General features: G+C 64.6%; 50 protein-coding genes and 6 pseudogenes (2 of these 56 only partly in view). 19 read left to right on the top strand and 37 right to left on the bottom strand.

What is annotated here, in order from left to right:
• The 11 genes from lipA to eno all read right to left on the bottom strand — a co-directional run.
• Positions 1 to 508: the 5' portion of a lipoyl synthase gene (lipA, locus tag AUC68_RS02480; RefSeq protein WP_069436199.1), read on the bottom strand. It extends 461 nt beyond the left edge of the window; the window shows 508 of its 969 coding nt (coding positions 1-508); its start codon is at positions 506 to 508; its stop codon lies beyond the left edge, outside the window.
• 36 nt (positions 509 to 544) lie between these two features.
• Positions 545 to 814, bottom strand: coding sequence for a GlsB/YeaQ/YmgE family stress response membrane protein (locus AUC68_RS02475; protein WP_069436198.1), 270 nt, complete (start codon positions 812 to 814; stop codon positions 545 to 547).
• Positions 815 to 850: 36 nt separating this feature from the next.
• Positions 851 to 1,084: a GlsB/YeaQ/YmgE family stress response membrane protein gene (locus AUC68_RS02470; protein WP_069436197.1), complete on the bottom strand. Its 234-nt coding sequence runs from the start codon at positions 1,082 to 1,084 to the stop codon at positions 851 to 853.
• A gap of 97 nt (positions 1,085 to 1,181) precedes the next feature.
• On the bottom strand, positions 1,182 to 2,591 hold the full coding sequence (gene lpdA / locus AUC68_RS02465) for a dihydrolipoyl dehydrogenase (RefSeq protein WP_069436196.1): 1,410 nt from the start codon (positions 2,589 to 2,591) through the stop codon (positions 1,182 to 1,184).
• Positions 2,588 to 3,178, bottom strand: coding sequence for a GNAT family N-acetyltransferase (locus AUC68_RS02460; protein WP_069436195.1), 591 nt, complete (start codon positions 3,176 to 3,178; stop codon positions 2,588 to 2,590). Before AUC68_RS02460 ends, lpdA begins: the two co-directional genes overlap by 4 nt.
• Positions 3,179 to 3,244: 66 nt before the next feature.
• The gene (locus AUC68_RS02455) at positions 3,245 to 4,348 is read right to left on the bottom strand and encodes a 2-oxo acid dehydrogenase subunit E2 (RefSeq protein WP_069436194.1); all 1,104 of its coding nucleotides are present in this window, start codon (positions 4,346 to 4,348) and stop codon (positions 3,245 to 3,247) included.
• Positions 4,349 to 4,350: 2 nt separating this feature from the next.
• Positions 4,351 to 4,839 (bottom strand): DUF6980 family protein, encoded by a 489-nt coding sequence (locus tag AUC68_RS02450; protein ID WP_069436193.1) that lies wholly within the window; start codon positions 4,837 to 4,839, stop codon positions 4,351 to 4,353.
• Complete coding sequence (locus AUC68_RS02445; protein WP_342027360.1) at positions 4,836 to 6,275, bottom strand: pyruvate dehydrogenase complex E1 component subunit beta; 1,440 nt, start codon at positions 6,273 to 6,275, stop codon at positions 4,836 to 4,838. Before AUC68_RS02445 ends, AUC68_RS02450 begins: the two co-directional genes overlap by 4 nt.
• A gap of 4 nt (positions 6,276 to 6,279) precedes the next feature.
• Positions 6,280 to 7,272, bottom strand: a complete 993-nt coding sequence (gene pdhA, locus AUC68_RS02440) for a pyruvate dehydrogenase (acetyl-transferring) E1 component subunit alpha (RefSeq protein WP_069436250.1) — start codon at positions 7,270 to 7,272, stop codon at positions 6,280 to 6,282.
• 183 nt (positions 7,273 to 7,455) lie between these two features.
• Positions 7,456 to 7,779, bottom strand: a complete 324-nt coding sequence (locus AUC68_RS02435) for an FtsB family cell division protein (RefSeq protein WP_069436192.1) — start codon at positions 7,777 to 7,779, stop codon at positions 7,456 to 7,458.
• Between the two features lie 72 nt (positions 7,780 to 7,851).
• On the bottom strand, positions 7,852 to 9,126 hold the full coding sequence (gene eno / locus AUC68_RS02430; protein WP_069436191.1) for a phosphopyruvate hydratase: 1,275 nt from the start codon (positions 9,124 to 9,126) through the stop codon (positions 7,852 to 7,854).
• A gap of 126 nt (positions 9,127 to 9,252) precedes the next feature.
• On the opposite strand from eno, the gene queC reads away from it, so the two are divergent.
• The gene (gene queC / locus AUC68_RS02425; protein WP_069436190.1) at positions 9,253 to 9,984 is read left to right on the top strand and encodes a 7-cyano-7-deazaguanine synthase QueC; all 732 of its coding nucleotides are present in this window, start codon (positions 9,253 to 9,255) and stop codon (positions 9,982 to 9,984) included.
• Between the two features lie 4 nt (positions 9,985 to 9,988).
• On the opposite strand, the gene AUC68_RS02420 is transcribed toward queC, so the two are convergent.
• Positions 9,989 to 10,723: an SDR family oxidoreductase gene (locus AUC68_RS02420; protein ID WP_069436189.1), complete on the bottom strand. Its 735-nt coding sequence runs from the start codon at positions 10,721 to 10,723 to the stop codon at positions 9,989 to 9,991.
• 219 nt (positions 10,724 to 10,942) lie between these two features.
• Here AUC68_RS02420 and AUC68_RS02415 point away from each other — a divergent pair, with 219 nt between their 5' ends.
• From AUC68_RS02415 to AUC68_RS02390, 6 genes are all read left to right on the top strand, one after another.
• Entirely contained in the window at positions 10,943 to 11,845 is a 903-nt protein-coding gene (locus tag AUC68_RS02415; protein ID WP_069436188.1) for an AraC family transcriptional regulator, read from the top strand.
• Between the two features lie 191 nt (positions 11,846 to 12,036).
• The gene (locus AUC68_RS02410; RefSeq protein WP_069436187.1) at positions 12,037 to 12,906 is read left to right on the top strand and encodes a hypothetical protein; all 870 of its coding nucleotides are present in this window, start codon (positions 12,037 to 12,039) and stop codon (positions 12,904 to 12,906) included.
• A gap of 154 nt (positions 12,907 to 13,060) precedes the next feature.
• Positions 13,061 to 13,696 (top strand): 7-carboxy-7-deazaguanine synthase, encoded by a 636-nt coding sequence (gene queE, locus AUC68_RS02405; RefSeq protein WP_069436186.1) that lies wholly within the window; start codon positions 13,061 to 13,063, stop codon positions 13,694 to 13,696.
• A gap of 72 nt (positions 13,697 to 13,768) precedes the next feature.
• Complete coding sequence (locus AUC68_RS02400; protein ID WP_069436185.1) at positions 13,769 to 14,149, top strand: 6-pyruvoyl trahydropterin synthase family protein; 381 nt, start codon at positions 13,769 to 13,771, stop codon at positions 14,147 to 14,149.
• 111 nt (positions 14,150 to 14,260) lie between these two features.
• Entirely contained in the window at positions 14,261 to 14,707 is a 447-nt protein-coding gene (queF, locus tag AUC68_RS02395) for a preQ(1) synthase (RefSeq protein ID WP_069436249.1), read from the top strand.
• A 21-nt stretch (positions 14,708 to 14,728) separates the two neighbouring features.
• Positions 14,729 to 15,709 carry a hypothetical protein gene (locus AUC68_RS02390; RefSeq protein ID WP_069436184.1) on the top strand — a complete coding sequence of 327 codons (981 nt, stop codon included), beginning with the start codon at positions 14,729 to 14,731 and terminating at the stop codon, positions 15,707 to 15,709.
• A gap of 7 nt (positions 15,710 to 15,716) precedes the next feature.
• On the opposite strand, the gene kdsA is transcribed toward AUC68_RS02390, so the two are convergent.
• The gene (kdsA, locus tag AUC68_RS02385; RefSeq protein WP_158008206.1) at positions 15,717 to 16,604 is read right to left on the bottom strand and encodes a 3-deoxy-8-phosphooctulonate synthase; all 888 of its coding nucleotides are present in this window, start codon (positions 16,602 to 16,604) and stop codon (positions 15,717 to 15,719) included.
• Positions 16,605 to 16,749: 145 nt separating this feature from the next.
• On the opposite strand from kdsA, the gene AUC68_RS02380 reads away from it, so the two are divergent.
• Positions 16,750 to 17,517, top strand: coding sequence for an aquaporin (locus AUC68_RS02380; protein WP_083240322.1), 768 nt, complete (start codon positions 16,750 to 16,752; stop codon positions 17,515 to 17,517).
• A 41-nt stretch (positions 17,518 to 17,558) separates the two neighbouring features.
• Here AUC68_RS02380 and AUC68_RS02375 read toward each other — a convergent pair whose 3' ends face one another.
• From AUC68_RS02375 to tpiA, 4 genes are all read right to left on the bottom strand, one after another.
• The gene (locus tag AUC68_RS02375; RefSeq protein WP_069436183.1) at positions 17,559 to 19,187 is read right to left on the bottom strand and encodes a CTP synthase; all 1,629 of its coding nucleotides are present in this window, start codon (positions 19,185 to 19,187) and stop codon (positions 17,559 to 17,561) included.
• Between the two features lie 99 nt (positions 19,188 to 19,286).
• Positions 19,287 to 19,658 (bottom strand): preprotein translocase subunit SecG, encoded by a 372-nt coding sequence (secG, locus tag AUC68_RS02370; protein ID WP_069436182.1) that lies wholly within the window; start codon positions 19,656 to 19,658, stop codon positions 19,287 to 19,289.
• Positions 19,659 to 19,712: 54 nt separating this feature from the next.
• Positions 19,713 to 20,297 (bottom strand): hypothetical protein, encoded by a 585-nt coding sequence (locus AUC68_RS02365; protein WP_069436181.1) that lies wholly within the window; start codon positions 20,295 to 20,297, stop codon positions 19,713 to 19,715.
• 102 nt (positions 20,298 to 20,399) lie between these two features.
• Positions 20,400 to 21,164, bottom strand: a complete 765-nt coding sequence (tpiA, locus tag AUC68_RS02360) for a triose-phosphate isomerase (protein ID WP_083240336.1) — start codon at positions 21,162 to 21,164, stop codon at positions 20,400 to 20,402.
• A 169-nt stretch (positions 21,165 to 21,333) separates the two neighbouring features.
• Between tpiA and AUC68_RS02355 the strand changes: the two genes are divergently transcribed.
• The 3 genes from AUC68_RS02355 to AUC68_RS02345 are packed head-to-tail and all read left to right on the top strand — an operon-like array spanning position 21,334 to position 25,348.
• Complete coding sequence (locus AUC68_RS02355; protein ID WP_069436179.1) at positions 21,334 to 23,235, top strand: SurA N-terminal domain-containing protein; 1,902 nt, start codon at positions 21,334 to 21,336, stop codon at positions 23,233 to 23,235.
• Positions 23,232 to 24,797, top strand: a complete 1,566-nt coding sequence (gene trpE, locus AUC68_RS02350; protein WP_083240321.1) for an anthranilate synthase component I — start codon at positions 23,232 to 23,234, stop codon at positions 24,795 to 24,797. The genes AUC68_RS02355 and trpE overlap by 4 nt, the downstream gene beginning before the upstream one ends.
• Positions 24,798 to 24,817: 20 nt before the next feature.
• The gene (locus AUC68_RS02345) at positions 24,818 to 25,348 is read left to right on the top strand and encodes a SixA phosphatase family protein (protein ID WP_069436177.1); all 531 of its coding nucleotides are present in this window, start codon (positions 24,818 to 24,820) and stop codon (positions 25,346 to 25,348) included.
• A 61-nt stretch (positions 25,349 to 25,409) separates the two neighbouring features.
• Here the strand turns inward: AUC68_RS02345 and AUC68_RS02340 are convergent, their stop codons facing one another.
• Entirely contained in the window at positions 25,410 to 25,658 is a 249-nt protein-coding gene (locus AUC68_RS02340) for a hypothetical protein (RefSeq protein ID WP_069436176.1), read from the bottom strand.
• A gap of 111 nt (positions 25,659 to 25,769) precedes the next feature.
• Between AUC68_RS02340 and AUC68_RS17060 the strand changes: the two are divergent.
• The 6 genes and pseudogenes from AUC68_RS17060 (at position 25,770) to lexA (ending at position 30,875) form a co-directional block, all read left to right on the top strand.
• Positions 25,770 to 26,388 (top strand): annotated as a pseudogene (locus tag AUC68_RS17060) (anthranilate synthase component II).
• Positions 26,333 to 27,439, top strand: a complete 1,107-nt coding sequence (trpD, locus tag AUC68_RS17055) for an anthranilate phosphoribosyltransferase (protein WP_280138498.1) — start codon at positions 26,333 to 26,335, stop codon at positions 27,437 to 27,439. The pseudogene AUC68_RS17060 and the gene trpD overlap by 56 nt, the downstream one beginning before the upstream one ends.
• 9 nt (positions 27,440 to 27,448) lie before the next feature.
• Positions 27,449 to 28,267 carry an indole-3-glycerol phosphate synthase TrpC gene (trpC, locus tag AUC68_RS02325; RefSeq protein WP_069436175.1) on the top strand — a complete coding sequence of 273 codons (819 nt, stop codon included), beginning with the start codon at positions 27,449 to 27,451 and terminating at the stop codon, positions 28,265 to 28,267.
• Complete coding sequence (gene moaC, locus AUC68_RS02320) at positions 28,264 to 28,743, top strand: cyclic pyranopterin monophosphate synthase MoaC (protein ID WP_069436174.1); 480 nt, start codon at positions 28,264 to 28,266, stop codon at positions 28,741 to 28,743. Before trpC ends, moaC begins: the two co-directional genes overlap by 4 nt.
• Before the next feature lie 3 nt (positions 28,744 to 28,746).
• On the top strand, positions 28,747 to 29,946 hold the full coding sequence (locus tag AUC68_RS02315) for a molybdopterin molybdotransferase MoeA (RefSeq protein WP_069436173.1): 1,200 nt from the start codon (positions 28,747 to 28,749) through the stop codon (positions 29,944 to 29,946).
• Positions 29,947 to 30,170: 224 nt separating this feature from the next.
• Positions 30,171 to 30,875, top strand: a complete 705-nt coding sequence (gene lexA / locus AUC68_RS02310; protein WP_069436172.1) for a transcriptional repressor LexA — start codon at positions 30,171 to 30,173, stop codon at positions 30,873 to 30,875.
• 600 nt (positions 30,876 to 31,475) lie between these two features.
• Here lexA and AUC68_RS18530 read toward each other — a convergent pair.
• The gene (locus AUC68_RS18530; protein WP_425283204.1) at positions 31,476 to 31,754 is read right to left on the bottom strand and encodes a ComEC/Rec2 family competence protein; all 279 of its coding nucleotides are present in this window, start codon (positions 31,752 to 31,754) and stop codon (positions 31,476 to 31,478) included.
• A 94-nt stretch (positions 31,755 to 31,848) separates the two neighbouring features.
• Positions 31,849 to 32,805, bottom strand: a pseudogene (locus tag AUC68_RS18525) (ComEC/Rec2 family competence protein); the annotation flags it as partial.
• A 413-nt stretch (positions 32,806 to 33,218) separates the two neighbouring features.
• Here AUC68_RS18525 and gltX point away from each other — a divergent pair.
• Together gltX and gltA are read left to right on the top strand one after the other, a co-directional pair.
• A pseudogene (gltX, locus tag AUC68_RS02300) lies at positions 33,219 to 34,654 on the top strand (glutamate--tRNA ligase).
• A gap of 154 nt (positions 34,655 to 34,808) precedes the next feature.
• Positions 34,809 to 36,131, top strand: a complete 1,323-nt coding sequence (gene gltA / locus AUC68_RS02295) for a citrate synthase (RefSeq protein WP_069436170.1) — start codon at positions 34,809 to 34,811, stop codon at positions 36,129 to 36,131.
• Between the two features lie 90 nt (positions 36,132 to 36,221).
• Here the strand turns inward: gltA and AUC68_RS02290 are convergent, their stop codons facing one another.
• The 17 genes and pseudogenes from AUC68_RS02290 to proS form a co-directional block, all read right to left on the bottom strand.
• Positions 36,222 to 37,133: an LpxI family protein gene (locus AUC68_RS02290; protein WP_069436169.1), complete on the bottom strand. Its 912-nt coding sequence runs from the start codon at positions 37,131 to 37,133 to the stop codon at positions 36,222 to 36,224.
• A complete protein-coding gene (lpxA, locus tag AUC68_RS02285) occupies positions 37,111 to 37,917 on the bottom strand; it encodes an acyl-ACP--UDP-N-acetylglucosamine O-acyltransferase (RefSeq protein ID WP_069436168.1) in 807 nt (268 codons plus the stop codon). Before lpxA ends, AUC68_RS02290 begins: the two co-directional genes overlap by 23 nt.
• Positions 37,918 to 37,924: 7 nt before the next feature.
• Positions 37,925 to 38,410: a 3-hydroxyacyl-ACP dehydratase FabZ gene (gene fabZ / locus AUC68_RS02280; protein WP_069436167.1), complete on the bottom strand. Its 486-nt coding sequence runs from the start codon at positions 38,408 to 38,410 to the stop codon at positions 37,925 to 37,927.
• Between the two features lie 28 nt (positions 38,411 to 38,438).
• Positions 38,439 to 39,510 (bottom strand): annotated as a pseudogene (gene lpxD, locus AUC68_RS18520) (UDP-3-O-(3-hydroxymyristoyl)glucosamine N-acyltransferase).
• Between the two features lie 82 nt (positions 39,511 to 39,592).
• Positions 39,593 to 42,004, bottom strand: coding sequence for an outer membrane protein assembly factor BamA (bamA, locus tag AUC68_RS02270; RefSeq protein WP_069436166.1), 2,412 nt, complete (start codon positions 42,002 to 42,004; stop codon positions 39,593 to 39,595).
• Between the two features lie 155 nt (positions 42,005 to 42,159).
• Positions 42,160 to 43,302 carry an RIP metalloprotease RseP gene (gene rseP, locus AUC68_RS02265; RefSeq protein ID WP_069436165.1) on the bottom strand — a complete coding sequence of 381 codons (1,143 nt, stop codon included), beginning with the start codon at positions 43,300 to 43,302 and terminating at the stop codon, positions 42,160 to 42,162.
• 110 nt (positions 43,303 to 43,412) lie between these two features.
• Positions 43,413 to 44,603: a 1-deoxy-D-xylulose-5-phosphate reductoisomerase gene (gene dxr / locus AUC68_RS02260; RefSeq protein ID WP_069436164.1), complete on the bottom strand. Its 1,191-nt coding sequence runs from the start codon at positions 44,601 to 44,603 to the stop codon at positions 43,413 to 43,415.
• A 40-nt stretch (positions 44,604 to 44,643) separates the two neighbouring features.
• Positions 44,644 to 45,513, bottom strand: coding sequence for a phosphatidate cytidylyltransferase (locus tag AUC68_RS02255; RefSeq protein ID WP_280138497.1), 870 nt, complete (start codon positions 45,511 to 45,513; stop codon positions 44,644 to 44,646).
• On the bottom strand, positions 45,510 to 46,196 hold the full coding sequence (locus AUC68_RS02250) for an isoprenyl transferase (protein WP_083240335.1): 687 nt from the start codon (positions 46,194 to 46,196) through the stop codon (positions 45,510 to 45,512). The genes AUC68_RS02255 and AUC68_RS02250 overlap by 4 nt, the downstream gene beginning before the upstream one ends.
• Positions 46,197 to 46,317: 121 nt before the next feature.
• Positions 46,318 to 46,875, bottom strand: a complete 558-nt coding sequence (gene frr, locus AUC68_RS02245) for a ribosome recycling factor (protein WP_069436247.1) — start codon at positions 46,873 to 46,875, stop codon at positions 46,318 to 46,320.
• An 83-nt stretch (positions 46,876 to 46,958) separates the two neighbouring features.
• Positions 46,959 to 47,695: pseudogene (pyrH, locus tag AUC68_RS02240) on the bottom strand (UMP kinase).
• Between the two features lie 122 nt (positions 47,696 to 47,817).
• Positions 47,818 to 48,747 (bottom strand): translation elongation factor Ts, encoded by a 930-nt coding sequence (tsf, locus tag AUC68_RS02235; RefSeq protein ID WP_069436161.1) that lies wholly within the window; start codon positions 48,745 to 48,747, stop codon positions 47,818 to 47,820.
• A gap of 51 nt (positions 48,748 to 48,798) precedes the next feature.
• Complete coding sequence (gene rpsB / locus AUC68_RS02230; protein ID WP_069436160.1) at positions 48,799 to 49,614, bottom strand: 30S ribosomal protein S2; 816 nt, start codon at positions 49,612 to 49,614, stop codon at positions 48,799 to 48,801.
• A 221-nt stretch (positions 49,615 to 49,835) separates the two neighbouring features.
• Positions 49,836 to 53,297 carry a DNA polymerase III subunit alpha gene (gene dnaE / locus AUC68_RS02225; RefSeq protein WP_069436159.1) on the bottom strand — a complete coding sequence of 1,154 codons (3,462 nt, stop codon included), beginning with the start codon at positions 53,295 to 53,297 and terminating at the stop codon, positions 49,836 to 49,838.
• A 116-nt stretch (positions 53,298 to 53,413) separates the two neighbouring features.
• Positions 53,414 to 54,132: pseudogene (locus AUC68_RS02220) on the bottom strand (ABC transporter ATP-binding protein).
• 8 nt (positions 54,133 to 54,140) lie between these two features.
• Positions 54,141 to 55,442 carry a lipoprotein-releasing ABC transporter permease subunit gene (locus tag AUC68_RS02215; protein WP_083240319.1) on the bottom strand — a complete coding sequence of 434 codons (1,302 nt, stop codon included), beginning with the start codon at positions 55,440 to 55,442 and terminating at the stop codon, positions 54,141 to 54,143.
• A gap of 14 nt (positions 55,443 to 55,456) precedes the next feature.
• Positions 55,457 to 56,598, bottom strand: partial view of a proline--tRNA ligase gene (gene proS, locus AUC68_RS02210; protein ID WP_069436157.1) — the 3' portion only. The gene runs 190 nt beyond the window's last position; the window shows 1,142 of its 1,332 coding nt (coding positions 191-1,332); its start codon lies beyond the right edge, outside the window; its stop codon occupies positions 55,457 to 55,459.

Here is a 56,598-nt window from a genome sequence, read left to right as displayed (position 1 = left end):
CCTCCTTGCGCATGAAGTCCGGGGTCAGCACTTCGATGGTGGTCTTGGGCGCGGCCCGTCTGATGGCAATGATGGTCTGCGCGAAATGCGCGGCCCCGCCATCGGCGAGGTCGTCCCGGTCGACGGAGGTCACGACCACGTGGGTCAGGTCGAGATCCGCGATGGCGGCGGCCGTGCGCGCAGGCTCGTCCGGATCGAGATGGGCCGGCTTGCCGGTCGCGACGTTGCAGAAGGCGCATGCGCGCGTGCACGCGTCGCCCATGATCATCACGGTGGCGTGCCGTTTCGACCAGCACTCTCCGATATTCGGACAGGCCGCCTCCTCGCAGACCGTATGGAGACCGTGACGGCGCAGCGTCGTCCGCGTGCCCTCGAAGGTCTGGGTTGCGGGTGCCTTGACGCGAATCCACGCCGGTTTGCGCATCGCAGGCGTATCGGGCAGCCGTGCCTTCTCGGGATGGCGCAGCCTTTTATCAGGTCCTTGAACGGAATTCAGCAGTGTGACCATGCGTGAACTTGTTGATCTGAGCCTTGGCGATCTTTGCTATGGATTGATCTTGCGCCAAAGCCAAATGACGATGACCGCGCCGATCGAGGCGACGATGAGGTTACCCAGCCATCCGTAGAACTCGACGCCCACGACCCGCGCGAGCGTGCCGCCGAGAAACGAACCGGCGATACCGACCAGAAAATTGGTGAAGAGGCCGTGATCGCTGGCCGTGATCTTCTCGGCAATGTAACCGGCGAGAATGCCGATGATGATCATGCCGATGAATCCGACGCCCGGCATCGAGAACAACCCGTGAGCTTCCATGCTAGCCTCCCTTTTTGCTGTCAGGCCGCGCCGACCCTAACGCATCCGCTGCCAAAGCCAAATACACAAGACCGCGCCGGCGGTCGCGATGATGATTTGGCCGATGATGTTCGATGCGTTGATGCCGATCAGCCCGCCCAGCAGGCCGCCGACGACCGCGCCGACCACGCCGATCAGCAGATTGGTGAGAAGGTCGTTTTTCCGCCCCATCAAATACGAGGCGAGTACGCCGGCGATCAGGCCGACCACCAGGAAGATAATGAGCGACATTTGAGGTCTCCTATCGTTGGTCTGGCTATCTTGGTCTGGCGTCTAACCGCCTATCGCATCGGCGCGTCTCTTCGGCCGCGTTCAGATATGGCCGCGTTCAGATATGCAAGGCCCGTCCGAACGCATCGAGCACCGACTCGTGCATCATCTCCGATAATGTCGGATGTGGAAAGATCGTGGCCATGAGTTCGGCCTCGGTGGTCTCGAGGGTCTTGCCGATGGCGAACCCTTGAATAAGTTCCGTCACCTCCGCCCCGATCATATGGGCACCCAGCAACGCGCCGGTCTTCGCATCGAAAATGGTTTTGACGAGACCGTCGGTCTCGCCGAGGGCAATCGCCTTGCCGTTGGCGGCATACGGATAACGGCCGATTTTGAGCTCGTAGCCCGCCTCGCGCGCCGCCCGCTCGGTGAGCCCGAGGCTCGCGATCTGCGGCGTGCAATAGGTGCAGCCCGGCACGCTTGCCGGATCGAGCGGATGGACCGCCTTCGCGCCCGCGATCTTCTCCACGCACAGGACGCCCTCGTGCATGGCCTTATGAGCGAGCCAGGGCGGTCCCACCACATCGCCGATGGCGTAGAGTCCGGGCACGCCCGTGCGGCACCACGCATCGACGACGATGTGGCCCCGGTCGATCTTGACCCCCTGTTCTTCGAGGCCGAGACCTTCCACGTTGCCGGTGATCCCGACGGCCAGGATGACGCGCTCCACGGCCATCTCGGTCGTGTTTCCATCGGCGGTCCGAAGCCGGGCCGAGACGCCGGTTTCGGTGTCGCGGAGCTGTTCGACCGTCGCGCTCGTATGGATGGTGAGGCGCTGCTTCACGAACGCCGTGTGGGCGAGCTTCGAAATCTCCTCGTCCTCGACCGGCAAGATGCGGTCCTGGACCTCCACGACCGTGACCGCCGCGCCGAGGGCCGAATAGAAACTTGCGAACTCGATGCCGATCGCGCCGGAGCCGATCACCAGCAGCGATTGCGGCAGGCGGTCGGGCACCATGGCCTCCTTGTAGGTCCAGATGCGCGTCCCGTCGGGCTCGAGCCCCGGCAGGCTGCGCGCGCGCGCGCCGGTGGCGACGATGATGTGGCTGGCGGTGAGCGAGGGCAGCGTAGTCCCGTCGTGGCCTGCGAGCGCGACGCGGCCGGGGCCTTCGAGCCGGCCGGTGGCGTCGAACACGGCGATCTTGTTCTTCTTCATCAGATAGGCGACGCCGCGTGCGAGCTTGCCGGCGACGTCGCGGCTGCGCCGGACCAGCCGTTCGAAGTCGAAACCGACCCCGTCGACGCGCAGGCCAAAGGCTTCCGCCTCCTTGATCTGCCGGTAGAGCTCGGAGGTGCGCAGCAAGGCCTTGGTGGGGATGCAGCCCCAGTTCAGGCAGATGCCGCCGAGATGTTCCCGCTCGACCACGGCCGTCCGGAGGCCGAGCTGTGCGGCGCGAATGGCCGCGACGTAGCCGCCGGGGCCGCCGCCGATGACGACGAGATCGAAGTCCGTGGCGGACGTCATGTGCGCGGTCCGATCATCAGGAGCCAGTCCCCAGACTGCGGATAGGCCGGTGGCAGGGTCGCGGGCTCACGCGCCACCGTCTGAAACCCGGCCCGTGCGTAGAGCCGTTCGGCGCCGGTATTCCAACTGCCGACGATGATGCTGGGGGCCGGGGCGCCTGCGTCGCGGGCATGGGTCCCCGCGATATCGAGGAGCTTCGCACCGATGCCCTGCCCCCGATACTCGGCGAAGGTCGCCAGCACGTTGACGTACCACGTGCCGGGCGCCTGGGCTTCCAGGCGCAGCAGCGGCCGGAATGGTTCGGGCATCGCGTCGAGACCCGTGAGATCGTAGGGGTCGTCGAGTCGGTAGCCGATGAGGCAGGCGGCGATCTCATCGCCGATCTCGGCGACGGTCGTGTGGCGATAAGAGAAGCCGCCTTCCTCCCGCCGGGCCCGTTCGCGTCCGACTTCGAGCGCCGAATGACCCGGGCCCGCCATATCGAGCCAGAGCCTGTTGGGCACGCCTTCGCCTGCGATATCCATCAGCACGGCGAGTGTGGCGGCATCGGCGCGTGTCGCCGGACGGAATGTGGGTTCGAGCGCCATGAATTCGCTAGGTTGGACAAGCCAGGTTGGGTTCGCGAGGTTGGGGCAGCGGCTAGACCAGCATGGTCACGGGGTCTCGAGATAGGCCTTGAAGGCCGCGAGCAGTTCGGCGCCCAGCGCGCCGTCGATGACGCGATGATCGCACGAGAGCGTCGCGCCCATCATGGTGGCGATCTTGATGGCGTCGTCCTTGACGATGGGCTTCTTCTCCGCGCGCCCTATGGCCAGGATGGAGCTGTGCGGCGGGTTGATCACCGCATCGAAGCTGTCGATGCCGTACATGCCGAGATTGGAGATCGACGTCGCGCCGCCTTGATATTCGTGGGGCGCAAGGCGCTTGGAGCGGGCTCTGCCTGCGAGGTCGCGCATCTCGTTGGAGATCTCCGACAGGCTCTTCACCTCCGCATCGCGGATCACCGGCGTATAGAGGCCGCCCCCTTCGAGCGCGACCGCCACGGCGATATCCGAGGGGCGGTGGCGCAGAATCCCCTCTTCCGTCCAGGTCGCGTTGGCGGCCGGTACGGTTTGCAGCGCCATGGCCATGGCCTTGATGATGAAGTCGTTCACCGAAAGCTTGAAGGCGCGCGGCCCGTCCTGGGGCGCCATGCCGTTGAGGCGCGTCCGTGCCGCCAGCAGCGCATCCAGCTCGCATTCGATGTTGAGATAGAAATGCGGGATGGTCTGCTTGGCGAGGGTGAGCCGTTCGGCAATGAAGCGCCGCATCGTATCGTGCGGCACGATCTCGTAACTGCCGGGCTCGTAGAGCGCGAGGATCTGCTTGTCCGGCATGGGTTGCGCCAGGCCGGGTGCGGGCGCCGATGGCGGCGCGTGCATCAGTTCGCCCATGACGGCGGCTTCCATGACGGAAGCTTCAGGCTGCGCGGGGGCGCCGCCCGTCTCCGGCGCGGGCCGCGGTGTTGCGGGTTGCGCTTGCGCCGCCGCCCGTTCCACGTCGGCAAGGACGATGCGGCCATGGGGGCCGGAGCCCTTCAGCGCGGCAAGGTCGATGCCGCGCTCATGCGCGATGCGCCGTGCGAGGGGCGATGCGAAGAGGCGCGCCGCATCGCCCGTCCCGTTTTGCCTGTTTCCCAGGATCTGCTCCGCGATCCGGTCCATCACATGCTCAGCAGAGCTTTCGCGCGGACCATTGTGACCCATCGGGACGTTCATGGTCAAAGTCCCTTCTCGATCCACCACGCTTCGGTCTGGTATGCTTCGGGTAGCGTGTCGAGTTCTTCGTCGAGAACGCCGACGTCGCGCCCCAAAATCTTCTCCGCTTCTTCAAAGAACGCGTCGCGGACCGAAGGCGGCAGCGGTTTGCCCGTCCACGGATCGAAGCGCAGCGTGGTCATCGCCGGCCCGCCGTCGAACACGGGCATGCCGAACTCGCGAAACACGGGCGAGTAGATGATCGGCTGTTGCGGATCGCAGGCGGCCCACAACAGATCGGGGTATTCGGAAAACAGGGCCGACTTGCGCGGGTCCAGGTCGAACACATCCCGGACTTCGTCCATGTGTTCGGTGAGGATGGCGAAGATGCCCTCCCAGATTTCGCTCCAGCCGTCTTCGTCGGGATCGAAGTTGTCGTAGCGCTGGCAGGCCAGCCGGTTGGCTTCGATCTCCTGGTCCATCTCCTCGTCTGAGAGCCAGAAATCCGTCATGCGGCGTTCTCCCGGTAGCAAACAGACTTGGCGGCACTCACGACCAGCTCCACCGAGGGCAGAGCGAGCTTTTCGAGATTGGCGGCATAGGGCATCGGCACGTCCGCGCCCGTGATCTTGAGTGGAGGCGCGTCCAGATAGTCGAAGGCCTGTGCCGTCACCTGGGCGCAGATCTCGGTGCCGACCGAACAGACAGGCCAGCCTTCCTCGACGGTGACGATGCGGTTGGTCTTGCGCACCGAGGTGAGCACCGTCTCCATGTCGAGCGGCCGCAAGGTGCGAAGGTCGATGATTTCCGCGTCGATCCCCTGCGCCGCCAACCGTTCGGCCGCGTCGATCGCATAGGCGAGGCCCCGCGAATAGGAGACGAGAGTCACGTCCTTCCCTGCCCGTGCGATACGGGCCTTGCCGATCGGCAGAACGAAATTGTCGAGCTTCGGCACCGGGAAGCTTTGGCCATACAGAATCTCGTTCTCCAGGAAGACCACGGGGCTGTTCTCGCGGATCGCCGCTTTCAAGAGCCCCTTCGCATCGGCCGCGCTATAGGGCGCGATGACTTTCAACCCGGGCACCTGGGCGTACACAGACGAAAAGTCCTGGCTGTGTTGCGCGGCCACGCGTGCGGCCGCGCCGTTCGGTCCGCGAAACACGATGGGACAATGCATCTGTCCGCCGGACATATAGAGCGTCTTGGCGGCGGAGTTGACGATGTGGTCGATGGCCTGCATCGCGAAGTTCCAGGTCATGAACTCGACGACGGGCCGGAGGCCGGCAAAGGCCGCGCCCACGCCGATACCGGCGAACCATACTCCGTGATCGGCGTATCGATGCGCGGCCGCGGCCGAACTCCTCCAGCAGCCCTTGCGTGACCTTGTAGGCGCCCTGGTATTCGGCGACCTCCTCGCCCACGAAGACATCGCCTCGCGCCGCATCTCCTCGGCCATGGCATCGCGCAAGGCCTCGCGCACGGTCATGTCGACCATCTCCGTGCCGGCCGGAACTTCGGGTTCGGGCGCGGCTCGGACGGTGCGGCTTTGGGGGCCGGCCGGGGCCGTCTCGACCTCCGGCTCGGTTTCGCCCAAACCCGGTGACGGCGCCTGCGCGGCCGGCGCTTGCGGCGGCGCGGCGGCTGCGGGCTCCGAAACGGTTGGCTGCGGCGCGACAGCGGGTGCGCCTTCGGCGGGCGCTTCGTCGTCCTCCAACAGCAGCACGGCGATGGGCTGGTTCACGGCCACGTGCTCTGTGCCTTCCGGCACGAGGATGGACTGGATGACGCCATCCTCGATGGCTTCCACTTCCATCGTGGCCTTGTCGGTTTCGATCTCGGCGATGACATCGCCCGTTTGGACGCTCTGCCCTTCGCGCACGTGCCATTTGGCGAGCGTGCCCTCCTCCATGGTGGGCGACAGCGCGGGCATGAGAATGTCGGTCGGCATCGCCTTAGTCCTTCGCCGCCACGACGTCGGTCCAAAGCTCGCCCGGCTCCGGCTCGGGCTCGTCCTGGGCGAACTGGGCGGCCTCGTTGACGACGGCGCGGATCTCCTTGTCCACGGCTTTCAGCTCCTCCTCGTCCCGGCCGAGCGCGGAGAGGCGTTTGTGGACGAGCTCGATCGGATCGTGGTGCTGGCGCATGTCCTGCACCTCTTCCCGGGTGCGGTATTTCGCGGGATCGGACATGGAGTGGCCGCGATAGCGGTAGGTCAGGACTTCGAGGATCATCGGGCCCTCGCCGCTGCGGACATGGGCCAGCGCTTCTTCGCCGGCCGCCTTCACCGCGGCGACGTCCATGCCGTCCACCTGGCGTCCGGGAATGCCGAAGGCGAGTCCCCGGTGATAGAGCTCCTCGGCATGGGCCGTGGCGCGCTCGACCGCGGTGCCCATGGCGTAATGGTTGTTTTCGATGATGTAGAGCACCGGAAGCTTCCACAGCGAGGCCATGTTGAAGCTCTCATACACCTGGCCCTGATTGGCTGCGCCCTCGCCGAAGAACGTCAAGCACACATTGTCGTTGCCGCGATATTTATTGGCGAAGGCGATGCCCGACCCGAGCGGCGCGGGCGTGCCGACAATGCCGTGGCCGCCATAGAAGCCCTTCTCCACGGAGAACATGTGCATCGAGCCGCCCTTGCCTTTGGAGTAGCCGCTCTGCCGGCCGGTGAGTTCGGCCATCACGCCCTTGGGGTCCATGCCGGTGGCGAGCATGTGCCCGTGGTCGCGATAGGAGGTGATCACCTGGTCGCCTTCGCGTTTGGCCATCATCATGCCGGTCACCACGGCCTCCTGGCCGATATAGAGATGGCAGAATCCGCCGATGAAGCCCATGCCGTAGAGCTGCCCGGCCTTTTCCTCGAAGCGCCGTATGAGCAGCATGTTGCGGTAGGCGGCGAGATAGTCGTCGGGGTTTAAGGTCGGTTCGGGCGGAGGCGCCGGCATTTCGCGCGGCTCGGAGGGCTTCTGGTCCATCCAGAAATTGGCCGCTCCAGGCGTTAGGCTTGGGCTGGTCAAATCCGGGCCTCCTTACGACTCACACCTCGTCACGCCTGCGAAGCTAGCACGAGTCCAAAGTCAGCCAAAAGACACGGTCGAGCCGATCGAGGCCGGTCCCCGGGGCCGATCTCAGCGTTTGATCAGCGGTCCGGTGGGATCGGGCGGCCGCCGGTTCATCATGACGAGATCGCCGGGGTGGGCCAGGTTCAGAATGGCCCGCGCCCGCTCGTCCAGCATGTCGGGATCGAGGCTGTCAGGCTCCAAGAGCGCAATGTCGCGCTCGATCCGCTGCCGGACCTCCCGCAGGCCTTCAAGCTCGCCTTCGAGCACGGCCGCACGGCGCTGCAAATCGGTCCGCGCGGTCAAGCCGTGGTCGCCGTTTTGCAGATGGTAGCCGAAATATCCGCCGGCGCTCAAAGCCAAAAGCGGAAAGATGAACGCCCTGAACCGCATGTCTCCTCCCCAGGCAGCGAATCACAAAGATCGTTGCCTGGCCGTTAAGACGCCGTTACCGGCGCGGGGATTTTACGCCTTCAGGATCGCGGTTCCGGCGTAGCGCGCCCTCGGGCCCAACTCTTCTTCGATCCGAATGAGCTGATTGTACTTGGCAACCCGGTCCGAGCGGGCCAGCGACCCCGTCTTGATCTGTCCGCAATTGGTGGCCACCGCAAGGTCGGCGATGGTGGTGTCCTCGGTTTCTCCGGACCGGTGCGACATCACGGCCGCGTAGCCGGCGTTCATGGCCATGTTCACGGCGTCCAAGGTCTCGGTGAGCGTGCCGATCTGGTTGACCTTCACGAGGATGGCGTTGGCGATGTCTTTGTCGATGCCCTCCTTGAGACGGGTCACGTTGGTGACGAAGAGATCGTCGCCCACCAGTTGCACCGCGGTCGCGATTGCCTCGGTCAGCGTGCGCCAGCCGTCCCAGTCGTCCTCCGACATGCCGTCCTCGATGGAGAAGATCGGGTAGTTGGACACCAGGTCGGAGAGGTAGGAGGTCATCTCCTCCGACGTCAGCGTCCGGTCCTCGCCGGCCAGGACGTAACGGCCGTCCTTGAAGAACTCGGTCGCGGCCACGTCGAGGGCGAGATACATGTCCTTGCCGGGGTGATAGCCGGCCGTTTCGATCGCCTTCATGACGAAGTCGAGCGCCGCGCGTGTCGACTCGATATTGGGCGCGAATCCGCCTTCGTCGCCGACCGCCGTGCCGAACCCCGCGTCGTGCAGGCCCTTCTTCAGGGTGTGGAAGACCTCCGCGCCCATGCGCACGGCATCGGCGATCGACGGTGCGCCGACCGGCACGATCATGAACTCCTGGAAGTCGATCGGATTGTCCGCGTGCATGCCGCCATTGACGATGTTCATCATCGGCACCAGGAGGAGTGTCGCCTCCTCACCCCCGAGATAGCGGTAGAGGGGCTGCTCGTGAGCCGCCGCCGCCGCTTTCGCCGCCGCCAGGGAGACGCCGAGAATGGCGTTGGCGCCCAGCCGCTTCTTGTTCTCGGTCCCGTCCAGATCGCGCAGCAGCTGGTCGAGGCCACGCTGATCGTCCGCGTCGAAGCCATCGAGGGCTTTGCGGATTTCGCCGTTGATCCCCTCGACGGCCTTCTTGACGCCCTTGCCGCCATAGCGGGCCCCCCCGTCTCGCAGCTCGTGGGCCTCGTGGGCGCCGGTCGACGCGCCCGAGGGCACGGCCGCGCGGCCGTGGTGGCCGTCCTTGAGGACAACATCGACTTCGACGGTTGGGTTGCCGCGGCTGTCCAGGATCTCTCGGCCGACGATTGTGGCGATGGCTGCCATGTGGGTGTCTCCCCAATGAATCTCTGTGACGTTTTGCGGCCGTCATAGCCTAGGCGGACCGGAACGGGAAGGCGTATATGTCCAACATGTGCGTTCGTGCCCGAGCGCCCACGCGGGAGGCCTTCCATGGCAGCACCTTCCTCCGACGTTCCGGCCGGCGCTTTGGTCCTGTTCTCCGGCGGGCAGGACTCCACCACCTGCCTCGCCCATGCCCTGGAGCACTATGCCCGGGTGGAGACGGCCGGCTTCGACTACGGTCAGCGCCATCGGATCGAACTGGAGTGCCGGGCCCGAATCCGTGCGGCCCTGCAGGAGCGGTTCCCCGCCTGGGCCGGGCGTCTCGGGCCGGACCATATGCTCGACATTTCGAGTTTCGGTGCCATTGGGGAGACGTCGCTGACGACGCAGTCCGAGATCGTGATGCTGGACTCAGGGCTCCCCTCGACCTTCGTTCCGGGGCGCAACCTCGTGTTTTTCGTCTACGCGGCGGCCCTCGCCTACCGGCGCGGGCTCGATGTCCTCGTGGGCGGCATGTGCGAGACGGACTATTCCGGTTATCCCGATTGCCGGGACGCGACCTTGAAGGCGCTGCAGGAGGCGATCCGGCTCGGAACCGAGGTCCCGTTCACGATCGAGACGCCGCTGATGTGGTTGTCCAAGGCTCAGACCTGGGCCCTCGCCCATGAGCTGGGCGGCGACGCCCTGGTCGAGCTTGTCCGCAACGACACCCACACCTGCTACGAAGGCGACCACACGACCCTGCACGATTGGGGCTATGGCTGCGGGACCTGCCCCGCCTGCGACCTGCGCGCCAAGGGCTACCGCGCATGGCGGGCCCTCGGCGCTCAGAACGGCTAATGCGTTAGCGCGTGCTGGCGGTCGGGCGCACGATGATCTCGTTCACGTCGACATCGGCAGGCTGCTCGATCACGTAAGCGATGGCCTCCGCGATCGCGTGAGCCGGCAGCGCCGTCTGGCGGTACTCCTCGATGATGGTCTTCGTGTCGGCGTGGGTGATGGTCTCCGCAAGTTCGGATTCGGTCACCCCCGGCGAGACCACGCTCACGCGGATGTCCGCGTTCTCCAGGCGCAAGCCCTCCGATAGGGCGTTGACCGCGTGCTTCGTGGCGCAATAGACGGCGCCCGTCGGCAACACGTAATGGGCGGCAATGGACGAGATGTTGACGAACTGCCCGTGGCCCTGGCGTTTCATGACCGGAAGACCGGCGGCAATGCCGTAAAGCACGCCCTTGATGTTGACGTCGATCATCCGGTCCCATTCATCGACCTTGAGGGCCTCGAGCGGAGACAGCGGCATCAGACCCGCATTGTTCACGATGACGTCGACTTTGCCGAACGTCTTCTCGGTGAACTGCACGAAGGCTTCGACACTCTCGCGGCTCGTCACGTCGAGCGGCTGGAACTCAGCCGTGCCGCCCGCGGCGCGGATTTCCTCGGCGATCGTCTGAAGCCGGTCCGTCCGGCGCGCCCCGAGCACGACGCGCGCGCCCTTTTTGGCCAGGTGTCTTGCCGCGGATTCGCCGATCCCGCTGCTCGCACCAGTGATGGCCACCACCTTTCCTTCAATGTTCGACATGGTCTCAAGTCCCTTTCCTCTTCGGGTGGGCAAGTCCCGCCCCGTGTGCCGTGAAGGTGGTGTCGGGACCCCGTCGTCCGATAGACCAAAGCTCTCGCAGTCTTGCCTAATCCTCCAGAACACCGCTTTGGGGGCTGCGGCATTCTTGCGCGTACGGGTGATCCGGCGCATGACTGAGCGCAGTTTTCTGCTGTTATTGTGGTGTCTGGGACAGACTTCATGGATGCGAACCGGTCCGAACTCGCCAGTCTGATTGATCGATGCGCCAAAACGGACGGGCTCCATGCGACCGCCATCCCGCGGCTCTCCGTCCTCCGGAGCACGCGCCCGACCGAACCCCTGCACGCGGTCTATGAGCCTGCGGTCTGCATCATCGCGCAAGGCAGCAAGCAGGCTATTCTCGGCGAGGCCGTCTATGTCTACGACCGGAACAAGTACCTCGTGATCTCGGTCGACGTCCCGGTCGTTGGCCAGGTCATCGAAGCCTCGGAGGCGGAGCCGTATCTCTGCCTCAAGCTCGATCTGGATGTCGCAACCCTCGGGACGCTGATGCTCGACGCGGGGCCCGGTCCGGCCAGCGTGGAGCCTGCCCCGGCTCTCGGCCTCAGCAAGGTCACCCCCGAACTGACCGACGCGGCGGTCCGCCTGTTGCGCCTGCTCGAGACGCCGCAAGATATTTCCGTGCTGGCGCCGCTTTGCGAACGGGAGATCTTGTTCCGCCTGCTGCAAGGAGACCAGGCGGCGAAGCTTCGGGAAATCGCGCTGGGCGACACCAGGCTGCGGCAGGTCAGCCGTGCCATCGACTTCATCAAGCGAAATTATCGTGAGTCCTTCCACGTCGAGGACCTGGCCAATGAGGCGCGGATGAGTTCCTCGGCGCTGCATAGCCACTTCAAGGCCGTGACCGCGATGAGCCCGCTGCAATATCAAAAGCAGATCCGGCTCCAAGAAGCGCGCCGGTTGATGCTTCTCGGTCTGTGCGACGCCGCCACAGCAAGTCACAGCGTCGGCTATACCAGCCCCTCCCAATTCAGCCGCGAGTACCGCCGCCTGTTCGGCTTGCCGCCACAACGCGATATCGCGCGGCTGAGAGAGTTTCCCGACGGTTTCGTCGCCGCCTAGTCTTGCGGCCCGTTCGTAAGCGGCCTTGCCGGTTTTGCGATCGCGCCGGGCGGCGGCGGCACCGCTCAGCTAAAGCCAGCGGTCCTTGAATCGCCTCAGGCGGGCCCTGTCCGATGGCAATCGTGTGCTGTATCCTTGTGACTACGTACCGTTCTGGTGCGTGAAAATTTCTAAGAAATCAGAGGATGACTATGAATCAGCACAAACGCCCGAAATGGGTGAGCGCGCTTGGCCTCATTCTGGCCGGTGCCTTTATCGTCGGTGCGGCGCTCGTGACGAGTGAGCCCTTCAGCGACAGTACGGCCTTCGCGGCCATGACCGAACAGGCCGAACGGGCCGAGGCGCCCGCGCCGTCCGAGGGCACCGGGACTGACGATGTGCCGCCAGGTGCGGCCAAGATCGACGCCGCCGCCAACCTGACCGACCTGTCGGTCGTCGTCGCCCAAGCGGACACGGGCGAGTCCGCCGGCGAAGCCACATCGGAACCGGCAGAAGAACCGCCAACGGATCCTGTGGCCGAAAAGGAAGCCGAGGCGCAGGAAGCCGCGGAAGAGGAACTCGCCGCCGAGGAAGCAGAGGACAAGTGCTGCAAGAAGGGCGACAAGACTCCCCCGTTCGAGCTGATCGCGAAGACCCCGCCCGGCGAGCTCCACAACCCGTACGATTGGAAAGAGCTTGCCGAAGAGCATAAGGACAACCCCGACTACCTCGTGAAGCAGTTCCGGCTCCCCGGCTGCAACGAGTGCCACGGCGGCGGCGGCGGCGGCGGGTTCTGCCCGGCGCTCAGCCAAGGCGTCTGGTTCTGGGGCAACACGGACGACGTGTTGTTCCGTCTGATCGCCCTCGGTTCGGCCGAGTTGGAGAAGCAGGGATGGACCCGTTATCAGTACGGCACGGTGAAGGCGCCTATGCCTGAGATGGGCCATGTCATCAAGACGTCCGACCATCTTTGGCAAATCGTCTCCTTCATTCGCTCGATCAATCCTCCGGGCACCAATCCGCCGGAGAAGGTCATTCCGGGCAAATACACGGCCCCGGTGGAGGAAAGACAGGCCGAGTAGGCACGCGCCGTTCTTACGACAACCAATCGCCCGGGCACTTTTCGCGCGCTACCGGCCTCTGGCCTACTTGAGCGCGATGCCCGGGCGATTTTCGTTCAGGCGCGTGCGGTTGCGCCCCTTGCTTCGACGCCGCTTAGAACCCACCTTCCCGCCCATGTATGCGGTCAAGGAAATCTATTACACGCTCCAAGGGGAAGGCGCGCAGGCCGGGCGGCCGGCGGTGTTCTGCCGTTTTGCGGGCTGCAATCTGTGGTCGGGGCGAGAGTGCGACCGTGCCGATGCGCTCTGTAGTTTTTGCGATACGGACTTCGCCGGGCTCGATGGGCCTGGCGGCGGCCGGTTCGAAACCGCGGGCGATCTGGTGGGCGCGTGCCGGTCGGCATGGCGCGGCAATTCCGGGGCGGCCCAATTCGTCGTCCTCACCGGCGGTGAGCCGATGCTGCAGGTCGATGAGGACCTGATCGAGGCGTTCCATCGCGATGGCTTCGAGATCGCCATCGAGACCAATGGCACCCTGCCCGTCTCGGACGAGATCGACTGGATTTGCGTCAGTCCCAAGCCCGGCATGCCGCTCCGGCAGCGCTCCGGCGACGAACTGAAGCTTGTCTATCCGCAAGCCGATATCGCACCTGAGGAGGTGCTGGGGCTCGCCTTCACCCATTTCCTCCTGCAGCCGCTGGATGACCGGGCGGGTGGTACGGCGAATTTGCAAGCCGCCATAGACTATTGCCTCCGTCACCCAAGATGGCGGTTGAGCCTGCAAACCCATAAAATCCTGGGATTGCCCTAAGGGCCCCCGGGGTATCGACGCTGTGGCGTACAGCCTCTGGTCGGCACCGCAAAAATCCCCTAAACAGCGCAAATGCGAATCTACAAAGAATTCCTTTTCGAGGCGGCGCACTTCCTGCCGTCGGCGCCGCCTGGCCACCCCAACGCCAGGCTCCATGGGCATTCGTTCCGTGCGCGCATTACCGTCGATGGGCAGCCGGACGAGGAGACGGGCATCGTCCTTCATTTCGACGAGCTGGAGGCGGCCGTCGCGGAGGCGCGCGACGCGCTCGATCACCGCATGCTGAACGAGATCGAGGGGTTGTCGGCCCCGACCCTGGAGCGGATCGCCATGTGGTTGTGGGATCGGCTCCACAACCGTTTGCCGGGCCTCGTGGAGATCGTCGTGGCGCGGGATTCCTGCCACGAAGGGTGCGTCTATTACGGACCGCCGTTGCGCCTTGCGGCCGAATAGGCGATGGCCAAGAACCCGTCAATGGGCCCGTCAATGGGCCCGTCCAAGAGAACGGCAAAAAGCCCGGCCAAGAAGATGGCCGAGGCGGTGAGGAATGCGGCCAAGAAGGACATGGGCCTCAAGCAGCTCGGCAAGGCCGCGCCCCTGCCCCCCTCGCCCGATGAGGCCGTCCTCGAACGGGTTTCGAACCTGCACGCCGACACGGACTATGTGGCGCGCTTCACCGCTCCGGAGTTCACCTGCCTGTGCCCCGTCACGGGGCAGCCGGATTTCGCCCATTTCGTCGTGGACTATGCGCCCGGCAAGTGGCTGCTCGAATCCAAGTCGTTCAAGCTGTTTCTCGGCAGCTTCCGCAACACCGCGTCCTTCCACGAAGACACGACGCTGCGGATCGGCAAGTCCATCGCGACGCTGATCGAACCGCGTTGGCTCAGGATCGGCGGCTATTGGTTCCCGCGTGGCGGCATCCCCATCGACGTGTTCTGGCAGCACGGGACTCCGCCGGACGGCATCTGGATTCCCGACCAGGGCGTGGCCCCTTATCGCGGCCGCGGCTAGGCGCGACGAAGGGCGGCACGTATGACGGATCTCATCATCACCAACGGCGATTCAGCCGGCGAGCTTCTGCGGCGCACCCTGCCCGGCGCCGAAGTTCTGCCCTGGCGCGACGTTCTGTACGAGGGTCCCGTCCTGCTGACCGACAGCCTGGAAGAGCTGACCGAGGTCCGGGTGTCCTATCTCGGAGCGTCTGGCGCGGGCGACGAAAGCGCCATCGAATTCGAGCTCACCTCGCGGGACCGGGGGCTGAGCATCAGTGCAAATTTTGATCGTGTTATCCTGTGGTTCGAACATGATCTTTACGATCAGCTTCAACTCATCCAGGTCCTCGACTGGTTCGCCGATCATCCGCGCGAGCCCGAAACGCTTCTGCTTGTCCAGACGGACGATTATATCGGCCGCCAGGAGCCGGAAACGATCGCCGAGCAATTCACCCAGGCGCGTCCGGTGACGCAAACGCAGCTCGATCTCGCGGTTCGCGCGTGGGCGGCCTTCCGTCAGCCCACCCCGGAAGCCTGGGCGCATCTTCTGAAAGAGGACCTGTCCGCGCTGCCCTTCCTCCGCGGCGCCGTGGTCCGCATGCTCGAAGAGTTTCCGGGGCCGGACGGCCTCTCGCGGACGGAGCGGCAGATGCTGGCTTGCCTGCAAGCCAAGACGGGTCTGTCGGCGGTGGCCCTGTTCGGCACCGCCCAGAAGATGGAAGAGGCGGACTTCATGGGCGATTGGAGCTTCTGGCGGACGCTTGATGAATTGGCCTTGGCGCCCACGCCTCTTGTCGCCGGTTTGGAATGTGCGCCGTTCCAGGTTGCGGACCAGGCGCGCATGGAAACCTATGTGAAGAGCCAGCCTGCCCTGACCACGCTGGGCAAGGACGTGATCCAGGGGCGGGCCGACTGGGCGGCACATCACACGATCGACCGCTGGTGGGGCGGCACGCACCTGACGAATGCCAAGCTCTGGCGCTGGGATCCGGAAACGGCGCATCTGATCGCACCGGCCTAAGCGGGCGCTAGCCTTCGGCGCGATCCTTCGTCAGGCGCTCCTTGGCCAAGCGCTCCTTGGCCAAGCAATCGAAGGCCATGATCTCCGCAAGCAAGCCTTCCAGATCGCGCAGCGGCACCATGTTGGGGCCGTCCGAGGGCGCATTGTCGGGGTCCTGATGCGTCTCGATAAAGACACCCGCGACGCCGACGGCCACGGCCGCGCGGGCCAGCACCGGCACGAAGCGCCGCTCGCCCCGCGCTGGTGCCCCCTGCCCGCCCGGGTTGCTGCACCGAATGGGTCGCATCGAAAATAAACCGGCGCCCGGTCTCGGCGAGGATGGGCAAGCGCGCATGTCCGACACGAGCGTGTTGTAGCCGAACGAGACCCCGCGCTCGGTCACGAGGACGTTGGGATTGCCGGCGCCGACGACCTTCGCCACCACGTGGCGCATGTCCCAGGGCGCCAGGAACTGGCCCTTCTTGACGTTGACCGCCTTGCCCGTCTTTGCGGCGGCGACCAGAAGGTCGGTCTGGCGGCAGAGAAAGGCGGGAATCTGAAGCACATCCACGGCTTCGGCGGCGGCGGCGCATTGGTCCGGCTCGTGAACGTCCGTCACCACGGGAAGTCCCGTGGTCTCGCGGATGTCCGCGAAGACGGAGAGCGCTTCATTCAACCCGAGACCGCGCGCGCTCGAAAGGCTCGTCCGGTTCGCCTTGTCGAACGAGGACTTGTAGACCAGCCCGATGCGGAGGCGTTCCGCAACCTCCTTCAGCGCCGCGGCGGTCTCGAGCGCGTGCGCCCGGCTCTCCAGGACGCATGGACCGGCCATGACGGCGAGCGGCAAGGCGTTGCCGAAGGTCACGGAACCGGCGGTGACCGTGGCCGCCGGCGCAGGCTTCAAAGCTTCGTTCATGGGGTCCTTCATGAGCCGTGCGCAGGCATGCGTCAACTGTGGGGAAGTGCTTGTTTGGCGCGTTTTGACTAGGCATCGGCGCCGCGATCATGCAGTGGTTGTGCCGCCGGGTTTCCCGGGCATATCTCATTGGGGAGGAATGGGTATGAATAAGGCGATCGCCGAATTCATTGGGACGTTTGCTCTGGTTCTGATCGGTTGCGGAACGGCTGTGATCGCCGGGATGGGCGAAGGGCCCACGGCGGTCGACGTTCTCGGCATTGCCACGGCGTTCGGTCTTGCGATCGTCGCCATGGCCTACGGTATCGGACAGGTGTCCGGATGCCACATCAACCCGGCGGTGAGCTTCGGCGTGCTCGTGGCCGGCCGCATGACGGTCTCCGATTTCGTGACCTATGTGATCGCGCAGGTGCTGGGCGCCATTGCCGGCGCCGCCGTGCTCTATCTCATCCTGTCGGGCAAGGCGTCCGGCTGGACGGGCGGCCTCGGTCAGAATGGCTGGGGCGCAGGCTATCTCGGCGAGTACAGCGTGACGTCGGCCTTCGTATACGAAGTCGTCGGAACGTTCCTGTTCCTCGTCTGCATTCTCGGCGTGACGCAGAAGGGCGCGCCGGTGGGGCTCGCAGGGCTCGCTATCGGGCTGACGCTCGTCGCCCTGCACCTGCTCGGCATCAATGTCACCGGCACGTCGGTGAACCCGGCCCGCTCGCTTGGGCCGGCCCTGGTGGGTGCGGGCACGAACCCCACCGCGCTTGCCCAATTGTGGCTGTTCATCGTGGCGCCGCTGATCGGCGCCGGGATCGCCGGGCTCCTGTTCAAGCCGGGCGGCGTGCTCACCGGCGACGACGAGATCCCGGTCCGCGGCGAAGGCGACTCCGATGTCGCCCCGGGCGCGTCCGCACCGCAGAAGTAAGAGGCGAGCCGCGAGCCGGGGCGTTTCCCGGCTCGCGGTCCCTAGACCAGCCGGCTCTGTTCGACCGCGGCGGCGATGAAGGACTTGAACAGCGGGTGCGGCGCGAAGGGCCGCGACTTCAGTTCGGGGTGAAACTGAACGCCGATGAACCAGGGGTGGCCGGGGATTTCCACGATCTCCGGCAGAAGGCCGTCTGGCGACAGTCCTGAAAAACGCAAGCCCGCCTTCTCCAGCCGGTCGCGGTAGCGCATATTCACTTCATAGCGGTGCCGGTGACGTTCGGAGATTTCCGTCGTGCCGTAGATTTCGGCGACCTTGCTGCCGGGCGCGAGCATGGCGTCATAGGCGCCGAGCCGCATCGTGCCGCCAAGATCGCCATTGTGTTCGCGGCGCTCCAGCTCATCGCCCTTCATCCACTCGGTCATGAGACCGATCAGCGGTTCGTCCGTCGGGCCGAATTCGGTGGAACTGGCGGTCTCGATCCCGGCCAGATGGCGCGCGACCTCGAGGACGGCCATCTGCATGCCGAAGCAGATTCCGAAGTACGGGAAGTTCCGCTCGCGGGCATAGCGCGCCGCCAGGATCTTGCCTTCGGCGCCACGTTCTCCAAACCCGCCCGGCACGAGGATCCCGTTCACGTCTTCCAAATAGGCCGCGGCGTCCTGGCTCTCGAAGATCTCGGACTCGATCCATTCGAGATTGACTTTGACCTTGTTGGCGATGCCGCCATGGGTCAGCGCCTCGCTCAGGGATTTGTAGGCGTCCTTGAGCCCGGTGTATTTCCCGACGATCGCGATCGTCACCTCGCCGTCGGGTTCGGCAATGGTGGCCGAGATATCGCTCCACAGGGACAGGTCCGGAGCCGGCGCGTCCGTAATGCCGAACGCGGCCAGGAGTTCGCTGTCCAGCCCTTCGTAATGATAGGCGAGCGGCACGTCGTAGATGCTGGAGACGTCGAGCGCCTGGATCACGGCTTCGGGGCGGACCGTGCAGAACAGCGCGATCTTGCGCCGCTCGTCCGGCGGCAACGGCCGGTCGGCGCGGCAGAGCAGGACGTCCGGCTGGATGCCGATCGAACGCAATTCCTTGACCGAGTGTTGGGTGGGCTTGGTCTTCAGTTCGCCCGCGCTCGGAATATAAGGCAGGAGCGTAAGATGGACGAATGCGCTCGTCCCCCGTGGCAACTCGTTGCCGAGCTGGCGGATGGCCTCGAAGAACGGCAGGCCTTCGATATCGCCGACTGTGCCGCCGATCTCGCAGAGCACGAAGTCGACGTCTTCGTTGCCCGTGACGATGAAATTCTTGATGGCGTCGGTCACGTGGGGAATGACCTGGACCGTGGCGCCGAGATAGTCGCCCCGGCGCTCCTTGGCGATGATCTCCTGATAGATCCGGCCGGTGGTGATGTTGTCGGCCTGCCGCGCCGGCCGGCCGGTGAAGCGCTCGTAATGGCCCAGATCCAGGTCCGTCTCCGCACCGTCATCGGTGACGAAGACCTCACCGTGCTGGTAGGGGCTCATGGTTCCTGGATCGACGTTCAGATAAGGGTCGAGCTTACAGAGACGCACGCGAAATCCGCGCGCCTGCAAAAGCGCCCCAAGCGCTGCCGAAGCGAGCCCCTTGCCGAGTGAGGAAACCACGCCGCCGGTAATGAAGACGTACCGCGCCATGGGCCTCGACCCTACACCGAGTCTGGGCTTATGCGCAGCCCAAACGTGCCCGGCGAGACGTCTTGGCGCAGAATTTTCTGTGCGAAACTTGACGCCAAATCAGTTCGATTGCGGGACTTGCGGTCCAGATGGCGCTGCGGGGGCGGCCGGTGCCGTCGGCTCCGTCTGGCCCGGAATCGTCAGTGGCGTCAGCCCGCCCTCGCCGCCGCTGGTCGGCACGATCGACGGGGTCGAGGCGGTGTTGTGGCTCGCCAGGATCGACAGGGTCAGGCTCGTCAGGAAGAAGCACGCCGCCAAAATGGTCGTGGTCCGCGTGAGCGCATCGCCGGCGCTGCGGCCGGTCATGAAGCCGCCGCCGCCGCCACCGCCGCCGCCAATACCAAGCGCGCCGCCTTCGGAGCGCTGCAGCAGGATGACGCCCACGAGGGCGATCGCGATCATCACATGGATCAGAAGAATTACGGTGCTCATTGTGTCGCCTTGTTATCGGAAGGCGCTGTCTTATCCGACTCCGCTAGGGGTTGGCTAGCCCCTGCCGGATTGCCGCCTCTTCTTTGGCGACCGCCTCGCTGGCGGCGCTGACACCGGCTTCGGTGCTGGAGACGCTGGTATCGGCTGCGGACGTAAGCTCCGCCGCGTCGTCGGACCCGAGATCCGGATCGCCGTCGATATCGCCCTCGCCGTCGCTCGTGGCGACGCCGCCGTCACCTTCTCACCTGCCCCTCGCGAGGGATTGCGCAAGGGGATGAGCGAGGTGGCGTCCACGCCCGCGAGAACGAAGGTCGGAACCTTCGGTTTGCGGTCGGGCAGCGACGGCGGCAGAGGCTTGGGAATCCGGACGCCGTTGGTGCGGCAGCGGAAGGCGACTTTCTCTTCCACCAGCAAGTATTGGCGGACCTGCTCGATCTTGTCCTGGTCGTGGAGATGGTCCTTGACCCAGTCGGGCCCGCGCTTGAGGGCGGCTTGGACCGTCGCCGTGAGCAAGGCTTCCTTCTCGGATTTGAGCGCCTTGCACTCATCGGCTTCCAGGGGTTCCGCTCCCGCCGTGCCAGTGGGCAGAGCGAATCCCAAAACGACCAGCATCACAGCGATTGGACGCAGCTTCGTCATCCGCTCCCCAAGAACGTCATGGCCCCCTGCCGTCGTCATTTTGGCAGAATGCAGAAGCTTAACCGATTTGCAAGCGCGGACCCAGGGTTTTCGGGCCTCCGATCAGCACCGGGTTTCGGCGTAGACGGACAGAATTTCGTAGAAATCCGCGGCCTTGAGACTCGCGCCGCCGACCAGTGCTCCGTTCACGTCCGGAACGAAGAGCAGTTCCGCCGCATTGGCGGGCTTCACGGAGCCGCCATAGAGGAGCCGCATGGCACCCGCTTCCGAATCGCCCAGCATTTGCCCCAGGACCGAGCGAATGAGGCCATGGACCTGGGCGACCTCCGCCGGCGTCGGCGTGAGGCCCGAGCCGATGGCCCAGACGGCTAGGCGATGACCGTATTCTCGGGCGCGCGCTTCCGGTACAGACCCTTCGACCTGGCTCCTGAGGATGTCGAGCGTCTTGCCGTCCCGGTAGTGTGATTCGGTCTCCCCGATACAGATGATGGCCATCAGCCCGGCCCGGTAGGCCGCAAGCGCCTTGGCATGCACGAGTGTGTCGGACTCGCCATGGTCGATCCGCCGTTCCGAGTGGCCGACGATCACGGCGGTCGCGCCGGCGTCGGCCAGCATTTCGGCAGAGAGATCGCCTGTATGGGCGCCGGACGGGAGCGGATGGCAGTCTTGCGCCCCGAGCATGATCGGCGAGCCCTCGAGTGTCTCGCGGGCACGGGTCAGCAGCGTCGCCGGCGGACACACCATGATGTCGGTCTCCGGACCCGGCGCGGCATCAAGGCGCGCTCGCAGCGCTGCAAGCTCCGACAGGGCGCTGCCGAGCCCGTTCATTTTCCAATTCCCGGCAACAAGCGGCCTGATCCCAGTCACCTTTCCCCCCAACTCGCGCGTTTACGCCAACGAAATAGCGCAATTTTCCTTTGTTTGTTCGTGTTGCCGCACCCGCGCTGTCTACCTATGATGCGCGCCGCGCCAGGCGGCCATAACATCGGACGCCGATGCGCATTTGGCAATTCATGAATAAGAAGGTCTTCGAGGCGTGGCACTCGACACATTGCGCAAAGGCGCAGCACGAACATTAGGACTGATTCTCGTCGCCCTGCTGGTGGTGAGCTTCGCCATCTGGGGTATCGCCGATATCTTTACCGGCTATGGCCGGCAGACTCTGATCGAGGTCGGCGATACGGAGATCTCTCCACAGAACTATCAGCGCGTACAGCAGGACGTCCTGCGCGCCATGAGCCAGGACGCGGGCCGTAGCCTCAGTCTGCAAGAGGCGCGGGGCGCCGGGCTCGATCAGCGCGTGCTGGAACGGCTTGTGGGGGGCGCCGCCGTCGACACCCATGCCGGACATCTCGGCCTGAGCATCAGTGAAGAGGCGCTGCTGGCGCAGATCATGAAGGATCCCTCCTTCCAGGATGCGTCCGGCAATTTCAGTCCCCTCGCCTTTCAGTCGGCCTTGCGTAATATCGGCATGAACGAAGCCACCTACCTGCAGACTCTGCGTGAGCAGTCTCTGAGGCGGCAATTGCTGGTCACGGTCGGCGAAGTCGCAAGCAGTCCCCAGGCGATCGTCGATGCGTTGAACAAGTTCAACGAGGAACGGCGCATCCTGAAATACGTGCTCGTTCCGAAATCGGCCGCCGAGGCCGTGGGCGATCCCACGGAGCAGGATCTGAAATCCTATTACGACAATCACAAGCAGACCTTCACCCAGCCGGAATACCGGAAGGTCGGCATGATTGCGGTCACGCCGGAAACGGTGAAGGACGAGTTGAACATTACCGAGGCCGACCTCAAGTCGACCTACGAAACCAAGAAGGACACGCTCGGCCAGCCCGAAAAGCGGCGCATCCAGCAGATCGCGCTTCCCAATGCCGAGGAAGCTGAAAAGATCGCCGCGAAGATCGCGTCCGGCACCGACTTCGTCGAGGCGGCCAAGGAGCTTGGCCTGAGCGAGACGGATATCGATCTCGGCACCGTTTCGAAGAGCGAACTGGCCGACGAGGTCGTGGCCGAAGAAGCCTTCAAGCTCGAAAAGGACGAGGTCAGCAAGCCCATAACCGGCAAGCTCGGAAGCGTTGTGCTGATCCGTGTGACGGAAATCACACCCGGCAAGGTTCCCACCTTTGAAGAGGCCAAGGCCGACATCGAACAGGAGATCGCCAAGGAGCGGGCGTCCGGCGCCATCTTCGACATGCACGACAAGGTCGAGGACGAGCTCGCCTCGGGTTCGACGCTGGAGGAGACCGCGGGCAAGCTCAAGCTCAACTACACGGTCATCGATCAGGTGGATCGCACAGGCCGCAAGCCGGACGGGTCGACGATCGAAGCCCCGGCGCAGAAGGAACTCCTGAACGGAATCTTCGTGACGGATGCGGGGATCGAAAACGATCCCATCGCGCCCGCGATGAAGGCGTGGTCTGGTACGAGGTCTTGGGTATCACGCCCGAGACGCTCAAGCCCTTCGACGAGGTTCGCGCCGACGTGGAAAAAGGCTGGCGCGCGGAAGCCACGCGCAATCAGGTCACGGTTCTCACGCAGAAAGATGATCCGTGATCTGAACGATGGGTCCAAGACGCTTGAAGGCATCGCCAAGGAGCTTGGCAACGACGTGCTGCCGACATCGGCGCTGAAGCGCGACGACATTACCGTAAACGTGCTTCCGGCGGCGGTGCAGCAGGCCTTCACGCTTCCCAAGGGAGGCTTCGGCTCGGCCGCGTCTGGTGTCGACGAGGGCCGGATCGTGTTCCAGGTGGACGAAATCGTCGAGCCGCCGGAGATAGATCCGCGTGCTCTCAAGCAATTGCGGGCACGGATCGGGCTGCTCTACAGCGAGGACATCATCGCGGAGTATTTCAGCGAGCTGGAGCAGACCTATGGCGTGAAGATCAACAGCCAGGCGCTCGCGAGGCTCACGGGTAGCGGCGAGGAGCCATGAGTTCGGCGCCAGCTTCGGTGAGTCCGCCCCTGCCCGATCTTGGTTCGGCCTCGATGGAGCCGGACTTCACGGCGTTCGCGCGCCTCTATGACGAGGGCGTGGCGCAAGTGGTCTGGACGCGCCTCGTGGCCGATCTGGAAACGCCCGTCTCCGCCATGCTCAAGATCGCAAACGAGCGGCCCAACAGCTTTCTGTTCGAGTCCGTCGAGGGCGGTGCCAATCGCGGCCGCTACTCGATCATCGGCTGCGAACCGGATGTGATTTGGCGGGCGCAAGGCAACAAGGCCGAAATCAACCGCAGCCCCCAATCCGACCGGGATGCGTTCGCGCCGGCCCCGCAACCGGCGCTTCAGAGCCTGCGCGCGCTGCTGGCCGAATCCAAGATCGCACTGCCCGAGGCGCTGCCGCCCATGGCGGCCGGCATTTTCGGCTATATGGGCTACAATACGGTGCGGCTGATCGAGAACCTGCCCGACGGCAAGCCCGACGACCTCGGCCTGCCCGACAGCATTCTCGTGCGGCCCACGCTGATCGTGATCTTCGACAGCGTGAAGGACGAGCTTTGCGTCGTAACCCCGGTGCGTCCAGCCCCAGGGGTCAGCGCGAAGGCTGCCTATGCGCGAGCCGGAGAGCGGTTGAACGTCATCCTGGACCGGCTCGACCAGCTCCTGCCCCACAAGCCCGAGCCGATCGAAGACGTGCCGCATCCCGCGCCGCGCGCCGTCACGTCGCCGGAGGCCTATATGGCCAAGGTTGCGCGCGCGAAGGAGTACATTTCCGCCGGCGACATCTTTCAGGTCGTCCTCAGCCAGCGTTTCGAGGCGCCTTACGAGCTGCCGACCTTCTCGCTTTACCGCGCGCTACGGCGGGTCAATCCCTCGCCCTTTCTCTACTACCTCAATTTCGGGGACTTTGCCGTGGTCGGATCGAGCCCGGAAATTCTGGTGCGCGTCCGGAAGGGCGAGGTCACGATCCGGCCTATCGCGGGAACGCGTCCGCGCGGCGGCACGCCCGACGAGGACCAGGCGTTCGCGAAGGAGCTTCTCGGCGACCCCAAGGAGTGCGCGGAACATCTGATGCTGCTCGATCTCGGGCGGAACGACGTGGGCCGCGTCGCGGAGGTTGGGAGCGTCCGCGTCACCGACAGCTTCTTCCTGGAGTACTACAGCCAGGTCATGCATATCGTCTCGAATGTCGCCGGGACGCTGTCGCCGGACCACGACGCGGTGGATGCGCTGATGGCGGGCTTTCCGGCCGGCACGGTGTCCGGCGCGCCCAAAGTCCGCGCCATGGAGATCATCGACGAATTGGAGGATTCGGCGCGCGGCATTTACGCCGGCTGCGTCGGCTATTTCTCCGCCGACGGCGAAATGGATAGCTGTATCGTCTTGCGGACGTCCGTTCTGAAGGACGGTGTCATGTACGTGCAGGCCGGCGCGGGGATCGTCGCGGACTCGGTGCCGGAAAACGAACAGATCGAATGCATGAACAAGGCGGGCGCCCTGTTCAAGGCAGCCGACGAGGCCGTACGGTTTGCGGCCCGGGCCAAGCGCGGCCAGTAAGGAGACCAGGAGGTTCGACCATGCTTACCCTCAGCCTCCTGCGCCACGCCAAATCGAGCTGGAAGAATCCGGCGCTACCTGACCGGGAGCGGCCGTTGAATTCCCGGGGCATGGCGGACGCGCCCGCCATGGGCCGGGCGATGTCCGAGCGCGGAATCGACCCGGAACTGATCCTGTGCTCGTCGGCACAGCGCACAGTCGATACGCTCGCCCTCGTCCTGCCGGAGCTGAAGGTCGAACCCAAGGTCCTTTACGAGGACTCGCTGTACCACGCGACTCCGGAAGAGATGTTGGACATGTTGCGGGGCATTCAGCCTGGCGCGCGTAGCGTCCTGCTGCTCGGTCACAATCCGGAGATTCAGGCGCTGGCGCTCGAACTGATCGGCGCTGGGCCGAAGGAGCTGCGGGACCGTTTGAGCGAGAAATATCCGACGGGGGGGCTGGCCGTGATCACCTTTCCCGCGGGTCTTTGGTCGAGTGTCGACGTGGGCAGTGGAAGCCTCACGCAGTTCCTTGCACCCAGGGACGTGCGCGGGGACGCCGCGTCGTAAGAGTCGGGCATAGGCACCCACTTGCCGAGGTGCCCTGGGTAGTTGGGTGCCCGCAGGCTTACTAATCGGCAATCGGGCCGGTCAATTTCTCCAGCCGGATGACCGTACCGCTAGGCCACTCCAGAACCCCACCTTGTCCAAGGTTGAGGAACTCTGCCTGGGCTCCGGGGAGTTCGTAGAATGTTACCGACTGATCGCTCAGAGAAGGTTGGCGCGCCAAAAGAGTCTTGGCAGCATCTTCTACGTTCTCTTCGCCGACGTAAAACACCTGGTCGCGCTGTCCAACAACGGCAGCAAAAATCGTCTCCATAGAATCTCCTAAAAAATGAGAGGATCGTAAGGCCAATATTGGTGTGCCAGAGCTAGGCTGCAATGGCTTGCCGGCCTTGACGGCGCCTTGGCGCAAGGCCTAACTGGAACCATGCTGACCCTGATCGATAACTACGACAGTTTCACCTACAACCTCGTGCATTTCCTCGGGGAATTGGGGGCGGAAACGCAGGTCTACCGCAACGACAAGGTGACGGTCGACGAGGTCCTGGCCGAAGCGCCGGAGGCCATCGTGCTGTCTCCCGGACCGTGCGATCCGGATCGCGCGGGCATCTGCCTGGAGCTGGTTCGCGCGCGGCGCCCGTGGTGCCGATCCTGGGTGTGTGTCTCGGCCACCAAACCATCGGGCAGGTGTTTGGCGGCAAGGTTGTCCGCGCGCCCTATCTGATGCACGGCAAGCTGTCCAAGGTGCACCACACCGGCACGGGAATCTTCGCCGGCCTGCCGCAGGATTTCTCGGCCACCCGCTACCACTCGCTGGTCGTCGATCCGGACACGCTTCCCGCCGAGCTCGAAGTGACGGCCCAAACGGGGGACGGCGTCATCATGGGCATGCAGCATACAAGCTATCCCGTCCACGGCGTGCAGTTCCACCCCGAGAGCATCGCCTCCGAACACGGGCATCAATTGCTTGCAATTTCTTGGATCTTGCCCGTGTCGAACGGCGCAGCCGTGGCACTCCGGAAAGAGATACGGCCGGTGCCCTCTAGCCCCTCGCCTGCCCCGCAAGCGGATTCGAACCATCTGCGGGAGGCCATCAAAGCGGTCTTGCGCGGCGATACGCTCACCGAGGAACAGGCCGCGCTGACCTTCGAGGCCATCATGTCGGGCCAGGCGACCGATGCTCAGATCGGTGCCCTCTTGATGGGACTGCAGGCGCGTGGCGAGACCGTCGAGGAGATCGCCGGCGCGGCGCGGGTGCTGCGGGCGAAGGCCTTGTCGGTCAAGGCACCTCCCGGCGCGATCGACACATGCGGTACGGGCGGCGATGCCAAGGGTACGCACAACATCTCGACCTGCGCCGCCTTCGTGGTGGCCGGCGCGGGCGTGCCCGTCGCGAAACACGGCAACAAGTCGATCTCGTCGCGTTCGGGCTCGGCCGACGTGCTGGCCGCACTTGGCGTCAATCTCGACTGCGCGCCGGAGACGATCGAGCGCTGCATCGCCGAGTGCGGGTTGGGGTTCATGTATGCGCCCGCCCATCATGCCGCCATGCGCCACGTGGCCAAGGTGCGGGGGGAACTCGGCGTGCGGACGATCTTCAACCTGCTCGGCCCACTGGCCAATCCGGCCCGGACCAAATATCAGGTCGTCGGCGTGTTCGATTCCAAATGGGTCGAACCGATCGCCAAGGTGCTGGGGCTTCTCGGAGTCGAGCGTGCCTGGGTCGTCCACGGTTGCGACGGTCTCGACGAACTGACCACCACCAATTTCAGCGAGGTCGCCGTCCTCGATTCCGGCAAGGTTTCCACGTTCCGCATCTCGCCGCGCAATGCCGGCCTCCCCGACGCAAAGCCCGAGGACCTGATCGGCGGCGACGCGGAAGAGAATGCCGCCCATATCAAGGCGGTGCTGCAGGGGAACCGAGGGCCGCTTCGCGACATTGTGCTGTTGAACGCGGCGGCGGCATTGCTCGTGGCCGGCAAGGCGGAGTCCTTGCGCGATGGGGTGACGCTGGCGGCGGAGGCGATCGACAGCGGACGCGCGTTCCAGGTTTTGGAGGGGCTCGTGGCGCTCACCAATGATAGTGTGGGCGCATAAGGACATCCCATGGCGCACGTGCTCGACAAAATTCTGACCTACAAGCGCGAAGAGGTTGAGGCCGCTAAGAAAATACGGTCTGAACAGGACCTGCGCGCGGATCTCGACGCGGGCGACAAGCCCCGCCCCTTTGCCGGCGCTTTGAAGGCGCGGATCGGGGCCGGCGGTTTCGGCCTCATCGCCGAGATCAAGAAAGCGAGTCCGTCCAAGGGGCTCATCCGGGCTGATTTCGATCCGCCGACGCTTGCGGTGGCCTACGAGGCCGGTGGGGCGGCCTGTCTGTCCGTGCTGACGGACGGTCCGTCTTTCCAGGGCAACCCGGAATATCTGACGCTCGCGCGGGCGGCGTGCTCGCTCCCTGCCTTGCGCAAGGACTTCATGATCGATCCCTACCAGGTGCTCGAGGCGCGCGTTCTCGGCGCGGACTGCATCCTGATCATCATGGCGGCGGTCGACGATGCGCTTGCCCGCGGCCTCGAGGATGCCGCGCGCGATCTCGGCATGGATGTGCTGGCCGAAGTGCATGACGAGGCGGAGCTCGATCGCGCCCTGACGCTCAAGACGGAGCTGATCGGCATCAACAACCGGGACCTCAAGACCTTCGATACCACGCTCGAGACCACCGAACGCCTCGCGCCACGCGTTACCGGCGATCGCATGGTCGTGGCCGAAAGCGGAATCTTCGACCACGAGGATCTGACGCGGCTCGCACGTGCCGATGTGCATGCCTTCCTGGTCGGCGAGAGTCTCATGCGGAAGACCGATGTGACTGCTGCGACCCGGGCGCTTCTGACGGGCGTAGACAGTGCCGCCGAGGCCGCGCAATGAGCGGCCCGCTGTCCCATCTCAATGCCCGTGGCGAGGCGAATATGGTGGATGTCTCGGAGAAGGCCGTCACGTCGCGAACGGCCGTGGCGGAAGGCTACGTGACCATGGCACCGGCGACGCTCGACATGATCCTCGACGGGACGGCACCGAAGGGGGACGTACTGGCGACGGCACGCATCGCCGGCATCATGGCCGCCAAGAAGACGGCCGACCTCATCCCGCTGTGTCACCCGCTAGCCCTCTCCAAGGTCACGGTCGATTTCACGCCGGACCGCGCGGGGGCGCGCCTGCGCGTCGAGGCGGCCGTCAAGGTGGACGGCAAGACGGGCGTCGAGATGGAAGCGCTGACTGCCGTCACGGTCGCCTGCCTGACGCTTTACGACATGTGCAAGGCTGTGGACCGCGCCATGAGCTTCTCCGGCATTCGGCTGGTGGAGAAGTCCGGCGGTCGGTCCGGCACGTTCCGGGCGCCATGAGTGATGGCGCTCATCTCCGTCGAGGATGCACTTGAGCGGGTCCTGTCGGGCCTGAGCCCACTCGAGGTCGAGCGCGTGCCGATCGCGCAAGCCCACGGCCGGGTACTCGCGGAAGATCTGGCCGCCACGCTGACGCAGCCCCCCTTCGATGCCTCGGCCATGGACGGCTATGCGGTCCGCGCGGCCGATGTGGCCGCCCTGCCGGCCACGCTCGCGTTGATCGGCGAATCCGCGGCCGGCGCGCGGTTCGACGGCATCGTCGGACCCGGACAAACCGTCCGGATCTTTACCGGTGCGCCGGTTCCCGACGGGGCCGACACGGTGGTCATCCAGGAAGATACCGAAGCCTTCGGCGACAGCGTTTTGGTCAAGGCCGCCGTGGCCGGGCGGCATATCCGCCCCGAAGGTCAGGACTTCATGGAGGGTGACGTGCTGCTGCGGCGGGGAACGCGGTTCGGCGCGCGGACGGTGATGCTGGCGGCGGCGATGAATCACGCGGAGTTGCCGGTGCGGCGGAAGCCGCGTGTCGCCATCCTGTCGACAGGCGACGAGATCGTACCGCCGGGCAGCATGATCGGCCCCGATCAGATCGTCGCGTCCGTCAGCTACGGCATCGCCGCGCTTGTCGACAGCTACGGCGGCGATTCGCTGGACCTCGGGGTCGCGCGCGACGACGAGGGCGCCCTCGCCCAGTTCATCGCGCGGGTCGCGGATGCGGACGTGCTCGTGACGATCGGCGGCGCGTCCGTCGGCGAACGCGATCTTGTCGCGGACGCCCTTGCGCGGGCGGGCCTGCAGATGGACTTCGCCAAGGTTGCCATGCGGCCCGGCAAGCCCGCCTTCGCCGGACGGCTTGGTTCGACGCGCGTTCTCGGCTTGCCGGGGAACCCCGTTTCGGCCTTTGTCTGCGCCGTGGTCTTTTTGCTGCCCATGCTCCGCGGGCTCCTCGGCGGGAATGCGAGCGTTGTCCCGCAGCAAGCGACTCTGGCTTCCGCGTTGCCGGAGAACGGGCCGCGCCAGGGCTATCAACGGGCCACATCCAGCTTTGCGGACGATGGAACACGCCATGTCCGGGTCCTGTCGTCCCAGGATTCGTCGCTGATGGCGGCCTTGGCCCATGCGGACTGCCTCATCGTCCGGGCGCCCCACGCCCCGGCCGTTCCGGAGGGAACGAAGGTGCTCGTTCTGCCGCTCGCGGGCTGATTAACGGCTCGGCAACCCGAATCGACCGAACAAAAGGCGTCCAAAGGCGCCAACCAACCCCGCTGTTGCGCGGTTCTGCTTGCGGAACACAAACAGAACATCTATACTGTTCACGATTTGTACGATACGGGGCCAAGCCCTGGCCGGAATTTGCGAAGGCCAGGTTGGTTGTTGCTCAGTCCGAGCCGCTCAACGCAGTCCGAGTCGCTCAAGAAGGGGACCAAATGCTCACACCGAAGCAAAAAGAGCTTCTCATGTTCATCCATGAGCGGTTGAAGGAGTCAGGCGTTCCGCCTTCGTTCGACGAAATGAAGGAGGCTCTGGATCTTCGGTCCAAGTCCGGCATTCATCGTCTGATCACGGCCCTGGAAGAGCGCGGCTTCGTGCGCCGCCTGCCCCATCGGGCCCGGGCCATGGAGATCATCAAACTCCCCGAATCGGTTCCGCAAGGTATTGCGGCGCGCGGGCGCGGGTTCTCGCCGAGCGTGATCGAGGGCAGTCTGGGACGGATGGCCTCGGCAGCATCGGAAACCTCTTCCGAGGGGCAGACCATCGCCCTGCCGATCATGGGCCGGATCGCCGCCGGCGTCCCCGCCGAAGCCATTCAGACCAAGCTTGATACGATCGAGGTGCCGCCGGAGCTGTTGGCCAAGGGCGAGCACTACGCGCTCGAGGTGAAGGGCGACTCGATGATCGATGCCGGAATTCTGGAAGGCGATACGATCATCGTCCGCAAATGTGACGACGCCAGCAACGGCGACATCGTCGTGGCCCTCGTGGACGAGGAAGAAGCCACGCTGAAGCGCCTGCGCCGCCGGGGCGCTTCCATTGCGCTGGAAGCGGCCAATCCGGCCTACGAGACGCGGATTTTCGGGCCCGACCGGGTGCGGGTCCAAGGGCGCCTGGTCGGCCTCATTCGCCGCTACTAAGCCCCCGGCCCGCAGCGCCGGTCTCCGTGCCCTGGCGCGGGCGCCGGGGCGGTTTTGCATTCACTGTGGACCGGGACCAGGGACGTGCCCCGCGCGTTCCGGCGACGGTCTCGGTTCGGATCGACAGGCCTTCGATATAGAGCGCGTGTGCGCCTTGGGCCGACAGCGCCGTCCTGTCGACGACGATGCGCGGGGCCTTGCAGGTCTTTCCGAGCTTGAACGGTGCGATGACGATATCGGCCTTGCGGCAATCTTCGGCCAGAGCCCCCGTCTCGCGGATCAGCGCCACGGTCTTTCCCTTGACTTGCCCCACGCAGCCCAGCGGATCGCAGCGGAACGGCGACGAGCGCGGCAGGTTTCCCGGATCGGTGCCGTCGCCATCGGCCAGGAGCCATTTCTCGACGCTGTAGGTTCCCGCGGTCGCCGACGGGAAGACCAGGCCGCTGTTGCCGCGCAAGGCGGCCGTCTTGCCGTCCCGCTCGATCAGGACGTCGGGCCGGTGCCCCGGTGGCGCGAGCGCGAGCCCCAAAGCGGCGATTACGAGGCCGAGCGCGCGCAGCCGGGTGCGCCACAGGCACAGCCAAAGGCCACCAAGGGCGATCAGGGCGAGCGCCCACCCGGACAGATCGGGCAGGATCGTGACGGCGCCGGGCCAGGCGGCAACCCATTCGGCCGCGCCCACCATGAGCCCGATTCCAAGCCCCATGGCCTGGAGCGGCCAGGCCTCCAGCCGAATGGCATGGCGATCAGGGACAGCAGCGCCATGGGCATGATCAGCAGGCTGATCAGCGGCGCGGCGATCATGTTGGCGGCGATGCCGTAATGGGTCATGCGGTGAAAATGGTAGACGGCGAACGGCGCGACCGCCCCGCCGGCGATCAGGGTGGTGAGGCCGGCGCCGAAAACGAGCGCGCCGCCCCAGCGCAGACCGCGCCAGGCCGCGTTGGTCTCCGCCGCAGGCGCGCGCTGCGCGCGGAATAGGCTCGTAGGCCGCGACCAAGCCGATGACGGCGGCGAACGACATCTGGAAGCTGGGGTCGAACAGGGATTCGGGCGCGACGACGAGAATGGCGAGCGCGGCCAACGCCACGTTGCGCATGGTGATCGGCGGCCGGTCGAGCATGATCGCGACCATGACGATGCCCATCATCAGGAAGGCGCGGACCGTTGGGACGGACGCACCCGAAAGCACCAGATAGAAGCCCGCGGCAAGGAGCGCGATCGCGGCCGCCCATTTCTTGATGGGGAAGCGCAAGGCGATCCCGGGCACGAAGGCCAGCATCGCGCGGACGAGCCAGAACACGCTGCCCGCCATGATCACCATATGCAGTCCCGATATGGCCAGGACGTGGGCGAGCCCTGCGTCCCGCATCGCCTCTGTCACGCGGTTCGGTATGCCGCCCCGTTCCCCCGTGATCAGTGCGACGGCAACGGCGCCGGTCTCTCCGGGCAACGCCGCGCGGATGCGGGTGTTCACGGCGTTCCGGAGATTATCGACCTTGGCCCAAAGGCGGAGCCCCACCGGGGCTTGCGGCGCATTCTCGAGCGGGGCGATGCGCCCCGTTGCGTAGCCGAATCCGCCGATTTGCTGGAACCAGGCCCGCCGTCCGAAATCGAAGCCGCCCGGCGCGACGGGCTCCGGCGGCGGGTTCAGGGTCGCCCGCAAGGCGACGGCCTCTCCGGGCTGAACGCTCGCCGTCTTGCCGGCGAGGCTCACGCGGATGCGTCTCGGCCGTTCGGCCGGCGTGAGCGACCCAATGCCGATGACGCGCAAGGTCAGCCGGTCGCGGGCATCCACCCGGGCTTCGAACGTTTCCACGAAGCCCGTGACCGGCACGTGGCGCAGTTCGCTCTGCAGCACGGGCGCCCTGACGAGTTCCGTGCGCGCCTTCGCGCCCGCAAATCCCAAGGCGAGCGCCAGGAGCGCCACGCCGGCGGCGAAGCCAGCACACTCCCGCGGAGGAACAGGACGATGCCCAGCGCGGCGATCACGAAGGCCGCCGCGACGCGCCCATCCAGCTCCGTAGGCACGGTGAAGTAGAACGCGATGCCGGCGGCGAAGAAAACCGGTAGCCAGAGAAACCAGCGGTCGGTCTCGGCCTCCAGGGCGTCCGCGAACGTGGCGGCCAGCCGGGCGCCCAGGCTGTGAGGGGTGCCGTGAGGGTTGCGCCCCGGCTCCGGAGGCCAGTCGCCGCCTGTTGCGTCCTCGCCCGTCCCTCGCATGGCTCCCCCGGGGCGGGGCGTCTGCCCTGCCCTTACCCGCGTCGCGGCCTTATGCTACACCCTCCCGCGAACGCTTTCCTTCTTCATCTCAACGCACCCTTCCGGTTCAAGACCTCACCGATGACCGAGACCGTTATCACGCGATTTGCGCCGTCTCCGACGGGCTTCCTGCATATTGGCGGCGCGCGCACCGCCTTGTTCAACTGGCTGTTCGCCAAGCGCATGGCGGCAAGATGCTGCTGCGGATCGAGGACACCGATCGGGCGCGCTCCACGGACGCCGCTATCGCGGCCATTTTGGACGGGCTGCGCTGGCTGGAGCTCAATTGGGACGGCGAGCCGGTCTATCAGTACGCCCGCTCGGAGCGCCACCGCGAGGTGGCCGAACGGCTCCTGGCCGAGGGCAAGGCCTATCGCTGCTACGCGAGCCCGGAGGAGCTTCAGGCCATGCGCGACAAGGCCCGCGCCGAGGGCGGCTCCCCGGGTTACGACGGCACCTGGCGGGACAAGGATCCGGCCCTGGCGCCGGTCGGCGTCGCGCCGGCCATCCGCTTCAAATCCCCCCGCGAGGGCAAGACCGTCATCGAGGATCGAATTCAAGGGCGCGTCACATTCGCGAACAAGGATCTGGACGATTTCGTCCTTCTACGGAGCGACGGGACCCCGACCTATATGCTGTCGGTCGTGGTCGACGATCGCGACATGGACATCACCCACGTGGTTCGCGGCGACGACCACCTCACCAACGCGGCACGGCAGACACAGCTCTTTGAGGCTCTCGGCTGGGACGCACCCATCTACGCCCATGTGCCTCTGATTCACGGGCCCGACGGCGCGAAACTGTCCAAACGCCATGGGGCGCTCGGCGTGGAGGCCTATCGCGAGATGGGCTATTTGCCGGTCGCCTTGCGGAACTATCTGGTGCGGCTGGGCTGGAGCCACGGAGACGCGGAGGTCATCTCGACGGAGGAGATGATCGCCTGGTTCAATCTGGAGGCGATCGGCCGTTCGCCGGCGCGGTTCGACTTTGCCAAGCTCGAGAGTCTCAACGGGCACTATCTGCGGACGATGCCTGACGCGGAGATCGTGAGTCATTTGAAGGCTCTCGTGCCCCATCTTGGCGATGCGGATGACATCCTCGGGCGCATCGGCAACGATGGTTGGGCCAAGCTCGAGCGCGCGATGCCGGGCTTGAAGGAGCGCGCGAAGACCCTGGTCGATCTCTTGGAGAGCGCCGATTATCTCTTCGCCGAACGTCCTCTGAGGCCGGACGAAAAGGCCGCCAAGCTTCTCGACGACGGCGGCCGCGAGACGCTGGCGGCGCTGCTGCCGGACCTGTCGGCCGTGGAGCCTTGGTCGGTCTCGGGCCTGGAGGCCTGTGTCCGCAGCTTCGCCGAGCGGACGGACCGGAAGCTTGGTAAGGTCGCGCAGCCGCTTCGCGCGGCCCTGACGGGGCACTCGACATCTCCCGGTATCTTTGATGTGCTTGAGGTCCTCGGGCGTGAGGAGGCTCTGGGCCGGATTGCCGACCAAACAGGCGCCCCCGAGAATGCGTAATATTTATGCACCAAGTCATGTTGCGCTGCGGCGAATTCAACGCGAAAATGCGGCAATGCAAAATGAGTCCGGCTGACATGCGATGTTGCCGACGCTTTGATAGGTCGATTGAACATCGTGTCCGCTGCCCCGTGAATGTCCAGGAGGTTTTGAGATGAGTATCGCAGAAGAACTTGGCTCGAACGATGTGGACGAGGCGACGATTACGCTGCGCGGCGGCGAGCACAATATGCCGGTGCGTGCCGGCACGATGGGACCGGACGTCATCGACATCACCTCGCTCTACGGGCGGACCGGGTGCTTCACGTACGATCCCGGGTTCACCTCCACCGCAAGCTGCGAATCCAAGATCACCTATATCGACGGCGACAAAGGCATCCTGCTCTATCGCGGCTATCCGATCGACGAGCTCGCCGAGCACACGACCTTTCTCGAGACGGCGTATCTGCTCCTGTATGGCGAGCTTCCCACCAAGGTCCAGTACGATGCGTTCAAGCTCCGCATCACGCGCCATACGATGCTGCATGAGCAGATGAACCGGTTCTTCTCCGGCTTCCGCCGCGATGCGCATCCGATGGCGATCATGGTGGGCGTGGTCGGCGCGCTGTCGGCCTTCTATCACGACTCCATCGACATCCGGGATCCGTGGCAGCGCGAAATGGCCAGCATCCGCATGATCGCGAAGATGCCGACCATCGCGGCGATGGCCTACAAATATTCCATCGGCCAGCCTTTCGTGTATCCGAAGAACGAACTGGACTACTCGGCCAACTTCATGCGCATGTGCTTCGCGGTGCCGTGCGAGGAATATGAGATTGATCCGGTTCTGACCCGGGCCATGCGCCGCATCTTCATCCTGCATGCCGATCACGAGCAGAACGCGTCCACGTCGACGGTCCGGCTTGCGGGCTCGTCGGGTGCCAATCCGTTCGCCTGTATCTCCGCCGGCATCGCCTGCCTATGGGGACCGGCCCATGGCGGCGCCAACGAAGCGGCGCTCATGATGCTGGAGGAGATCGGCTCGGTCAGCCGCATCGAAGAGTATGTGCGGCGGGCCAAGGACAAGGACGACCCGTTCCGGCTGATGGGTTTTGGCCACCGGGTCTACAAGAACTACGATCCGCGCGCCAAGATCATGCAGAAGACCTGTCACGAGGTGCTCGCGGCGGTCGGTCATCAGGACGACCCGATCTTGAAGGTGGCCATGGAGCTCGAGAAGATCGCCCTGTCGGACGAGTACTTCATCGAGAAAAAGCTCTATCCGAATATCGACTTCTATTCCGGAATCACGCTCAAGGCACTGGCTTCCCCACCGACATGTTTCACGGTGTTGTTCGCGCTGGCGCGCACGGTCGGTTGGATCGCCCAGTGGAAAGAGATGATCGAGGATCCGTCTCAGCGCATCGGGCGGCCGCGTCAGCTCTATACGGGCGCCACGGAGCGGGCATTCGTACCCATGGACGATCGGCACGCTTGAGGTGAACTCTCAGCGGGGCGGCACGATCCGCCCCAGCGCCATGGCCGCGTCAGTTGAAAGGTCCCGCGAGGATTGGGTGGTCGCAAAAGCCTAAGCCTTCGGCGCGGTCTCTTTCTCCTCCCAAGGCACTCCGCAGAGAAAGAGTTTCCGTTCGTCGGCGGTCTCGATCGTGTGCTTGCATTCGGCGATCAGCACGTGCTGGGCGGCGACTGCAATGCCCGACAGCCCCGCCGCTGCGGCCTTGACGATCGTCTCCGGTCCGATGGTCGGCATGTCGACCCGCTCCTCTTGGCCCGGTTTCGGCGCCTTTACGAGCACGCCTGAGGCTGTTCCGTGGCTGCGGCCCTGCCGCTTGATCTCGGCGCAGCGCTCCAGCATCGCGTCGGTGCCTTCGGCGGCCTCCACGGCCAGGACGTAGCCGCTGGCGACCACGGCCGCCTGGCCGATGTCGAGTCGTCCGAGGGTGCGTACGACCTCGAAGGCGAGTGCCATGTCCGCCTCGTCGTCGGCGGACGGCGCGCGCCGCGTCAATGTCCCCTCGGGCATCAGAAGCTCGGGCAGGACGTCGCCGGCGCCATGGACCCGATACCCCTTGTACTCGAAGAAGCGCACGATCCGGGAGAGGACATGATCGTCGCCCCCCTTGCGCAGGCCATAGAAACGGCAATGCTTGATGGCTCCGAGATCGATCCGGACATTCTTGAAATCCGGCCGGCTCACGCCACCGATGATGACGAGGTCCTTGCAGCGATGGGTCTCCAAGGCGGCAAAAAGCTTCCCGACCTCCCCCCATCTCATCCAGGTGTGCGGAAAGCGTTCGATTTCGGGGTCGGCCTCGCCTTGGATGCCGATGATATGGACGGCGACGTCGTCTGCGGCGGCTGCGTCCGCGATGAAGGCGGGCAAGGAGCCGCGACCGGCAATGATGCCAAGCGGTCCCGTTATCGTTCCGGACCGGAGCGCGTCGAACGGCTCACTATCAGCGGGGTGGCGTTGCGACATTGTTGGGAACGCAGAAGGATCGATCCGAATCGCTCTTGATGAAGTCGATGATCTGCTGCGCGAGCTCGTTGCCCGAGAACATGGTCTCGACGTCCTCCAGGCGTTCCTTGAGCGTGCCTTCGCTTGAGAACAGCATGCGGTAGGCTTTGCGCAGTTCATGGATCTGATCGCGTGAGAAACCTTTTCGCTTCAGGCCCACGATATTGAGCCCGTTCAGATTGGCGCGGTTTCCGAGCGCCATGCCGTAGGGAATGAGGTCCGCAGCGACACCCGACATGCCGCCGACGAATGAACACGAGCCGATGCGCACGAATTGATGGACGGCCGAGAGACCGCCGACAATGGCGCCGTCGCCGACGGAAACGTGGCCCCCGAGCGTGACGCCGTTCACGAGGGTGACGTTGTCTCCGATCTGGCAGTCATGGGCGATATGCGCGCCGATCATCAGGAAGCAGTTGTCGCCCACGCGCGTGGCCATGTGGCCGGTCGGCGTGCCCCGGTGAATGGTCACATGCTCTCTGATCAGCGTATTGGCGCCGATCGTGACCGTGCTCGGGTCGTCCTTGTACTTGATGTCCTGCGGCTCGAGTCCGATCGAGGCAAACGGAAAGATCTTGCACCCTGGACCGATCGTTGTACGCCCCTCGATGACGACATGAGGGCGGAGGACCACGTCGTCGGCGAGCTCCACATGGGGCCCCACGACGCAAAACGGCCCGATCTCGACGTTCGACCCGAGCTTGGCACCCGGATCGACCTGCGCGGTCGCGTGAATATTGGACATTGAGGAGTTACTCAGCCTCTGCCTCGATCGAATCGACGATCACTGCACTGACTTCCGCCTCGGCAACGAGGTTTCCATCCACAAGCGCTCTCGCTTTGAAACGCCAAACGCGCCCGCGGCTGCGCATCTTCTCGACATGGTAGTGCACCGTGTCTCCAGGGATAACGGGGCGGCGGAAGCGGGCCTTGTCGATCGCCATGAAATAGACGAGCGGCGGCTCCTCGAACTCGTCGATGAACCGCATGCACAAGGCGCCGGCCGTTTGCGCCATGCCCTCGATCAACAGAACGCCGGGCATGACGGGGTTGCCGGGGAAGTGCCCCTGGAAATAGGGCTCGTTCGCCGTCACGTTCTTGATTCCAGTGGCAGAGCGGTCTCCATCCATGTCGACGATGCGGTCGACGAGCAGGAATGGGTACCGATGCGGCAGAAGCTTCATGATATCGGCGGCTTCCACCCTATCGGGCCTCTTGATCTCTCCGCTCTCGTTCATTCGGACCGGCTCCTCCGATGCGGGCTGGCTACGCGCCTTCCCCGCCCTCTCCATGGTCAATCTTCACATCCTTACGTTCGGCAAGCTGCTTGAGAATGGTCAGCTCCCGAAACCACAGCCGGACAGGCTTGGCCGCGTTCCACCCCAGCGCGCTCCGGCCGGGACATCGCCCCGGACGTTGCTGCTTGCGGCAATCTGCGCTCCGGCTCCGATCTTCAAGTGGCCGACGAGGCCGACCTGACCGCCCAGAGCCACGAAATCGCCGAGTTCGGAACTGCCCGAAATACCCGTTTGTGACACGATAATGCAATGCCTTCCGACGATGACGTTGTGCCCGATTTGGACGAGATTATCAATTTTCGTGCCCTCTCCGATAATGGTATCGCGCAGCGCGCCGCGATCGACCGTCGAATTGGCCCCAATCTCCACATCGTCCTGCACCACCACGCGCCCGATCTGCGGGACTTTCATATGGCCCTCGCGGCCCATGGCAAATCCGAACCCGTCCTGACCGATGGCGACACCGGCGTGGAGGATGACCCGATTGCCGATGAGAGCATGGGTGACGCACGCGTTGGGCCCAATATAGCTGTCCCGGCCGATATGCACCCGAAAGCCGACGACGGCACCCGAGGCGATGGTCGTTCCTTGTCCGATCTGGGCATCGGGCCCCACAATCGCGCCGGGCTCCACGATGACGTCACGCTCGAGGACCGCGGAAGGGTGGACCCGCCATGCGCCGCCCCGCCCTCCCCAGGCCCCGTGGCTCTCGGCTTGAGCGCTCCCGGATAAAACAGGGCAATGGCCTTGGCGAAGCCCCGATAGGGCTCGCGCATCGTGAGGGCGGCCGTGCCGCCCGGCAGTCTACCGACGAACTTGGGAGCCACGATGCACGCCGCCGCCCGCGTCTTCGCAAGGGCGGGCAGATATTTCGGGTTATCCACGAAGGACAGGTGCCCCTCGCCCGCGTCGTCCAGCGGCCGAACATCCGTGATCTGAGCATCGGGATCGCCATTTGGTCCGAGTTCGGCGCCTGCGGTCTCCGCGACGCGCTTCAAGGAGAATGGACCGGCACGATCGAAAAATCCCGGATGTTCCATTGGGTCTCCTTCGAACTGCCATTGGTAGCGAACCACCAAGGGCGTTCGCGACCGTGGACGCCGCGTACGATAGCGGCGGTCTTTAGAACTGGGTCGAGGCGCCGAAGCGGAAGAGTTCCGTCCGGTCGAAGTCGGCCTTGAGCAGAGCTTCGGCGAGATCGGCACGAAGCGGACCCAGCGGAGACTGCCAGATCAGACTGACACCCGTCGACAGCCGAATGTCCGAGGTGTCCAGAATATAGCTGCCTTCGTCGACATTGACCGCCTCGATCGCACTCTCGCCCGCGCCCCAGAGCGAGCCGGCGTCGACGAAGACGGCACCCTGCATGCCCATGTTCTCGGGAATGAGCGGTAGCGGGAAGCGGACCTCCGCCGTGGTGGCCCAGAAATATTTGCCGCCCAACGAGTCCTTGCTGCAGTCCTTGACGTGGATGCCGGTGGTCGGATTGCGGCAGGCATCCCGAGGACCGTAGCCGGCGCGATCGAAGCCGCGGATCGTCTCGCCGCCCTTGAAGAACAGGTCGGTCAGGCGCAGATCCTCGTCGCCCCAAGGCTCGATGATGCCGCCCTGAACCCGGCCCACAAGGGTGATCTTGTTGGTGATGGGATAATAGCCGCGCGTGTCGAGCACCAGACGGTTGTACTGCACGTCGCCGCCGACGCCCGCGAAGTCCTGCGAGATCGAGGCAAAGATGCCGCTGGTCGGGGACTGCGGCAGGTTCCTGGTGTCGTAGGCCAGCGTGTAGCCGAGGCTCGAAACAAGGACCGCGCCTTCGTCGGCCGCCTGTTTGATGGCGAGCGAGGCGTCGTTGGTCGCGTCGAAGATTTCCTCGCGCTGCAGCCTGTAGCGCAGGCCGAGCTGCGTGTTGTTGGCGACGGGGAAGCCGATGCGCAGATTGCCACCGGTGTCACGCTGCCGGAACGAAGCCACGTCGCGCAGGTCGACCTCTTTGTGGAAGAGATCGAAGCCGGCTGCCATGTTGCGTCCGAGAAAGGCCGGCTCGGTGAAGCTGAAATCGACCTGAAGGCGCTCAAGGCTTCCCGACAGCCCGAGCCGAACGTACTGGCCCCTACCCATCAGGTTCCGCTCGGTGATGCTGACATCGCCGATGACACCTTCCGTGGTGGAGTAACCGACACCGAAGGAGAACTCGCCCGTCGGCTGCTCCACGACAACCACGTTGATGACCACGCGATCGGGCGCGCTGCCGGGCTCGGTCTGGATGTCGACGGTCTTGAAGAAGCCGAGCCCGCGGAGACGTTTGCGGGCCGCTTCGATCAGGAGCCGGTTATAGGCGTCGCCTTCGGCCAGGCGGAACTGACGGCGAATGACCTGGTCTTCGGTCCGGTAGTTGCCGACGATATTGATCCGCTCGATGTAGACCCGCGGACCTTCGTCGATGACGTAGGTGACGTTGATCGTCTGGGACACCGGATCGCGATCGAAACGGGGCCGCACCTGTCCGAACGCGTAGCCCTGCTCGGACACTTTGACGGTGAGGGCCTCGACCGTCTTCTCGATCTTCTCGACATTGTAGTGCTTGCCGGGCTTGGTCAGGAGCGCGCCGCCAAGGGCGTTCACGTCCAAGGACGGCAACGCACTCTCGATGTCCACATAGCCGAAGCGATAGCGCGGGCCTTCGTAGATCTCGAACGTGATCACGAATCCACCGCCGGAGTTTGGCCTCAGCCACGTGCCCTCGCCGCCGCCTTCGATATCCGCATTCGAGGAGAGAATACGGACGTCCGCATAGCCGTTCTTCAGATAGAACTGGCGCAGCAGCTCGCGGTCCAAGGCGAGCCGGTCGGGGTCGTAGATGTTGTCGTTCTTCAGGAAGCTCAGCCAACTCGTGCGTTTCGTCGTGACCACGAAACGCAGCTGCGAGGCGCTGAAGGCTTCGTTGCCCACGAAGTTGATGGCCTTGACCTTGGTCTTGATGCCCTCGCCGATCTGGAAGACGACCTCGACCCGGTTGCCGCCGAGCGGAATAACCTGTGCGCTGACCTGTGCATCGTAGTGACCCTGGCGGGCGAGGACGTCGCGGATTCGCTGTTCGTCGGCTTGCACGCGCGCTTGCGTATAGACGGAGCGCGGCTTGAGCTGAACTTCGGAGCTGAGCGTATCGCTCTCCACATCCTCGTTGCCTTCGAAACGCACGCGCGCCACGACGGGATTCTCGCTCACGACAACGACGACCGTGGAATACTGGCGCCGGATGCGTACGTCCTTGAAAAGGCCAGTTGCGAAAAGGGTTTTGAGGGATTGGTTGATCTCGCCGGGATCGTAGGCATCGCCGGCGGAAAATGTGAGGTAGGACCGGATCGTCTCGGCTTCGACGCGTTGATTGCCTTGGACGACGATGGAGCTGATGGTGGCGTTTTGGGCGGCCGCTGTGAAGTCGCCAAAGCCCGCGCTGAGACCCAGCGAGAGCGGGACGCTACACATCACGAGGAGGACCGCAACCAGTCCTCTTTCCAACGTCCACCGCACCATTTCTGGTGTAATCCCCCGTTAACCCAAATCCCCCATAGGCTTAGAGCCTACGAACGATAGCTGGCCACTTGTTTGTGGCCGATTTTAGATACGCATCGCTCTGTTTTCGATGAAATCGCGCGGCTTTTTTCGTTCCCTGCTCGCAAATCCCATCATCACAGAAACTTCAAATGAATCAGATCGTTCCAGGTTGCGAAAATCATTAGCATGAGGACGAACGCAAGGCCAATGCGAAAACCGATTTCCTGGGTGGATTCGCTCAACGGTTTGCCCCTGACAGCTTCGATTCCATAGAACAGAAGATGGCCGCCATCGAGCATAGGTATTGGGAAAAGATTGATGAGCCCAATACTGACCGAGATGATGGCCGCGAGGTTGAGAAGGGCAAGAAATCCGGCCGTCGCCACCTGTCCCGAAACTTGGGCTATTCTCAGCGGTCCGCCGAGCTGGTCGGCATCCTCGCGCCCTTTGATGACGTCATAAAGGTAGCCGAGGGAGCGCGACACGACGAAGTAGCATTCCTTGACGCCCATGACGAACGCGGTGACGGGGTTGTGCCGCTCGAGCGTCCAATCGTCCGGGGAGGTGCTGCGCTTGATCCCCAAAAGGCCAATTTTGAACGTATTTCCAAAGCGGTCGGTGATTTCCTTCCGTTCCGGAACCGCCGTGAGATCGACAGATTTCCCGTCACGATCAACCACAAAGTGTAGTTCGAGATCAGGGCTCGTCGCGACGATCCGCTGCATCTCAGAGAAGTTCACGATCTTCGATCCATCGATGCTCGTGACGAGATCACCTGGCTGAAATCCCGCCCGCGCGGCGGCGCTGCCCTCGGTGATCGAATCGACCCTCGGCGCCGTGATGCGCTGGCCGAAAACGCTGAATATGACGGTGAAGATCAGGACGGCGAACAGAAAGTTCGCGAATGGCCCTGCGGCGACAATGGCGGCGCGCTGGGCCAAGGTCTTGCCCTGGAAGGTTTTCGCGCGATCCGCCTCGGGCAAGGATTCCAGCGACTTTTGACCCGCGCTCGCGGCGTTTTCGTCGTCGATGAACTTCACGTACCCGCCGAGCGGAATCCAAGCCACCCGCCAGCGCGTCCCATGCCGGTCGTAGAAGCCGAAGATCTCAGGTCCGAATCCGATGGAAAACGCCTTGATGCCCACGCCGCACCAGCGGGCCACGAGGAAATGCCCCATCTCGTGCACGAAGACCACGATGGTCAGGACGAAAAGGAACGGGATGAGATAGCTCAGAAAGTTGCCGCCGAAACCGGCCAGAGATGTGAATATGTCCATAAGTCCAGATACCTAGAGAATTAGGCCCTTGTTAGTCCGTTCGTCCGGGCGGGACTCAATCGGCCGTGCCGGCGCCTACTGTTCCGCCGTGTCTCGATCCCCTGCCCGGCTCACGATGCCCACCGTGGCAACCGGTCCCGGGCCCGGCGGCGCGCCTCTTCGTCGATTTCGTAGACGTCCTCCGCGCTTTCCGGGCTGAGGCCGGTCAGATCGGCGCAATCGGCCAGCGTGGTCTCCACCAGCCCGGCGATTCCCAAGAATCCTAACCGGTTCTCGAGGAAGGCCGCAACGGCCACTTCGTTGGCCGCATTGAGGACCGCGCCCGCGCTGCCGCCCGTTTCGAGAACCTCCTTCGCCAGGCGCAGCGCCGGGAATCGTTCGGGATCGGGCGTTTCGAAGGTGAGCGAGCCGAGCTTGGCGAGGTCGAGCCGCTCGTTCGGGACGTGCATGCGTTCGGGCCAGGCCAGGCTATAGGCGATGGGCGTGCGCATATCCGGGCAGCTGAGTTGCGCCAGCACGGCGCCGTCGGTCATTTGCACGAGGCAGTGCACGATGGACTGAGGATGGACCACGACGTCCAGCTTTTCCGGCGGCAGCGTGAAAAGGTGGTGTGCCTCGATGAGTTCCAGCCCCTTGTTCATCAGCGAGGCGGAATCGATCGTGACCTTGGCGCCCATGGACCAGTTCGGATGTTTCAGGGCCTGCTCCGGCCCGGCCGAGGCCATCCGCTCCGCGCTCCAGGTCCGGAACGGTCCGCCAGATGCGGTGAGGCAGACACATTCGATCCTGTCGAGGTCGGTTCCGGTCATGGCCTGCTTCGCGGCGGAGTGTTCGGAGTCGACGGGCAGGAGCGTCGTGCCGTGCGCGGCCACTTCGCGCATGAAAATCTCACCGCCCGAGACCAGGCATTCCTTGTTGGCGAGCGCGACGGCGGTTCCTTGTCTTACCGCGCGCAAGGTCGGCCGCAGCCCCGCGACACCGACGATGGCCGCCATGATCCAGTCCGCAGGCCGGGACGCGGCCTCCAGCAGGGCCTTCGGTCCGGCCGCGACCTCGATTCCCGTCCCCGCCAGCGCGAGCAAAAGGTCCTTATAGGACCCGGCGTCCGCCACCACGGCCAGCTTGGCCCTGTGCCGGACGGCGAGTTCGGCGAGCCGCGCGACGTTCTTGTTGCCGGTCAGCGCGACCACTTCGTAGTCGTCCGGGTTGCGCCCAACGAGATCGAGCGTGCTCTCGCCGATGGACCCGGTGGCACCGAGGATGGTGATCCGCTTGGGTCTCTTGGCGCTCGTGTGCGGCACGCTTGCCGTCTCTTCGCTTACAGAAAACAGGGTTCGCCCTTTACCATATCATGAGCCCGGCACCCGGAGATGCGGGATCCCGCAGGGCGATCAGCGCTGCGACGACCGCCGCGACCAAGAGGCTGTCGATCCGGTCGAAAAAACCACCGTGGCCCGGAATAAGCTGGCTCATGTCCTTGATGCCCAAACTTCGTTTCAAGGCGCTCTCAAGCAAGTCACCCATCTGGCAGGAGAAGGCAAGCCCTAATGCCACCAGCGCCAGGGCCACGGCCGAGCTGTTGCCGAGATAGAGCGCGAACGCGACGCCCACCAGGATCGGTGTTGCCGTGCCGATGACAAACCCGCTCCAGGTCTTTTTCGGCGAAATGGTCGGCGCGAATTTCGGCCCTCCGAACGTCCTGCCGCCCGCATAGGACGCCGTATCCGTGGTCCAGGTGACGACGAGAACGAACAAGACGGCCGTCAGTCCGTAGGCGGGATCGCTGCGCAGCCAGATCAGGGCCGCTGCCGGGAGCGCCACATAGACGAGCCCGGCAAGGTCGAACGTGGCCTCGCGCGCAGGTTTCGTCCGATAGCTGACGATCCCGAGGACGGCCGCGAGCCCGCCGAACAGGATCCACCCCATGGCGTAATTGTGAAACGCGATGCAGATCACGAGAACGCTCACGCACAACACTTGAAGGATCGTTACGGCGTCGCGGCCGGTGCCGCGTGTCGCGCCCCCCCACTCCCACAGCAACAGCGTGGCCGACCCAATCGCGAGGACCAGGAAACTCCACGGGCTCGCGATGAGCGCCAGGAGCGCGAGCGTCGCCAGCACGACGGCGGAGGCGATACGGCGCCCTAACTCTGGAAACGATTTGCGCGGAGATGCCGAGGGATGGTTTCGAGAAGGCGTTCGGGACGTCACGCCGTCGATCTCACATTGCGGCCGCCAAAGCGACGGTTCCTTCGCTGGAACTCGGCGATGGCTTCTTCGTAGTCCGCTTTGTTGAAGTCGGGCCAATACGTGTCGACGAAGACGAACTCCGCGTAGGCGAGTTGCCAAAGCAGGAAGTTCGACAGCCTCAGCTCGCCGGACGTGCGAATGAGCAGATCGGGATCGGGCAGTCCGCTCGTATCGAGATAGGACGCGAAGCACTCTTCCGTCATGTCTTCGGGCGCAAGGTTGCCGTTTTTCACCGCTTCCGCCATCCGGGCCGCCGCGCGGGCGATTTCGTCGCGTGCGCCGTAGTTGAAGGCGATCGTCAGATTGAGCGCCGTGTTCTCCTTGGTCAGTTCCACGGCGTCGTCCAGCATGCGCTGAATGTCGCTGTCCAGTTCGGCGCGGGAGCCGATGATGCGAATGCGCACGCCGTTCTTATGGAGATCGGCGAGATCGCGCCGGATGAAGCGCCGCAAGAGTCCGAAGAGGTCGTTGATTTCCTCGACGGGGCGCGACCAGTTCTCGGAGGAAAAGCTGAACAGGGTGAGATGGGTGACGCCCAGCTCCTTCGAGGCCTCGACCGTCCGGCGAACGGCTTCGACGCCGCGTCGGTGGCCTTCGACGCGCGGCAGGCGCCGCTCGGCGGCCCAGCGGCCGTTGCCGTCCATGATGATCGCGACATGGCGAGGCCCCGGTTGGCTCTCGCTGCCCCATTTGTTGTCCACTACGAGCGTCACAGCCAGCCTCTCCGCAGCAAGCCATCAAAGCATCGAATGCAGCCGACCAAAGTCAGACCTGCATGATCTCCGCTTCTTTGGTCGCGAGTGCCTCATCGATTTCCTTGATGACCGTATCGGTCAAATCCTGAACCTTGGTCGCCAGCGCATGGTGATCGTCCTTGCCCATGTCGCCGTCCTTCTCAGCCTTCTTCAAATGCTCCATCCCGTCCCGGCGCACATTGCGCACGGCGATCCGGCCCTGCTCGGCATATTTGTGCGCGACTTTGGCCAGTTCCTGGCGCCGCTCTTCGTTGAGCTCAGGGATCGGCAGCCGCAGGAGTTGCCCCTCGACAACGGGGTTCAAGCCGAGATCCGACTCCCGGATGGCCTTGTCGACAGCGGACACCTGGCTCTTGTCCCAAACCTGCACGGTGATCATCCGGGGCTCGGGCACGTTCACGGTCGCGACCTGGTTCAGCGGCGTCGGATTGCCGTAGGCAGAGACCATGATGGGGTCCAAGAGGCTCGCGCTGGCACGGCCGGTGCGCAGCCCGCTGAATTCGTGTTTGAGGGCCGTCAGCGCGCCGCGCATCCGCCGCTCGATTTCAGCCAAGTCGAAATCAGACATCTTGCCTTCCTGCCTGCCGTCGTCCGGCGCTTCCAGGCCGGACATGGCGCGTTCTGTTTTGCGCTTCCGTTTGTGGAGACGGCCTAACCGCCGTCGATCGTTGTGGAGGCCCCTTGCCCTTGTAGTTCAAGAGCCAAGCTGCCTTGGTTCTTGATCGAAAACACAATTATCGGAATCCGGTTGTCCCGGGCAAGAGCGATTGCGGCCCCGTCCATGATCCTGAGATCCTGCTTGAGGACGTCGGCGTAGCTCAAGCGGTCGTAACGCTTCGCGTCCGGCACCTTCTTGGGATCGGCGCTGTAGACGCCGTCGACCTGCGTTGCCTTGTAGAGGGCCTCGCATTCCATCTCCGCCGCGCGTAACGCAGCCGCCGTGTCGGTCGTGAAAAACGGATTGCCCGTGCCGCCGGCGAACACCAGACCCGGCCCTTGTCCAAATGATCCAAGGCCTTGTCCCGGATATAGGGCTCGCAGACCGTCGGCATCGGGATCGCCGACAGCACGCGGGCCGTGCGCCCTGCCCGCTCGATGGCGGCCTGCAGCGCCAGGGCGTTCATCACCGTGGCCAGCATACCCATATAGTCGGCGCGGGCCCGCTCGATCCCGCCCTCGGCGGCCATCAAACCACGGAAGATGTTGCCGCCGCCGACGACGACGCAAATCTCGACGCCCATGGCCGCAGCCTCGGCAATGTCCTTCGCGATCGGGTCGATGACATCGAGGTCGATGCCGTAGCCCTTATCGCCGGCGAGTGCCTCTCCGGAGAGTTTGACGAGTACGCGCTTGTAGCGCGATTTCGCGGCGGCAGATGGTGTATCCATCAACGCAAGGCTCCGGCGGCGGCATATGACGGGACTTACCCAAAAACTGGCCTGGCCAAATCTGGCCCGGTCCTCCTAGGCTTGGAAAGGCGGCGACTCGGCTAAGAGCCGCCGCCAGAACCCTATGCGCCCGAGGCGGCGGCGGCAACCTCGGCGGCAAAGTCGCTTTCGTCCTTCTCGATGCCCTCGCCCAGGGCAAACCGGTAAAAGCCGGTGATCTTGATCGGCGCGCCGGCATCCTTGGCGGCGGCTTCCATGGCTTTGGCAACCGTGTTGTCCGGATCGTGGACGAAGGGCTGCTTCAGCAGAACCACTTCCTCATAGAACTTCCGCAGGCGCCCTTCGACCATCTTCTCGATGACCGCTTCGGGCTTGCCGGACTCCTTGGCCTGCTCGGTGAGGACCGTGCGCTCGCGCTCGACCAGCTCCGGGTCAAGGCTGTCCGTGTCGATGGCTTGCGGGTTCGTCGCGGCGATATGCATGGCGACCTGCTTGCCGAAGGCCTTCACGGCTTCCGGATCGCCCGTCGATTCCAGGGCTACGATCACGCCGATCTTGCCGAGACCGGGGGCCGCCTGGTTGTGCATGTAGGTGGCCACGACGCCATTGTCGGCGCCCAGATGGGCGGTCCGCCGCAGGGTCATGTTCTCGCCGATCGAGCCGACCATCTCTTTCAGCGTCTCGGCGACGGTGCTGCCGCCGTCCGCATAGGCTTCGGCGCCGAGCTTTTCGATGTCGCCCTTGGCCTTGATCGCCGAGTTGGAGATGGCGTTGACCATGTCCTGAAAGGTCGGGTTCCGGGCCACGAAGTCCGTCTCGGAATTGACCTCGACAAGAGCGGCGTCCGAGCCGGTCTCGGCGAGGCCGATCAGACCCTCCGCGGCAACGCGGCCGGCCTTCTTCGCGGCTTTGGCGAGACCCTTGGCACGAAGCCAATCGACGGCGGCTTCCATGTCGCCGTCGTTTTCCTGCAAAGCCGCTTTGCAATCCATCATGCCCGCGCCGGTCGTCTCGCGGAGCTCCTTGACCATGGCAGCCGTGATCGTCGCCATCCGTTCCTCTATCTGTTCACTTGCACCGGGCCCCGACAGCCCGGTTGCTGGTTACGCGTTTTCCGTGGACTCGGCCTGGGTCTCTTCGGCCGGAGCCGCTTCCGCCTCCGGAGCCTCCTCGATGGCCGGCTCGGCCAGGGGCTCCTCGGCCTCGCCCAAATCGACACCCATCGAACCCTGGCCACGCTCGATGCCGTCGATGGCGGCGCGGGCGATCAGGTCGCAATAGAGCGTGATGGCGCGGCCGGCGTCGTCATTGCCCGGAACGGGATAGGTGATGCCGTCGGGATCGCAGTTGGAGTCGACGATTGCAACGACCGGGATGTTCAGCTTCCGGGCCTCGGCGATGGCGATGGACTCCTTGTTCGTGTCGATCACGAAGACGAGGTCCGGCGGCGCACCCATGTCCTTGATGCCGCCAAGCGAGATTTCGAGCTTGTCCCTCTCGCGCGTGAGCTGCAGCAGCTCCTTCTTGGTAAGGCCGCGATGTTCGCCCTCAAGAAGCTCCTCCAGCGCCTTGAGGCGCTTGATGGAATGGGAAATGGTCCGCCAATTCGTCAGCGTGCCGCCGAGCCAGCGATGATTGATGAAGTACTGCGCCGACGAGCGTGCGCCTTCGGCAATGGCTTCCGTCGCCTGGCGCTTGGTGCCCACGAAGAGCACGCGTCCGCCCTTGGCGACCACGTCGGACACGGCGACCAGCGCCTGGTGCAGCAGCGGCACCGTCTGGGTCAGGTCGATGATGTGGATGTTGTTCCGGGAGCCGTAGATGAACGGCGCCATTTTCGGGTTCCAGCGATGGGTCTGGTGGCCGAAGTGAACACCAGCTTCCAAGAGCTGGCGCATAGATAGATCGGGCAGTGCCATGGGACTGCAGACTCCTTTTTCCGGTTTTTCCGCCGCGGGGCCTTGAGAGACCGGCTGTTCGGCCGGTCACCGGAGCGAGCGCAAAGAGTGTAAACACCCTTTGTGACGCTTGATCCCCGCGTGTGAGATGGTGCGCCTTATAGGGGCCACGCCCGCGCTTGGCAAGTCCGGAACGCTCTCGAAATCAAGGCCTCCAGCGGACTTGAGTGGCTCGATGCGGGTCAGAGCGCGCTGACGTCCCTGACCCCGTCCAGCAGTTTGAGCGCGCTGCGCTGGCGCGGGGTGGAGTCGACCCCGCGCGGGACCTTGAACGTGACTTCCTTGCCGTCGACGAGGAGATGCAAGTGGAAGTTCCCCTGCCCGCCCGTCGCGCCGATCTGGGCGGCGAGTTGGGGCAATGCCGCGGGGTCGTCGACGACGACCTTCATGCCCGAGAAGCGCTCCTCGGCGGTGCTGTCGAGGGACGACACCCCCTGGACGCGGACGCGGACCGTCTCGCCCTCGGCTTCGGCCTCGACGTCCAAGAGCACGACCGAGCCGGGTTCCAGGAGCGGACGGGCAGCGATGAGGGCCTCGGAGAAGATGACCGCTTCGAACTGGCCGGTGGCGTCGGAGAAGGCCACGAACGCATAAGGATTGCCGGTTTTGCCCTTGCGCTCGCGGGCGGAGAGCACGGTGCCGGCAAGACGGCCCACGACGTGGCGCGTCTGCGCTTTTGCGGCGAACTCGGCCCAGGTCTCGGCGCCGAGGGAGCGAAGCACCTCCTCGTAGTCGTCGAGCGGATGGCCGGTCAGGAAGAAGCCGACGGCCTCGAACTCGCGCGAGAGCCGGTCCGTGGGCAACCAGGGCGTGGCGGGACGCAGTTCGATCGGGGGTGGCGCGCCCCCGCCGCCTGAGAAGAACAGATCGTTCTGCCCCCCCGCCTTGGCCTCCTGGGCGCTGTTTCCGGCCAGGATCATGCGATCCACGTTCTCGAGCGCCGTCGCCCGGTCGATGCCCAGCGCGTCGAACGCGCCCGCGACCGCGAGTGTCTCCAGGGCCCGCTTGTTCACGTGGCGCGGATTAAGACGCCGGGCGAAGTCCGAAATGTCCTTGAAGGGGCCGTTGGCGCTCCGTTCCGCGACGATGGATTCCACAGCGGGACGCCCGATATTCTTAAGTGCTGCAAGGGAATATCGGATTGTATTGTCATGCGGCACGAAGCCCACATCGGAGTGGTTGACCGAGGGCTGCTCGAGCCGGATGCCGAGACGCCGCGCTTCCTGGGCGAAGCTGTTGAGCTTGTCGGCATTGCCCATGTCGAGCGTCATGGAGGCGGCGACGAACTCGGTCGGGTAATTCGCCTTGAGATAGGCGGTTTGATAGGCGATGAGCGCATAGGCCGCCGCGTGGGACTTGTTGAAGCCGTAGCCGGCGAATTTCGCCACCAGCTCGAAGATGTATTCCGCCCGGCCCTTCTCGACCCCGTTGGCCACGGCCCCGTCGACGAAGCGCTTGCGCTGCTTGTCCATCTCGGCCTTGATCTTCTTGCCCATGGCCCGGCGCAGCAGGGTCGCTTCGCCCAGCGAGTAGCCGGACAGGACCTGGGCGATCTGCATCACCTGCTCCTGGTAGATGATGACGCCGTAGGTCTCTGCCAGGATCGGCTCGATCATGGGATGGAGGGTCTCGATCTCCTCCTTCCCGTGCTTGCGGTTCACGAAGGTCTCGATGTTGTCCATCGGTCCCGGCCGGTACAACGCGACCATGGCGATGATGTCCTCGAACCGGTCGGGCTTCAGCTTGCGCAAGGCATCGCGCATGCCCTGGCTTTCCAGCTGGAACACACCAACCGTCTCGGCGCGCTGGATGAGCTCGAAGGTGCGCGTGTCGTCGAGCGGGATCTTCGCGGGATCGATGTCGGGTCCTGAGCGCGCGATCAGCCTTCGCGTCATGTCGATGACGGTGAGCGTCTTGAGACCGAGAAAGTCGAACTTCACGAGACCAGCCGCCTCGGCCCATTTCATATTGAACTGGGTCGCCGGGAGCTGGGCGCGCGCGTCCTTATAGAGCGGGACGAGTTCGGTCAGGTTCCTGTCGGCGATGACGACGCCCGCGGCATGGGTCGAGGCGTGCCGGTAGAGCCCTTCGAGGCGCTGGCCGATATCCAGGAGCTTCGCGACGATCGGCTCCTTGTCGCGCTCTTCCTGCAGGCGCGGTTCGCCCGCAATGGCTTGCGCCAGCGTGACCGGGTTCGCCGGATTCATGGGGACGAGCTTGCAGAGCCGGTCCACCTGGCCATAGGGCATTTGCAGCACGCGGCCCACGTCCCGCAGCACCGCGCGGGCCTGGAGCTTACCGAAGGTGATGATCTGCGCCACCCGGTTTGCGCCGTAGCGGTCGCGCACATAGGCAATGACCTCGTCGCGGCGGTCCTGGCAGAAATCGATGTCGAAGTCGGGCATGGACACGCGTTCCGGGTTCAGGAAGCGCTCGAACAGGAGCCCGAACCGGATCGGATCGAGGTCGGTGATCGTCAGGGCGTAGGCGACGAGCGAGCCCGCACCCGAACCGCGGCCCGGTCCCACGGGAATCCCGTGCTCCTTGGTCCATTTGATGAAGTCCGAAACGATCAGGAAGTAGCCCTGATAGTTCATGCGGGTGATGATCTCGAGTTCGAAGGCCAGCCGCTCGCGATAGGCGGCCGCGTCGTGGCCCGGGGCCGTGCCGTGCTGCTCCAGGCGGGCTTTGAGGCCCTCTTCCGCCTGCCGTTTCAGTTCCGCCGCTTCGGTTTCGGCGACTTCCTCGCTCACCCCGCTGCCCGATAGGAAGGCCGGCAGGATGGGGCTGCGGGTCGTCGGCCGGTAGGCGCAGCGCCGCGCAATTTCCGCCGTGTTCTCAATGGCCTCGGGAAGGTCCGCGAACAGGGCCCGCATCTCGTCGGCGGACTTGAAGTAATGTTCGGGGCTCAGGCGCCGGCGCTCGTCCACGGCGACATAGCTGCCCTGCGCGATGCAGATCAGCGCGTCATGGGCCTCGAAATCGCCGGTCGTGGCGAAATACGGCTCGTTGGTCGCCACAAGCGGGATCGCGAGATCGTAAGCCAGCTGCACCAGCTGGGGCTCGACGGACTTTTCTTGAGCTAGACCATGGCGCTGGAGCTCGATATAGAAGCGATCTCCGAAGATCGCATGCAGCGCCTCGACGCGGCTTTTGCCAAGATCGGCATTGCCGTCCGCGAAGGCCGTGTCCACCAGGCCCTCGGGGCCGCCGCTGAGGGCGATGAGACCCTCCGAACGGGCTGCCAGTTCGTCGATGGTGACGAGCGCGTCCCCCTGCTCCGCCGCGGTGAAATAGGCCCGGCTCGTAAGGTCCATCAGGTTCACATAGCCGGTTTCGTCCTTGGCGAGCAGCGCAAGGCGACCGTCGGACGTCGGGCTGTGCGGCTCGGGTGCCGCGCCCTTCTGCCCAGGCTTTTCGAAGGTCAGGTTCAGCGTGCAGCCGATGATGGGCTGGATCCCGGCGGCGGACACGGCCTGGGAGAACTCGAGGGCCCCAAAGAGATTGTTGGTATCGGTGAGCGCGAGGGCCGGTGCCGCGTCGGCCTTCGCAAGCTCGACGAGCTTCGGAATCTTGAGCGCGCCCTCCAGCAGGGAATAGGCGGAATGCACGCGCAAATGCACGAAGGGTTGCTGGTCGCTCATGGTCGTCCGCCGGTGGTTCGCTGTGGAGACCTAATCTTCGCGTATCAGAGTCGTGGAAGCGACAACAGACCGGAGACTTATCTACAGGCAGCGCCGACAGAGTACGGCGTGAGCGGTCAACTGGCCGCTTCCACAACCGCGACCTCTTCCTCCACAAGCAATCCCTCGGTCAGGCGAAGGACCCGGTCCATCCGGGCGGCAAGATCGAGGTTGTGGGTGGCGATGACGGCCGCGACCCCCTCGTCCTGAACGAGATGCATCATCTGATCGAAGACCTTGTCGGCCGTGTGCGGGTCGAGATTGCCAGTGGGCTCGTCAGCGAGAAGAACCCTCGGCTGGTTCGCGACAGCGCGTGCGATCGCGACGCGCTGCTGTTCGCCCCCGGAGAGCTCTGCTGGACGGTGGTCCCAACGGTCCTCGAGGCCGAGGGGGTCCAGGAGCGCCTTGGCGCGGGCCCTCGCCCGATCCTTGGTCAGGCCGAGCACGAGCTGCGGCAGCATCACGTTTTCCAGGGCGGAGAACTCCGGCAGGAGATGGTGGAACTGATAGACGAATCCCACCTCCATCCGCCGAATGCGGGTCCGTTCGTTGTCGCTCAGGGTGCCGCAGTCGGCCCGTTGATGATCACGCGGCCCGCGTCCGGCCGTTCGAGGAGGCCTGCGATGTGCAGCAGGGTGGATTTGCCGGCGCCCGAGGGGCCGAGCAGCGCCACCGTCTCGCCGGGATAGAAGGTCGCGCACGCCTTCGTCAGGACGTCGATGCGGCGGTCGCCTTGGGTGAATCCCCGCTCGAGATCTTCGAGCCGCAGCGCCGGTGTTCTTTCGGTTGCGTCCAAAGTGCCCCCTACTCGTAGCGCAGCGCTTCGACCGGATCGAGCCGGGACGCCCGCCAGGCCGGATAGACCGAGGCCAGAACGGAAAGGGTCAGCGCCATGATCACCACCGAAACCGTCTCTCTCACATCCATTTTGGCCGGCAGCTCGGACAGATAGTAGAGCTCGGCGGGGAAAAGCTCCGTATCCGTCAGCCAGGACATGAACCAGCGGATGTGATCGATGTTCAGGCAGACAAGGACGCCGAGCGCGAGGCCCGCCAGGGTTCCGGTGACGCCGATCGTGGCGCCGGCTATGAGGAAGATGCGCATCACCGAGCCGCGCGTTTGCCCCATCGTTCTCAAAATGGCGATGTCGCGTGCCTTGTCCTTCACGAGCATCTTCAGACCCGAGATGATGTTGAGCGCCGCTACCAAGACGATCAGTGTCAGGATCAAGAACATCACGTTGCGTTCGACCTGAAGGGCCGAAAAGAACGTCGCGTTGCGCTGGCGCCAATCGGTGACATAGATGGACGGGCCGCCGGCCTCGAGGATTTTGGGTGCAAGATCGGCCACTTCGTCCGGCGATTTCAGGACGACTTCCAGGACCGTGACCGAGTCGGGCTGATTGAAATAGTTCTGCGCTTCATTCAGCGGCATGAACATGATGCTCGCATCGTATTCGGACATGCCGAGTTCGAAGATGGCCGCGACGGGATAGCGCTTGATGCGCGGTGCCGTGCCCAGCGGCGTCGAGGCGCCGCGCGGGGTCAGAATGGAGACGCTATCGCCGACCTTCACGTTGAGCGTGTTCGCCATGCGGCTGCCGATGGCGATGCCCCGGATCTTATCGAAGCCGTTGAGCGTGCCGAAATGGACTTTCCGGGAAATGGCCCGGAGGTTCTTGAGGTCTTGTTCTCGCAAGCCCCGGACCAGCGCGCCCGTCGAGCCGAGCGGCGTGGAGGCGAGCACCTGGCCCTCGACCAGCGGAAGCGCGTATTTCACGTCCGGCACGCCGCGAACGCGTTCGGCGACCTCGTCATAGTCCGTGAACTGTCCAACGCTGTGGACGACGACATGACCGTTCAGCCCGAGCATCTTGTCGAACAGCTCTTGCCGGAAGCCGTTCATGACCGCCATGACGATGATCAGGGTCGCGACGCCGAGCATGATGCCGATAAAGGAAAAGCCGGCGATGACGGAAATGAAGCCTTCCTTTCGGCGTGCGCGCAAATAGCGAAGCGCCACAAGCCATTCGAAGGGCGCAAAGGCGCGCGTGCTCGGCGCCGAGGCTCCCTCCAACTGTCCGGCTGTCGTGTCGCTGACGCTCATGCGCGGTCCCTACCCTAGCCTACCGCCGCTTCGGTCAGCTTAGTCAACGCTGAATCGAAGGTAAGACTATGGCGGGCGCCGGTCGCGCGTTCCTTCAGCTCGACCTCGCCGGCCTTGAGGCTCTTGGGTCCCACGATCACCTGCCACGGCAGTCCGATCAGGTCCATCGCGGCGAACTTCGTGCCGGCCCGGTCGTCGCGGTCGTCATAGAGAACGTCGAAGCCTGCTTTTTGAAGCTCGGTGTAAAACGTCTCGCAAGCGGCATCGGTGTCCGCATCGCCGGCTTTGAGGTTGATCAGGCCGATGTCGAAGGGCGCGACCGATGGCGGCCAGACGATGCCGGCCTCGTCGTGGGAGGCTTCGATGATGGCCCCGACCAGGCGCGACACGCCGATCCCGTAGGAGCCCATCTCGACCGGGATCAGCTCGCCGTCGGGGCCTTGCACCTTCGCGCCCATGGGTTCGGAATATTTGGTGCCGAAGAAGAAGATGTGGCCGACCTCGATGCCGCGCGCGGTCACGCGATCGGCTTCGCTTACATCGGCCTCGAACCGGGCCGCGTCGTGCATCTCCGACGTGGCGGCGTATTGTCCGGTCCAAGCCCGGACCAGCGGGCCGAGGTCACTGTCGTAGTCCAAGTCCTCGCCCGGCGGCTCCATGGCGAGATAGTCTTTGTGGCAATAGACCTCGCTCTCGCCGGTGTCCGCCAGAATGATGAATTCGTGGGACAGGTCGCCGCCGATGGGCCCGGTCTCCGCGGCCATTGGGATCGACTTGAGGCCCATGCGGGCGAAGGTCCGTAAGTAGGCCACGAACATCCGGTTATAGGATTTGCGCGCATCGTCCTGGGTGAGGTCGAAAGAGTACGAATCCTTCATCAAGAACTCGCGACCGCGCATGACGCCGAAACGCGGCCTGATCTCGTCCCGGAACTTCCATTGAATGTGATAGAGGATGCGCGGCAGGTCCTTGTAGGACTTCACCCCGTCGCGGAAGATCGCCGTGATCAGTTCCTCGTTCGTGGGGCCGTAGAGCATATCGCGCTCGTGCCGGTCCTCGATGCGCAGCATTTCCTTGCCGTAATCGTCGTAGCGTCCGCTCTCGCGCCAAAGATCCGCGGACTGGATCGTCGGCATCAGGAGTTCGAGCGCCCCCG

The sequence above is a fragment of the Methyloceanibacter methanicus genome (genome assembly GCF_001723285.1).
GTDB classification, from domain to species: Bacteria; Pseudomonadota; Alphaproteobacteria; order Rhizobiales; family Methyloligellaceae; genus Methyloceanibacter; species Methyloceanibacter methanicus.
Note: the sequence above shows the minus strand (reverse complement) of the source record. Positions and strands in the feature narration are given on the sequence as shown.

Excerpts from the sequence above, each read along its gene's own strand:
- secG (WP_069436182.1), bottom strand. The coding sequence starts at position 19,658 with ATGAGCACCGTAATTCTTCTGATCCATGTGATGATCGCGATCGCCCTC.
- lpdA (WP_069436196.1), bottom strand. The coding sequence starts at position 2,591 with ATGACGTCCGCCACGGACTTCGATCTCGTCGTCATCGGCGGCGGCCCC.
- AUC68_RS02215 (WP_083240319.1), bottom strand. The coding sequence starts at position 55,442 with ATGAGCGTCAGCGACACGACAGCCGGACAGTTGGAGGGAGCCTCGGCG.
- eno (WP_069436191.1), bottom strand. The coding sequence starts at position 9,126 with ATGGCAGCCATCGCCACAATCGTCGGCCGAGAGATCCTGGACAGCCGC.
- AUC68_RS02290 (WP_069436169.1), bottom strand. The coding sequence starts at position 37,133 with ATGTCGCAACGCCACCCCGCTGATAGTGAGCCGTTCGACGCGCTCCGG.
- AUC68_RS02470 (WP_069436197.1), bottom strand. The coding sequence starts at position 1,084 with ATGTCGCTCATTATCTTCCTGGTGGTCGGCCTGATCGCCGGCGTACTC.
- gltA (WP_069436170.1), top strand. The coding sequence starts at position 34,809 with ATGAGTATCGCAGAAGAACTTGGCTCGAACGATGTGGACGAGGCGACG.
- kdsA (WP_158008206.1), bottom strand. The coding sequence starts at position 16,604 with ATGAACGAAGCTTTGAAGCCTGCGCCGGCGGCCACGGTCACCGCCGGT.
- trpC (WP_069436175.1), top strand. The coding sequence starts at position 27,449 with ATGGCGCACGTGCTCGACAAAATTCTGACCTACAAGCGCGAAGAGGTT.
- AUC68_RS02390 (WP_069436184.1), top strand. The coding sequence starts at position 14,729 with ATGACGGATCTCATCATCACCAACGGCGATTCAGCCGGCGAGCTTCTG.
- lexA (WP_069436172.1), top strand. The coding sequence starts at position 30,171 with ATGCTCACACCGAAGCAAAAAGAGCTTCTCATGTTCATCCATGAGCGG.
- AUC68_RS02445 (WP_342027360.1), bottom strand. The coding sequence starts at position 6,275 with ATGCCGACCGACATTCTCATGCCCGCGCTGTCGCCCACCATGGAGGAG.
- frr (WP_069436247.1), bottom strand. The coding sequence starts at position 46,875 with ATGTCTGATTTCGACTTGGCTGAAATCGAGCGGCGGATGCGCGGCGCG.
- AUC68_RS02345 (WP_069436177.1), top strand. The coding sequence starts at position 24,818 with ATGCTTACCCTCAGCCTCCTGCGCCACGCCAAATCGAGCTGGAAGAAT.
- AUC68_RS02475 (WP_069436198.1), bottom strand. The coding sequence starts at position 814 with ATGGAAGCTCACGGGTTGTTCTCGATGCCGGGCGTCGGATTCATCGGC.
- AUC68_RS02455 (WP_069436194.1), bottom strand. The coding sequence starts at position 4,348 with ATGAACGTCCCGATGGGTCACAATGGTCCGCGCGAAAGCTCTGCTGAG.
- AUC68_RS02410 (WP_069436187.1), top strand. The coding sequence starts at position 12,037 with ATGAATCAGCACAAACGCCCGAAATGGGTGAGCGCGCTTGGCCTCATT.
- queF (WP_069436249.1), top strand. The coding sequence starts at position 14,261 with ATGGGCCTCAAGCAGCTCGGCAAGGCCGCGCCCCTGCCCCCCTCGCCC.
- tsf (WP_069436161.1), bottom strand. The coding sequence starts at position 48,747 with ATGGCGACGATCACGGCTGCCATGGTCAAGGAGCTCCGCGAGACGACC.
- AUC68_RS02250 (WP_083240335.1), bottom strand. The coding sequence starts at position 46,196 with ATGGACGGCAACGGCCGCTGGGCCGCCGAGCGGCGCCTGCCGCGCGTC.
- fabZ (WP_069436167.1), bottom strand. The coding sequence starts at position 38,410 with ATGAACGAGAGCGGAGAGATCAAGAGGCCCGATAGGGTGGAAGCCGCC.
- AUC68_RS02450 (WP_069436193.1), bottom strand. The coding sequence starts at position 4,839 with ATGACGGATTTCTGGCTCTCAGACGAGGAGATGGACCAGGAGATCGAA.
- AUC68_RS02365 (WP_069436181.1), bottom strand. The coding sequence starts at position 20,297 with ATGACGAAGCTGCGTCCAATCGCTGTGATGCTGGTCGTTTTGGGATTC.
- AUC68_RS02415 (WP_069436188.1), top strand. The coding sequence starts at position 10,943 with ATGGATGCGAACCGGTCCGAACTCGCCAGTCTGATTGATCGATGCGCC.
- queE (WP_069436186.1), top strand. The coding sequence starts at position 13,061 with ATGTATGCGGTCAAGGAAATCTATTACACGCTCCAAGGGGAAGGCGCG.
- trpE (WP_083240321.1), top strand. The coding sequence starts at position 23,232 with ATGAGTTCGGCGCCAGCTTCGGTGAGTCCGCCCCTGCCCGATCTTGGT.
- bamA (WP_069436166.1), bottom strand. The coding sequence starts at position 42,004 with ATGGTGCGGTGGACGTTGGAAAGAGGACTGGTTGCGGTCCTCCTCGTG.
- rseP (WP_069436165.1), bottom strand. The coding sequence starts at position 43,302 with ATGGACATATTCACATCTCTGGCCGGTTTCGGCGGCAACTTTCTGAGC.
- lpxA (WP_069436168.1), bottom strand. The coding sequence starts at position 37,917 with ATGTCCAATATTCACGCGACCGCGCAGGTCGATCCGGGTGCCAAGCTC.
- queC (WP_069436190.1), top strand. The coding sequence starts at position 9,253 with ATGGCAGCACCTTCCTCCGACGTTCCGGCCGGCGCTTTGGTCCTGTTC.
- AUC68_RS02435 (WP_069436192.1), bottom strand. The coding sequence starts at position 7,779 with ATGCGGTTCAGGGCGTTCATCTTTCCGCTTTTGGCTTTGAGCGCCGGC.
- AUC68_RS02420 (WP_069436189.1), bottom strand. The coding sequence starts at position 10,723 with ATGTCGAACATTGAAGGAAAGGTGGTGGCCATCACTGGTGCGAGCAGC.
- AUC68_RS02315 (WP_069436173.1), top strand. The coding sequence starts at position 28,747 with ATGGCGCTCATCTCCGTCGAGGATGCACTTGAGCGGGTCCTGTCGGGC.
- AUC68_RS02460 (WP_069436195.1), bottom strand. The coding sequence starts at position 3,178 with ATGGCGCTCGAACCCACATTCCGTCCGGCGACACGCGCCGATGCCGCC.
- moaC (WP_069436174.1), top strand. The coding sequence starts at position 28,264 with ATGAGCGGCCCGCTGTCCCATCTCAATGCCCGTGGCGAGGCGAATATG.
- pdhA (WP_069436250.1), bottom strand. The coding sequence starts at position 7,272 with ATGCCGGCGCCTCCGCCCGAACCGACCTTAAACCCCGACGACTATCTC.
- dnaE (WP_069436159.1), bottom strand. The coding sequence starts at position 53,297 with ATGAGCGACCAGCAACCCTTCGTGCATTTGCGCGTGCATTCCGCCTAT.
- AUC68_RS02400 (WP_069436185.1), top strand. The coding sequence starts at position 13,769 with ATGCGAATCTACAAAGAATTCCTTTTCGAGGCGGCGCACTTCCTGCCG.
- AUC68_RS02380 (WP_083240322.1), top strand. The coding sequence starts at position 16,750 with ATGAATAAGGCGATCGCCGAATTCATTGGGACGTTTGCTCTGGTTCTG.
- AUC68_RS02375 (WP_069436183.1), bottom strand. The coding sequence starts at position 19,187 with ATGGCGCGGTACGTCTTCATTACCGGCGGCGTGGTTTCCTCACTCGGC.
- AUC68_RS02340 (WP_069436176.1), bottom strand. The coding sequence starts at position 25,658 with ATGGAGACGATTTTTGCTGCCGTTGTTGGACAGCGCGACCAGGTGTTT.
- rpsB (WP_069436160.1), bottom strand. The coding sequence starts at position 49,614 with ATGGCACTGCCCGATCTATCTATGCGCCAGCTCTTGGAAGCTGGTGTT.